Source organism: Salinispira sp., assembly GCF_059431795.1.
This window is the reverse complement of the sequence record NZ_JBXWXS010000003.1, coordinates 115,344-173,014: the sequence shown is the minus strand read 5'-3', so window position 1 is coordinate 173,014 and position 57,671 is coordinate 115,344. Positions and strand designations below refer to the sequence as shown.

At 49.1% G+C, this 57,671-nt stretch carries 49 protein-coding genes (2 of these 49 cut by a window edge); 25 read left to right on the top strand and 24 right to left on the bottom strand.

Going from position 1 to position 57,671, the window contains the following annotated elements:
• Positions 1-869, bottom strand: the 5' portion of a protein-coding gene (locus tag AC52PS_RS01935; RefSeq protein WP_495561338.1) for an aspartate kinase. 520 nt of this gene lie to the left of the window's left edge; the window shows 869 of its 1,389 coding nt (coding positions 1-869); its start codon is at positions 867-869; the stop codon falls past the left edge of the window.
• A 153-nt stretch (positions 870-1,022) separates the two neighbouring features.
• Here AC52PS_RS01935 and murA point away from each other — a divergent pair, with 153 nt between their 5' ends.
• Positions 1,023-2,306, top strand: coding sequence for a UDP-N-acetylglucosamine 1-carboxyvinyltransferase (gene murA, locus AC52PS_RS01930; RefSeq protein WP_495561337.1), 1,284 nt, complete (start codon positions 1,023-1,025; stop codon positions 2,304-2,306).
• 32 nt (positions 2,307-2,338) lie between these two features.
• On the opposite strand, the gene AC52PS_RS01925 is transcribed toward murA, so the two are convergent.
• The 3 genes from AC52PS_RS01925 to AC52PS_RS01915 are packed head-to-tail and all read right to left on the bottom strand — an operon-like array spanning position 2,339 to position 6,017.
• Entirely contained in the window at positions 2,339-3,202 is an 864-nt protein-coding gene (locus AC52PS_RS01925) for a DnaJ domain-containing protein (RefSeq protein ID WP_495561336.1), read from the bottom strand.
• Complete coding sequence (locus AC52PS_RS01920; RefSeq protein ID WP_495561335.1) at positions 3,199-4,965, bottom strand: hypothetical protein; 1,767 nt, start codon at positions 4,963-4,965, stop codon at positions 3,199-3,201. Before AC52PS_RS01920 ends, AC52PS_RS01925 begins: the two co-directional genes overlap by 4 nt.
• Positions 4,962-6,017 carry a hypothetical protein gene (locus AC52PS_RS01915; RefSeq protein WP_495561334.1) on the bottom strand — a complete coding sequence of 352 codons (1,056 nt, stop codon included), beginning with the start codon at positions 6,015-6,017 and terminating at the stop codon, positions 4,962-4,964. The genes AC52PS_RS01920 and AC52PS_RS01915 overlap by 4 nt, the downstream gene beginning before the upstream one ends.
• A gap of 55 nt (positions 6,018-6,072) precedes the next feature.
• On the opposite strand from AC52PS_RS01915, the gene AC52PS_RS01910 reads away from it, so the two are divergent.
• The 3 genes from AC52PS_RS01910 to AC52PS_RS01900 are packed head-to-tail and all read left to right on the top strand — an operon-like array spanning position 6,073 to position 7,432.
• Positions 6,073-6,657, top strand: a complete 585-nt coding sequence (locus AC52PS_RS01910; RefSeq protein WP_495561409.1) for an RNA polymerase sigma factor — start codon at positions 6,073-6,075, stop codon at positions 6,655-6,657.
• Positions 6,654-7,121, top strand: coding sequence for a hypothetical protein (locus tag AC52PS_RS01905; RefSeq protein ID WP_495561333.1), 468 nt, complete (start codon positions 6,654-6,656; stop codon positions 7,119-7,121). The genes AC52PS_RS01910 and AC52PS_RS01905 overlap by 4 nt, the downstream gene beginning before the upstream one ends.
• Positions 7,121-7,432 (top strand): YbjQ family protein, encoded by a 312-nt coding sequence (locus tag AC52PS_RS01900; protein WP_495561332.1) that lies wholly within the window; start codon positions 7,121-7,123, stop codon positions 7,430-7,432. Before AC52PS_RS01905 ends, AC52PS_RS01900 begins: the two co-directional genes overlap by 1 nt.
• A 324-nt stretch (positions 7,433-7,756) precedes the next feature.
• On the opposite strand, the gene AC52PS_RS01895 is transcribed toward AC52PS_RS01900, so the two are convergent.
• The 4 genes from AC52PS_RS01895 to AC52PS_RS01880 all read right to left on the bottom strand — a co-directional run bounded on the left by AC52PS_RS01895 (position 7,757) and on the right by AC52PS_RS01880 (position 10,434).
• Entirely contained in the window at positions 7,757-8,563 is an 807-nt protein-coding gene (locus AC52PS_RS01895) for a PspA/IM30 family protein (protein ID WP_495561331.1), read from the bottom strand.
• 47 nt (positions 8,564-8,610) lie between these two features.
• On the bottom strand, positions 8,611-9,015 hold the full coding sequence (locus AC52PS_RS01890) for a YbjN domain-containing protein (RefSeq protein WP_495561330.1): 405 nt from the start codon (positions 9,013-9,015) through the stop codon (positions 8,611-8,613).
• A gap of 41 nt (positions 9,016-9,056) precedes the next feature.
• Positions 9,057-9,608 carry an STAS domain-containing protein gene (locus AC52PS_RS01885; RefSeq protein WP_495561329.1) on the bottom strand — a complete coding sequence of 184 codons (552 nt, stop codon included), beginning with the start codon at positions 9,606-9,608 and terminating at the stop codon, positions 9,057-9,059.
• 94 nt (positions 9,609-9,702) lie between these two features.
• A complete protein-coding gene (locus AC52PS_RS01880; RefSeq protein WP_495561328.1) occupies positions 9,703-10,434 on the bottom strand; it encodes an SDR family oxidoreductase in 732 nt (243 codons plus the stop codon).
• Positions 10,435-10,522: 88 nt separating this feature from the next.
• Here AC52PS_RS01880 and AC52PS_RS01875 point away from each other — a divergent pair, with 88 nt between their 5' ends.
• Positions 10,523-11,011, top strand: coding sequence for a hypothetical protein (locus AC52PS_RS01875; RefSeq protein WP_495561327.1), 489 nt, complete (start codon positions 10,523-10,525; stop codon positions 11,009-11,011).
• Positions 11,012-11,067: 56 nt separating this feature from the next.
• Entirely contained in the window at positions 11,068-11,520 is a 453-nt protein-coding gene (locus AC52PS_RS01870) for an FxsA family protein (protein WP_495561326.1), read from the top strand.
• 1 nt (position 11,521) lies between these two features.
• On the opposite strand, the gene AC52PS_RS01865 is transcribed toward AC52PS_RS01870, so the two are convergent.
• Genes AC52PS_RS01865 through AC52PS_RS01855 form a run of 3 tightly spaced genes read right to left on the bottom strand, consistent with a single transcriptional unit; the run spans position 11,522 to position 14,636 of the window.
• Positions 11,522-12,295, bottom strand: a complete 774-nt coding sequence (locus AC52PS_RS01865) for a WecB/TagA/CpsF family glycosyltransferase (protein WP_495561325.1) — start codon at positions 12,293-12,295, stop codon at positions 11,522-11,524.
• Positions 12,253-13,125, bottom strand: coding sequence for an RsmE family RNA methyltransferase (locus AC52PS_RS01860; protein ID WP_495561324.1), 873 nt, complete (start codon positions 13,123-13,125; stop codon positions 12,253-12,255). Before AC52PS_RS01860 ends, AC52PS_RS01865 begins: the two co-directional genes overlap by 43 nt.
• A gap of 23 nt (positions 13,126-13,148) precedes the next feature.
• Positions 13,149-14,636 carry a S41 family peptidase gene (locus AC52PS_RS01855; protein ID WP_495561323.1) on the bottom strand — a complete coding sequence of 496 codons (1,488 nt, stop codon included), beginning with the start codon at positions 14,634-14,636 and terminating at the stop codon, positions 13,149-13,151.
• Positions 14,637-14,738: 102 nt separating this feature from the next.
• Between AC52PS_RS01855 and AC52PS_RS01850 the strand changes: the two genes are divergently transcribed.
• The 4 genes from AC52PS_RS01850 (at position 14,739) to lgt (ending at position 20,308) form a co-directional block, all read left to right on the top strand.
• The gene (locus AC52PS_RS01850) at positions 14,739-15,179 is read left to right on the top strand and encodes a hypothetical protein (RefSeq protein WP_495561322.1); all 441 of its coding nucleotides are present in this window, start codon (positions 14,739-14,741) and stop codon (positions 15,177-15,179) included.
• Positions 15,180-15,181: 2 nt separating this feature from the next.
• Positions 15,182-16,327 (top strand): nucleotide-binding protein, encoded by a 1,146-nt coding sequence (locus AC52PS_RS01845; RefSeq protein ID WP_495561321.1) that lies wholly within the window; start codon positions 15,182-15,184, stop codon positions 16,325-16,327.
• An 89-nt stretch (positions 16,328-16,416) separates the two neighbouring features.
• Positions 16,417-19,374, top strand: coding sequence for a flagellar assembly protein A (locus AC52PS_RS01840; protein WP_495561320.1), 2,958 nt, complete (start codon positions 16,417-16,419; stop codon positions 19,372-19,374).
• A 7-nt stretch (positions 19,375-19,381) separates the two neighbouring features.
• The gene (gene lgt / locus AC52PS_RS01835) at positions 19,382-20,308 is read left to right on the top strand and encodes a prolipoprotein diacylglyceryl transferase (RefSeq protein ID WP_495561319.1); all 927 of its coding nucleotides are present in this window, start codon (positions 19,382-19,384) and stop codon (positions 20,306-20,308) included.
• Positions 20,309-20,341: 33 nt separating this feature from the next.
• Here the strand turns inward: lgt and AC52PS_RS01830 are convergent, their stop codons facing one another.
• From AC52PS_RS01830 to AC52PS_RS01820, 3 genes are all read right to left on the bottom strand, one after another.
• Positions 20,342-20,971, bottom strand: coding sequence for a trimeric intracellular cation channel family protein (locus tag AC52PS_RS01830; protein ID WP_495561318.1), 630 nt, complete (start codon positions 20,969-20,971; stop codon positions 20,342-20,344).
• Between the two features lie 2 nt (positions 20,972-20,973).
• Positions 20,974-23,214 carry an apolipoprotein N-acyltransferase gene (gene lnt, locus AC52PS_RS01825; RefSeq protein ID WP_495561317.1) on the bottom strand — a complete coding sequence of 747 codons (2,241 nt, stop codon included), beginning with the start codon at positions 23,212-23,214 and terminating at the stop codon, positions 20,974-20,976.
• A gap of 96 nt (positions 23,215-23,310) precedes the next feature.
• Positions 23,311-25,197, bottom strand: a complete 1,887-nt coding sequence (locus AC52PS_RS01820; protein WP_495561316.1) for a DUF4914 family protein — start codon at positions 25,195-25,197, stop codon at positions 23,311-23,313.
• Between the two features lie 220 nt (positions 25,198-25,417).
• Here AC52PS_RS01820 and rpmG point away from each other — a divergent pair, with 220 nt between their 5' ends.
• From rpmG to AC52PS_RS01805, 3 genes are all read left to right on the top strand, one after another.
• Positions 25,418-25,588, top strand: coding sequence for a 50S ribosomal protein L33 (rpmG, locus tag AC52PS_RS01815; RefSeq protein ID WP_024266427.1), 171 nt, complete (start codon positions 25,418-25,420; stop codon positions 25,586-25,588).
• A gap of 20 nt (positions 25,589-25,608) precedes the next feature.
• Entirely contained in the window at positions 25,609-25,848 is a 240-nt protein-coding gene (gene rpmB, locus AC52PS_RS01810; protein WP_041400928.1) for a 50S ribosomal protein L28, read from the top strand.
• Between the two features lie 167 nt (positions 25,849-26,015).
• The gene (locus tag AC52PS_RS01805) at positions 26,016-27,257 is read left to right on the top strand and encodes an HD domain-containing phosphohydrolase (RefSeq protein WP_495561315.1); all 1,242 of its coding nucleotides are present in this window, start codon (positions 26,016-26,018) and stop codon (positions 27,255-27,257) included.
• Positions 27,258-27,310: 53 nt separating this feature from the next.
• On the opposite strand, the gene AC52PS_RS01800 is transcribed toward AC52PS_RS01805, so the two are convergent.
• The 5 genes from AC52PS_RS01800 to AC52PS_RS01780 form a co-directional block, all read right to left on the bottom strand.
• Positions 27,311-28,735, bottom strand: a complete 1,425-nt coding sequence (locus AC52PS_RS01800) for an NAD(P)(+) transhydrogenase (Re/Si-specific) subunit beta (protein WP_495561314.1) — start codon at positions 28,733-28,735, stop codon at positions 27,311-27,313.
• A 9-nt stretch (positions 28,736-28,744) separates the two neighbouring features.
• Positions 28,745-29,020 (bottom strand): NAD(P) transhydrogenase subunit alpha part 2, encoded by a 276-nt coding sequence (locus tag AC52PS_RS01795; RefSeq protein ID WP_495561313.1) that lies wholly within the window; start codon positions 29,018-29,020, stop codon positions 28,745-28,747.
• A 9-nt stretch (positions 29,021-29,029) separates the two neighbouring features.
• The gene (locus tag AC52PS_RS01790) at positions 29,030-30,181 is read right to left on the bottom strand and encodes a Re/Si-specific NAD(P)(+) transhydrogenase subunit alpha (protein ID WP_495561312.1); all 1,152 of its coding nucleotides are present in this window, start codon (positions 30,179-30,181) and stop codon (positions 29,030-29,032) included.
• Between the two features lie 194 nt (positions 30,182-30,375).
• The gene (locus AC52PS_RS01785) at positions 30,376-31,215 is read right to left on the bottom strand and encodes an SDR family NAD(P)-dependent oxidoreductase (RefSeq protein WP_495561311.1); all 840 of its coding nucleotides are present in this window, start codon (positions 31,213-31,215) and stop codon (positions 30,376-30,378) included.
• 29 nt (positions 31,216-31,244) lie between these two features.
• Positions 31,245-32,531 (bottom strand): glycoside hydrolase family 3 protein, encoded by a 1,287-nt coding sequence (locus tag AC52PS_RS01780; protein ID WP_495561310.1) that lies wholly within the window; start codon positions 32,529-32,531, stop codon positions 31,245-31,247.
• Positions 32,532-32,788: 257 nt separating this feature from the next.
• Here AC52PS_RS01780 and AC52PS_RS01775 point away from each other — a divergent pair, with 257 nt between their 5' ends.
• Positions 32,789-33,424, top strand: coding sequence for a diacylglycerol/polyprenol kinase family protein (locus AC52PS_RS01775; RefSeq protein WP_495561309.1), 636 nt, complete (start codon positions 32,789-32,791; stop codon positions 33,422-33,424).
• Positions 33,425-33,468: 44 nt separating this feature from the next.
• On the opposite strand, the gene AC52PS_RS01770 is transcribed toward AC52PS_RS01775, so the two are convergent.
• Complete coding sequence (locus AC52PS_RS01770) at positions 33,469-34,335, bottom strand: hypothetical protein (protein ID WP_495561308.1); 867 nt, start codon at positions 34,333-34,335, stop codon at positions 33,469-33,471.
• 82 nt (positions 34,336-34,417) lie between these two features.
• Between AC52PS_RS01770 and AC52PS_RS01765 the strand changes: the two genes are divergently transcribed.
• From AC52PS_RS01765 to AC52PS_RS01755, 3 genes are all read left to right on the top strand, one after another.
• On the top strand, positions 34,418-35,134 hold the full coding sequence (locus AC52PS_RS01765; protein ID WP_495561307.1) for a DUF2259 domain-containing protein: 717 nt from the start codon (positions 34,418-34,420) through the stop codon (positions 35,132-35,134).
• 94 nt (positions 35,135-35,228) lie between these two features.
• Positions 35,229-36,683, top strand: a complete 1,455-nt coding sequence (gene proS, locus AC52PS_RS01760; RefSeq protein ID WP_495561306.1) for a proline--tRNA ligase — start codon at positions 35,229-35,231, stop codon at positions 36,681-36,683.
• A 107-nt stretch (positions 36,684-36,790) separates the two neighbouring features.
• Positions 36,791-37,489 carry a hypothetical protein gene (locus AC52PS_RS01755; protein WP_495561305.1) on the top strand — a complete coding sequence of 233 codons (699 nt, stop codon included), beginning with the start codon at positions 36,791-36,793 and terminating at the stop codon, positions 37,487-37,489.
• Positions 37,490-37,588: 99 nt separating this feature from the next.
• Here the strand turns inward: AC52PS_RS01755 and AC52PS_RS01750 are convergent, their stop codons facing one another.
• Together AC52PS_RS01750 and AC52PS_RS01745 are read right to left on the bottom strand one after the other, a co-directional pair.
• Entirely contained in the window at positions 37,589-38,824 is a 1,236-nt protein-coding gene (locus AC52PS_RS01750; protein WP_495561304.1) for a dicarboxylate/amino acid:cation symporter, read from the bottom strand.
• 35 nt (positions 38,825-38,859) lie between these two features.
• Positions 38,860-39,507, bottom strand: a complete 648-nt coding sequence (locus AC52PS_RS01745) for a hypothetical protein (protein ID WP_495561303.1) — start codon at positions 39,505-39,507, stop codon at positions 38,860-38,862.
• A 73-nt stretch (positions 39,508-39,580) separates the two neighbouring features.
• Between AC52PS_RS01745 and AC52PS_RS01740 the strand changes: the two genes are divergently transcribed.
• The 8 genes from AC52PS_RS01740 to AC52PS_RS01705 all read left to right on the top strand — a co-directional run bounded on the left by AC52PS_RS01740 (position 39,581) and on the right by AC52PS_RS01705 (position 52,031).
• A complete protein-coding gene (locus AC52PS_RS01740; protein WP_495561302.1) occupies positions 39,581-41,239 on the top strand; it encodes an NAD+ synthase in 1,659 nt (552 codons plus the stop codon).
• Between the two features lie 85 nt (positions 41,240-41,324).
• Positions 41,325-42,419 (top strand): DUF8084 family protein, encoded by a 1,095-nt coding sequence (locus AC52PS_RS01735; RefSeq protein ID WP_495561301.1) that lies wholly within the window; start codon positions 41,325-41,327, stop codon positions 42,417-42,419.
• Between the two features lie 223 nt (positions 42,420-42,642).
• Complete coding sequence (locus AC52PS_RS01730) at positions 42,643-43,221, top strand: TetR/AcrR family transcriptional regulator (RefSeq protein WP_495561300.1); 579 nt, start codon at positions 42,643-42,645, stop codon at positions 43,219-43,221.
• A gap of 53 nt (positions 43,222-43,274) precedes the next feature.
• A complete protein-coding gene (locus AC52PS_RS01725; protein WP_495561299.1) occupies positions 43,275-44,561 on the top strand; it encodes an efflux RND transporter periplasmic adaptor subunit in 1,287 nt (428 codons plus the stop codon).
• Positions 44,558-47,701, top strand: coding sequence for an efflux RND transporter permease subunit (locus AC52PS_RS01720; RefSeq protein WP_495561298.1), 3,144 nt, complete (start codon positions 44,558-44,560; stop codon positions 47,699-47,701). The genes AC52PS_RS01725 and AC52PS_RS01720 overlap by 4 nt, the downstream gene beginning before the upstream one ends.
• Positions 47,698-48,897 (top strand): hypothetical protein, encoded by a 1,200-nt coding sequence (locus tag AC52PS_RS01715; protein ID WP_495561297.1) that lies wholly within the window; start codon positions 47,698-47,700, stop codon positions 48,895-48,897. The genes AC52PS_RS01720 and AC52PS_RS01715 overlap by 4 nt, the downstream gene beginning before the upstream one ends.
• A 1-nt stretch (position 48,898) precedes the next feature.
• The gene (locus AC52PS_RS01710) at positions 48,899-50,332 is read left to right on the top strand and encodes a TolC family protein (RefSeq protein ID WP_495561296.1); all 1,434 of its coding nucleotides are present in this window, start codon (positions 48,899-48,901) and stop codon (positions 50,330-50,332) included.
• Positions 50,333-50,336: 4 nt separating this feature from the next.
• Positions 50,337-52,031 carry a SpoIIE family protein phosphatase gene (locus AC52PS_RS01705; RefSeq protein WP_495561295.1) on the top strand — a complete coding sequence of 565 codons (1,695 nt, stop codon included), beginning with the start codon at positions 50,337-50,339 and terminating at the stop codon, positions 52,029-52,031.
• Between the two features lie 29 nt (positions 52,032-52,060).
• Here the strand turns inward: AC52PS_RS01705 and AC52PS_RS01700 are convergent, their stop codons facing one another.
• Together AC52PS_RS01700 and AC52PS_RS01695 are read right to left on the bottom strand one after the other, a co-directional pair.
• Positions 52,061-55,558 carry an alpha-amylase family glycosyl hydrolase gene (locus tag AC52PS_RS01700; protein ID WP_495561294.1) on the bottom strand — a complete coding sequence of 1,166 codons (3,498 nt, stop codon included), beginning with the start codon at positions 55,556-55,558 and terminating at the stop codon, positions 52,061-52,063.
• Between the two features lie 259 nt (positions 55,559-55,817).
• Positions 55,818-57,671 carry the 3' portion of a 4-alpha-glucanotransferase gene (locus tag AC52PS_RS01695; RefSeq protein ID WP_495561293.1) on the bottom strand. 135 nt of this gene lie beyond the right edge of the window, so 1,854 of the gene's 1,989 nt are visible here — the last part of the coding sequence; the start codon falls outside the window, past its right edge — the gene reads right to left on this strand; the stop codon is at positions 55,818-55,820.

Here is a 57,671-nt window from a genome sequence, read left to right as displayed (position 1 = left end):
GTTCCCCTGCGATCCGGCTTGAAGGTATTTTTGATCCACACAGGAATTCCCGACTCAACTGCGGGAATCATGGTTGAAGGATGAAGAACCTCTGCTCCGAAATAGCTCAGCTCCATGGCTTCTTCTACACTCAGATCCCGGATAACGCCGGCTTCGGGCACAACCCTGGGATCGGCCTGGAGCACACCGTCCACGTCGGTCCAGATCTCTATATCGTCAGCTGAAAGTGCGGCTCCGAAAATTGCGGCACTGTAATCACTTCCGTTTCGGCCCAGGGTGGTGGTTATTCCCCTGGGTGAAGAAGCAATAAATCCGGTCACTATGCCCGTTCCTTCACGGCTGTGAAAGTGACTTCGGATACGTTCATAACTTTCGCTAAACAGCACTTCAGCCTGTCCGTGGGAATCGTTCGTAAGCACCAGCTCCCTGGCATCCACGAAAAAAACATCGTTGCCTTTGGAAGCGGCGTATGCGGCAATGACGCGGTTATTCATTCTCTCCCCGAAGCTCATAATAAGATCCATGCTTCTGGGACTGCATTCCCGCACCAAAAATACACCGTGGCAAATATTCTTCAACTCATCGAGCTCTGCTTCCACGGTCTGCAAAATTGCATCCGCGGCCTTTCCTGGGGTAAAGAGACCCTGAATTGTCTCCACGTTTCTCTTCCCGATTGCAGATATGAGGTCAAGATAGTTTTCGTCCCCGGCGGCAGCGCGGTTTGCACTTTCGATCAGGTCATTGGTAACCCCTTTCATGGCGGAACAGATCACCGCTCGGGTCTGGGGGTCAGCAGAGAATATGTCAACCGCCTGACGTATGTGGTCGGCGTCTTTCACTGAGCTGCCACCGAATTTCATTACTTTCATAATTGCCTACTATATCAAAAAAAATACAAAACGGAATAGACAGTTGCATAAAAATACAGCTAATTCCACCCCGCACCCGGCCTCGGTACATACTTTGTCATCTTTCATATCTGAATAATTGACATATGGGGAGAAAACAGGGAAACTCGGCCCATGCATCAATATAGAATAGAAGGCGGGTATCCGCTCAAGGGAACCGTCAAAGCAAGCGGAAACAAGAATGCCGCGCTTCCCTGCATTACCGCCGCAATACTCAGTGAAGAAGAAGTGGTCCTCAAGAATATCCCTCTTATAGAAGATGTCTATGTGCTATTCGACATTCTGCGGGAGCTGGGAGGAAGCGTTCAGGAAACCGAAACCCGGGGTGAGTTCAAAATCACCATGGGCGGCATCACGACCCACAATGTTCCTCCCCATTTGGCGAAGAAAATCAGGGCATCCATCCTGCTTGCCGGGCCCATGCTTGCCCGAAGCGGCAAAGTTGTGCTTTCGCCTCCAGGCGGCGATGTCATCGGACGCAGGCGCCTCGATACCCATATGCTGGTATTAAAAGGCCTAGGTGCACAGATAGATATTGACGGTCAGATCTCTTTCAGCGCTAACAAGCTGAAGGGGGATGACATTTTCCTGGACGAAGCCTCGGTTACCGCCACCGAAAATGCCATTATGGCAGCCGCCCTCGCCGAAGGCACCACCGTACTTCGAAATGTTGCCTCGGAGCCTCATGTTCAGGATCTGTGTAACATGATTAATTCAATGGGTGGAAAAATCTCCGGAATCGGGAGCAACATCCTCACAATCCAGGGGGTGAAGAAGCTTCATGGCACAGAATTTTCCATTGGAGCAGACTTCATGGAAGTGGGTTCGTACATCGGTTTGGCAGCCGTTACCGGCGGCGACCTGACAATCACCAAAGCCGATCCCCATCATTTACGAATGGTAAAAATGGGCTTCGCAAAACTCGGTATTCACTGGGAAACCCAGGATGACAGCATCCATATATCTCCGGGTCAACCTATGAAAATTGTTTCAGATCTTGGGGGAATGATTCCCAAAATTGATGACGCACCCTGGCCGGGTTTTCCACCGGATCTCCTGAGCATCATTCTTACCGTAGCGACCCAGGTGGACGGCACCATTCTCATTCATGAAAAGATGTTTGAAAGCCGGATGTTTTTTGTTGATAAACTGATCGGTATGGGAGCGAAAATTGTTCTCTGCGATCCCCACCGTGCGGTGATTTCCGGTCCTTCACGACTCAGCGGATCTCAGCTGGTAAGTCCGGATGTACGGGCAGGCATGGCCATGGTGATAGCAGCCCTGGCAGCCGAAGGATCAAGTACCATCCAGAACATTTATCAGATCGAGCGGGGATATGAAGGTTTAGCAGACAAACTCAGCAGTCTTGGTGCGGTTATTTCCCGGGAAGAAGCATAGTTTCCCGAATTTCTGGTCAGGCGGAGAATTGCCTACACCTCATCTCCGCCGTCCTTTGCTCCTTCCGGATTATACAGCCGAAACTGCCAGAGCAGATTTGCATACGCCTCCTGCAGCCGGCTGAACTCCTCCCGCCTCCGTTCTTCCTCATCAGCTGACGGTGAGTTTTCGCCGTATCCGATATTTAGCTGGATGTCAGGATGAAGTCTGGATGCCATTTGCCGGTACCTGGCTTTCACATCGGCTTCAGTACACCCCTGTTCAAGTTCAAGAAGTGACAGATGCCGGGAATTTAAATAGGGCATGGATCTGAGGCGCTGCCGGATTTCCCTTATCCCCAGCCCCATGGGTTCAAAAATTTCCTGCATCAGACCGTATTCTTCTCTGCTCAGGCCCCGTTCGTCCATTCCTGCCAATCGATGCAAGAGATTAAAAAGGAAGTCCCGCTCTGTTTCTCCTCCGTAGCTGTACATCTGTGAGAGTTCAATAAATTCCGGAGAACTGATGCCGTAGACCTTCACAAGCCAGGAAATATTCAGCCCAGATTCATGGCGTACTGCTGCATTCCAAAAATCTTCAAGCTGCTTTTCATCCAGACTCCGAACAGAGAAAAAGTTTCTGACTGAAGTTATCACCATGTTTTTCGCGGCTTCTTCATACGCCTGATCCAGAGAAATCATTTTCACGCTGAGGGCAATTGCAGCTGCGGGCCTGGCAAGACGTTTCATGCGGGGAATAAATACTCCCTTGGTGAAAAACGCTTCCAAATCCCGCTTATTTCTTTGAAGGGTCAGCAACTGATCTACCAGCGTACCCACAATCACACCGAACAGCACTCCGGGTACTCCGAAGGGAATTCCCAAAATTGCACCGGAGATCTTGGCTCGAATCATCATTCCAGACGCTGACCTGCGGTAAACAAGAGAATAAGTATGAACAGAAGGGTTTGCAGAACCACCAATACAATCAGAGAGGGAAAGAAACCAAAGAGCACCAGCACCGAGTTCAGCATGTTTCTAAACACTAAACGATACAGTTCAAAAAGGCCCAAAGAAAAAACCGGAATCACCGGCACAAACACCCAGGTATACACCGGAGGACCGCTGAGATATCTGCTTCGCCCGCGCCAGGACATAATAATTACAAGAATCGAAAGGTTGATCAGACTGAAGGGCAGGAGAATTCGGTCAATGATTTCTGCCTGGGGAAAATCCGGGTTCCGCCCGTATTCCGGGTATATCCGGGAAAGGGCAAACAGCTGGAATACATTCACATCGTCGTAAAACACCGTGCCGGTGGACACGGACCAGAGTTCATTATTATCCAAGGCCATTCGAATTACATGTTCATCCACTTTGTCTGAAGACCCCTGAGGGTTCCGGAAAATTCCCTCGTCGCTGCGTACATAGTATTCGGGCTCATAGGATCTTTCCTGATTTTCCCTGTCGATTGCCCGGGTGATAAGGTAATTCCCCCGTAACTTCGCCCGGGGTGCTTTCACGTGCTCTATCACTCTACCTTCCCGGTCAATCACCATATACTCCAGATTGATGAAGTAGATTCCCGTAGTGGATCTCATCATCTGCTCGGTAGATATAAAGCGCTGATATTCCCCAGAATCCTGATCATCTGAGTTACTGCCCGCTTCAGAAGGTACCCGAATAAACACATGACGCCGAAGGTCGCCCCGGGCTGCCCGTGCAATTTCGTCAATAAAAAAGCTGATCTCCCGTACCTTTGGTTCCAGATACCCGAGATACGTTTCGGCATCCGGATCACCGGGAAAACGCTGTAAAATATCCTGAAAGATATAATACGACTCAAGAAAATTGCCTTGGTTGTAGGCGTTCGCCCCCCGCTCTTTCTGGAGATATACTTCCCGTTCCCCCATTTCGCGGTCATCCAGATTCAGTCGTGATATTTGTCTCAGGCTGTCTGATAGTATTCTTCGGGCATCGGGTTCGTTTCGGCTTTCATCGGGGCCCAGCGCCAGACGGCTGTAGAAAACGGCGGAGAAATAATCCTCTTCCGTGTAATAGTTTTGGGCGCGGTCCAGAATCTCACCATAACTGAGATTCAGTGGAAGACGGGGCTCGGACATTGCCGAATCCGACTCCGAATCGGATTGTGGACGCTGGTCCTGTACCTGCTGATTAATGTCATTCCCCTCATTATGCCGGGGAACCAAATCGAGAATGGCTTGTGCCGCCTCTTCTGCGGCGTCATAGTTTTTCCGATCCAGCGCACTGCGCCCCTCCTCGACCTGATCCGCAATAAAATCAGATCGATTTTCCGCATCCAGCCTGTTCTGATGCGCCCAGGGAAGAAGTAAAAGAAGCAAAAGCGTGTATAATATTACCGCAACAAGCAGAAAAACCAGAGCGCCCTGTATGACCGCAAAGAAAGATCCCCGGCTTCTGCCTCCCTGAATATCATCATGCCCAACGGCCATAGAAAAGCAGATAATGAAACCCACCGAAACAATAGGAATAAAATAGTCCAGATATTGGATGAGCGATGATGAGAAAATCCACTGACCGGCGAAGTAGCTTTCAAAATTCGCAGGTGTGAATACAATGGTCAGCACAATGATGATCAGGATTGAGGAAACGTGGGTCACCAACTGTATGAGAAGCATTTTCCGGTTCAACTGATTCATTCCCCCACCTCCCGGGACCACTCCGAGATGCTGGGAAGAAATGCATTCATGATAATGAAAATTATCGCAATAAAACTGAGTAATCCAGGAGCGATGTACCCCATTGCCCGCTCCTGGAGGAAGTTACTTGCTATATCCCGGATAAAAAACAGCTCCTGTATCCGGGTAAGCAATAATCCGCCAATATTTACAATGACCGCAAGAATAAAGTTAATCAGCGGCCAACGGGTAAGACGCAGAAAAATAAATGTACTGAATAAAAAAAGCATAAGACTGAAAATCAAAGCGCCATAGCGGTACGACAAATCATCCGCATACTCATCCAAGGTCTCAAACAATAAAGTTACCGTTGCGTCAATATCTCCGATTATTCCGCTTCTATGGAATAATTTCGCCCTGCTGTTTGTCACATCAGCCATGGATATAACCAGGGCTTTCGATTCGGGAGTCACTGTGCTTCGCTGATTCACAATAATCTCTTCTTCCGAGGGATCGAAAACCACCGATTCCAGGCTGCTGAGCCGGGAATCTGAAGCATCAACCGGCACAAGCAGCATATTGTCTTTCAAGTCTCCGGGCTGGGAATACACAGGAGTACTATGATGATATAACACCACCTGTGAAAGCAGACTTGTGGTGCTGTGTTCATGGTAAATGCCTCCGCCGGAATAATGATGTATTACACCGGATGTGAGGCCTGTAAGCTGAACCGAATCGGATGACAGTCCGGAGGTTTCCAGCTGGCGAACCCCATAATATCCAAAAAAGAACGTAGGCAAAGCAACAAGAAAGAGAAGGAGGAGGGCAACCCCCCGTTTTGACTGCAGAGAAAGAACAGAGCGGATAGAAATGATCACCGCTAGAACCCCACCCAAATAGAGACCGCTTTTCATTCCCCGTACAAGGTACAGCAAAATAAGCGCACTTCGCTCTCCGCCATCCATACGCTGAAACTCAGCTGCTCCAAGGAGTACGGAATAGCCGATAATGAGAACGGTAAGCAACAACAGAATGAGAATATAACGAAGCGGAATTACCAGTGCAGCTTTCACTTAATAAATGTTAGCATGTGGGGTTGGAGAATGCAACGAAGAAAGAACATAATGAATTCGTATTTTTTCGAATAATTTTCCGGCTTGTAAGTACTTAAAGAACGGAACACCCGCTGAGGCCAGGACCGAGGAGAGAACACTGAATCAACAGGAATTCAACAGCTTCATCACTCCCTATATCCCGAAATTGTACAGGAGCATCCTATCCATGGTACGAAATGCAACTGATGCTGAAGACATCATCCAGGAAGCTGTCATCCGGGCCTACACAAATATTTCCCGCTACGACAGCAGCCGGCCCTTTTACCCCTGGCTGCTGACCATCGGTCGAAATCTTGCCAGGAACTTTCTCAGCCGGAGGAACAGCCGGGAGAGCAGCGCAGAGGTTCCTCTGGATATCCCGGAAATTCACAGCAGCAACCCTGAACAGAGCGCCATTAAGCGGGAGGAGATACGAGCCCTTTATAAGGCATTGGAAAATCTTTCCCCGGAACACCGGCAAATTATTGAACTTAAACATTTTCAGGAATGCTCCTATAACGAAATCAGCGAGATATTATCTATTCCAAGGGGAACGGTAATGTCTCGGCTGTATTATGCACGAAAGCAGCTTCAGGCTGCATTGGAGAAGCAGGAATGACAGGTAAAAATGGAAGCACATTGTCAGACCATGATCAGGAATTGATCATGAGGGTTCAGGCCCTGGTGGACAACGAGATTCCCGGGGACGAAATAGATACGATCATTTCTGAGATCGAAAATAACCACAGACTCAGAGATGAATATATCCGGCTGCTTAAGCTGAAGCGGGAGTTAAGCAAACTCCCCAAGCTTGAACTGCGAAAAGAATGGTATGAAGAATTCGAGAAAAAACCCCGCTATAAGCGGGCTCTGATACTGGGAACAATTTTTGCAGTGGTATACATTATAACATCTCTGATAATGGGCGGATATGCCATGTTGGATCGGGGTATACCAGCCTGGGTGCGCCTTACAGCGGTAATCTCCATGGTAGGTACCGTGGGCTCTTTTTTGTTCCACACCTATACCAGCAGAAGAAAAGAAATGCGGGATGACCGCAGTTATAAGGATATTTTACGATGATGCTCTCCACAACAGACTCTATCCCCGATAAAAAAATCATTAAGCATTTCGGTCTCGTATATGGAAACACTATTCGGGCAAGGAATATCGGACGAGATATTGCTGCGGTATTCAAGATGATGGCCGGTGGCGAAATCGCTGATTATACCAAAATGCTTGCCGAGTCCAGGGAACAAAGTCTGGACCGCCTTATGGACAGTGCTTCCGAATTGGGAGCTAATGCGGTAATCGGGGTAAAATTCTCTACTACTTCCATGATGCAGGGCGCTGCTGAAATCCTGGTATACGGAACTGCGGTTCTGGTGGAATAGTTCTAATATCGATATTCAGAAAGCACTTTTCTCACAAGTTATCCACAAGCATTTTTTCAACCTGTATGTTCCAGATTGACTGTATGAGGCCCAAAAACATTCCAGAGGATCTGATCATAAGCATGCCAAGCGTCTAATTTATTACAATAAAGCATTTTATATATTGTCAATATGCTTTGTATGGAATTTTATCTTTTTTCCGCGGAAACAACTCAACAAATCTATAGCTCTTTTTACTTACTCCGATGTTATCCACAAGTTATGCACAAAAAAAGCCGGGGAGTATTCACCGGCTTTTTATTTTTCTGATGTATGAACACTGCTTTACTCGTTTAGCTTCTTTTTCAGTTCTTCCATCATGGAATCCACCTCCGGATCGGCCGGTGAAGGTTCGGATGAAGAGTTTTCTGTAGAATCTTTTGGGGAACGCTTATCTTCCAATGCCATCTTTTTCCGTAAGTCTTCCAGCATGGAATCGTCCGAACCGCCGGATTCAAGTTTTGCGAACTCATTTTCAATACTGCTGGAGTCCGGGCCTTCTATTTCACCGATGGCATCGGCTTCTGCTTCTATTTGATCCACCCTGCTGGCCATCTTCTCAAAAGCATCGAAGGCTGATGTATCGCTTAAACCGGAGATTTGATCCTGGATCTTCTTTTGAGCTTCCGCTCTTCTTGCTCGTGCAATGAGCAGGTTTTTTTTGCGTTGAGCTTCCTCTATCCGCTGCTGGAGTCCTTGCAGTGCACCCTTCAGTTTTTCAACCGATTCATGCTGGGCCTCATATTGCTCATTATATTTTTCGGAAGTAACATCGCATTCTTTTTTCTGCCCAAGGGCCTTTTTCGCCAGATCCTCATAGTGGCTTTTCCGCTCAGGTTCTTTGTCAGCCGCCTTAAGCGCGAGCACCGCACGTTTTTCCCACTCTTCGGATTTGCGCCGATGTTCGTTAGCCTGGCGCTCCAGTCGTTTTTCATCAGCAATTGCGCTGGCAACACTTTTCTTGGATTCAACCAATTGCTCATTCATATCCACAATCAGCTGATTGAGCATCTTTTCAGGATCCTCGGCCTTGCTGATCATCTGGTTGAGATTAGATTTTACAACCCGTCTAAATCTGTCAAAGATCCCCATAGCTCGGGCCTCCATTATCTGTTATCAAAATACTCCGGGAAGCCCAATCAGGCTTCCTGTTCATGTCCTGGCAGAAATATTTTCAGGCGGTCATAATGTTCTGCCAGACCCAGACCTATCGCATCCAGGCTTGCCTGTAACTCTTCCCGATCCATTGTGTCAAGCTCCAGCGTATCCATGAGAATAATATAATCATCCTCAATTGCATAGGCTCCATGTACAAGATCACGGTTCAGTTGAAGAAGTTCTCGGAATAATCGGAGTTCTTTTTTCTCATCATTTACCGGATAATTCATTACCTTTGTGCGGACAGTTAAAAGCGATTCATCCACAAAGAGCACGATCTGATTCAACCCCTTATCCGGATCATTGATTATCCAGACATCCTCACTGACTTTCTCATACGTTACAGCAAGAGCCAGAAGATAACGTTCTATTCGTTCTACATTCATTTTAAGTCCCCGTGTGGATCCCTGTAGAAGGGATTTGGATTTTAGCCGAGGAAAATCTGCCCTGAATTATCTATCGCCAGTATCGTCTTACAATTTGAACATCTGAACCGCCCCGGTTTGGAAGCCCGCAGACGGGTGGAACAGATGGGGCACTTGAATATTTTTGGGAAAATATCTGTATCGCTGGAGGCTGATCCCTTGGAAAAGAATTCCACCGCCTCATCAAGATTATCCTTGATATTGAAAAACTGAGCAAACCCCAGAAGTTGAAAAACTTCGTACACTTTCGGTTGAATTTCCAAAAGAACCAAGTCTCCGCTTCTCGGTTTTACCGCCTTTAGAAATGCGGTGAAGGATCCGATTCCGGTACTCGATACATAATTAAGACCGCTGCAGTGGAAAATGAGTTTGGTGAATCCGGCTTCAATAGCCCGATTAACCCGTTTCTGGAAAAAATTTGAATTATAGGTATCGATGTATCCAGTCAGGTAGAGCACCAGACAGCCTTCAGTACCATCAATCTTTTGAAGCCGAATCTTGAGGCTCTCATCCTTTTCTTCGTCAAATCCAGGTACGATGTCGTTATTACTCATGGTTCCCCTAAGACTTTGCAGTCCACTGTTAGTATTTTAAGCTGATTTAATTGTATTCAGCCCGAATTTTTTTGTCAAATAAAACGGACTATTTTTACCACTCAAGTCCTGCCCCGGCATTGATAACAGAGCCATTCACAGCTGAGGAGCGGAAGGACATCAGATATTCAATAATATCAGAAATTTTTTCAGGTTCAAGCAATTTAGCTGATTTTTTCAGAGTATCGAGAGATTTTTTAGAATAATACTCAGTTTTCACGTAACCAGGAAGCACGGCATTCACCGTTACCCCTTTAGCTGAAAATTCAGCCGACGCTGAGCGCACAAGACTGTTGAGAGCATATTTGGCTGCTCCATACACCGGGATTTTCCGATACGGGCGGTTATGATCAGATGCCGTACCTCCCAAAACCACAATCCTCCCGAAACCATTGGAAGCCATAACGGGGCCCAAAAGCTGAATAAGCCCCAGTGGTAAAAGAATATTCATGTCCAGAATAAAGGACGCATCGTCCAGGTTCTCCTGGGTAATGGATGATTCTCTCAGCGGGCCGTACCCCACCACCAATCCGTCTATCATTTCCCGATGGGGTTTGATTTTTGACAGAAGTAGGCGGATATCTTCCCTGGAAGAAAGGTTTTGCTCCAGTGTGTAGACTTGGGATGCTCCTGCACTTCGGAGTTCTGCAGCAGCAGATTCCAGGCGCGCCGCATTTCGGCCGTGAATAAACAGTCTGCAGCCTCGGGCAGCCAGGCGTTCAGCTACATTTCTTCCGATTCCGCCTGTAGCGCCGATGATAAGGCAGCCGTGTTCTTCCAAGTCCATTCCTGCTCCGATGTTTTCTCCTGCGTTCTTGACTGGCATCACCGGCAATCTTATCATGGAACAGGAGGTAGTAGCTATGATCCGGATTATGAGAATTTGTTTTTCTGTAATGGTGTTTTTTTCTGGAGCAGCAATCCTGGGTGCACAGGAATCCGGGCTTATACGTATTGATGAATTGGAAAATTACATTGATCTGAATACCAGTCTCATTGAATTATATGAGTTCATTGAGATCGGAGAAGAAATACCTTCGGACAGGTATTATCTTATCCCGGGTACGGTTACCTCCATTTCCACACTGGATCCAAATCCGGAAACTTTCTATTCGGAGGTGGAATTCAGTTCCGCCCGGTGGATTGGTCAACAGGAGATCCAATCCTATAATTCACTCCTGATTTTTCTGGATGAATCATTTGCACCCCGGCTTCCCCAACGCACTCCAAGAAATCCGCCCGGGAATCTTATCGAAAAAAACAGCCGTGGAATGGCCGTTGCCGAATATTACGATATTCTCGAAATGCCCGATGGCTCTGTTGTTCCGGTATTTATTGCTCACATCTTCAGAAACCTTGAATAGATGAAGCAGAGCACAATGCACGGCAAGGCGTGGGCACAAAAACACTACCATCAAGAATGAAACCTTTATTCTCTTTCCTGTATGGGACCCTTGAGCTAAAGGGGCTGAGCTCCTTCATTAACCGGCTCCTGCTGCTGGGGCTCATTTTGCTGGCGGACGGATACAGCCTTCTTCAATGCGCATCGGTAATGGGGGGGATCGGTTCGCTGACTCTTACCGCATCCTCGGCACTGCTGGGTGCACTCATCGGAGGAAGCAGTTATCATCGCTACAGCCGTAAGATACGTCAGGAAATCTCCCGGGGAATATATCCGCTTCGGGAGTTTACCCATTTATCCGCTCTGCTGCCGGGTGTAATTCTGATGACCCTGCCGGGCCTCAGCAGTACCCTCATTGGGTTTCTCTTCTATATTCCTCCATTGAGAATGGCAGCAGGGAGAATTATCTACCGCCGCTGGGAAAGCGGCTTTCGTGAGCTCTATAGTTTCCAAAGGGCCTCAGAAGAGTAATTCAGCGAAAAAGCCGGTGCAAAAGAAGACGCAGCCAGAATAAAAGAAACACCGGCACCCGGAACAGCTTTCCCGGATGACTGTATAGTTCCCAGATCCACTCATGTCCCCGGCGAACGGCAACCTTTCCGGGACGCTTTCGTTTTTGGATAATAAAATCGAACCACTCGCCGCTCCAGATCATAATTCCGCTGTTCAACACATTCCGCCGGACATATAGCCAGCGGTCCCTGCCGGGAAGACCCGATCCGGCAATGAGAAGGTGGGGATTGGCTTTATGGACGGCCATGGCGACCGGGATGGACATATGTTCTGGAAACACCCCGGAATATTTTCCCAGGAAGCGGATGTTAGGAAAGGTTTGTCGTACATTCTGTTCAACGGCAACAATATCCTGCTTTCCCGCCCCAAGCAGGAACAGGCTGCCTCCCATGGATTCCAACCAGGTTAGAATCTTAATTATTGTCTGGAAGGGATAATAGCAATGCAAGGGAGGATGGCCGAGGAAACGGGCCATTCTGGAAATGGCTCTGGAAACAGGCAGTACCAATGCCGCATCCTGCATTGTCCTGCGAAGCATGGGGCTGTGGTGCGCCCTGACTATATCCCAGCTTCGCACAAACATGACCTGAGATGCCTTGGATGTACCCTCGCCCAGAAGCCCGGATAAAACAATCATGAGATTCCGGGGCTCTACTATGTCCACCGGTACACGGTGTAAAAATACCCGCTTTACAAGTCCTGATCGGCCGGTGAAAGATCGTTCGGTTGCCAAGAGTATCCCTCCAGTAAAATTGTGCGAACCGCGGCCAGGGCATACAGGGCTGCGGTCTCGGTTCTGAGAATGGTATCACCAAGAAATACCGGGTGAAAAGCCATCTTCTGCATTTCTTCGCATTCATCGGGGCTGAATCCCCCTTCCGGTCCAACCGCAAGGTGTACGGCCCGGGGTTGGGTGGTGTCTGCATCCCGAGCCGCGGCATCTGATAAAAGCTTATGAAGGCTCGCTTCACCCAGGAAAATCTGATGCAAGAATATTCCCTGGTTCATCCGAGTTTCATCCTCCAGGGCCCGGGTGCAGGCCTGCTGCATGGAAGGTCCGTATGAGAGAGCAGGAAGACGTGGTGAATTGGATTGCTGAACCGCCTCTTTCAAAATCTTCTCCCAGCGCTCCGCCTTCCTGCTGAACTCCTCTTTTGTCATTTTCACCTGTGAATTTCGGCTGGGTACAAGAGTGATACCCGAAACTGCGAGCTCGGCAGCCTGTCTGAGTATCAGGTCCGTCTTCTTGCCCTTCGGTATGCCCAGAATGAGATGCAGATCGGGAATTGCTGTGGAGTCGGCGCTTTGTGCCCGGGTACCAGCAGCCTGCTCTGGCGGTTGTTCTTCCGGAATAAACTCCAGAACACGCAGACTCAGCCCGCCCCGGAAAACAGAGTGGAGCCGGGCGCGGGCGGCCACGCCCGCTGCATCCCGAATCTGAACTTCCGCCCCGAGCTCCAGCCTTCGCACGCGTATGAGGTAATGAAAATCCTCCCCGTCGAGCAGGAGAGTATCATCCGGCTTTAGCTGAGCCAATGATTGGGGAACAATAAACTGTTTCATAGCTCTCTGCAGGTCACCGCCGGCTATTGCAGCGCAGGCTCGGGTAACCCGCGGCTCCTGGATGACATGGAACGCTCCTCTTCCCGGGAGTTGATAATCCGGCGGGTCTCGTTCTCCCGGAGAATTCTCACCGCTTCCTGGAGGACCAGATCATAATCAAGATCATAAGGGGCACTTTCATTGCTTCGCACTTCCAGCTCCAGGGTGACCAGTCTTCGAAACAGTCGTTCGTTCACATTGAAGCCCTCCTCCCGGAGACGGTTAAAAAATTGACGGATCCGCTCTTCTCCGGGATTATTGCCGGCCTGATCTAGAAACTGCTGTATGCGGTTCTCCTGCTGAATGGTAATCAGGTCTTCACTCTCTTCTTCGCTCAGCTCCGGCTCTTCCACGGTAACATCGGGCTTGATGCCGATTTTATCGATAAATGACTCGCTGGGAGTATAGTATTTTGACATGGTAAGACGGAATCCGCCGTCGCCAAGACTACGCACCTGCTGCACCGAACCCTTGCCGTAGCTGGTGGTTCCGACGATTACCGCCCGATCCCGGTCTTTCAATGCACCGGCAAGAATTTCCGCCGCACTGGCGGTACCCTCGTTTATCAGCACAATTATTTCTGATGAGTTTCCAAGGATATTTCCCTGACGAGCATAAAATGCCTGGTTTTCCCCGGCCACCCGGCCTGCAGTTCCCACCACCAGACCGTCATCGAAAAACAGGTCGGCTGTATCTACAGCAGAGGTAAGCAGCCCTCCGGGATTGGTTCGTAAATCCAGAATAAACTCTCTATGACCGCTGTTCTTCAGCTCCCTGAGGGATTCTTCAACTTTCTCTGCGGTCTTCGGGGTAAACTGAATAATTCTTACATATGCAATATCTTTATCCATGGCAGCGGAGCGTACCGTGGGTATTTCTATAATGGCACGTTCAAGTTCTATGGTCAGCTCGTTCTTCATGTTTCTGAGCACCGTGATCTCAACAGCAGAGCCCGGTTCGCCCCTCAGTCTGTCCACAACTTCATCAATACTAAGTTCGATGGTGGACTCGCCTTCAATCTCAATTATCAGATCCCTGGGGCGCATTCCTGCACGATAGGCCGGAGTTCCTTCTATTGGACTGACAACCTCCACCCACTCCTGAAGCTCAGGACGGTCTTCATCGGGTCTGACTTTATTGATATACAGCCCTACACCGCCGAATTCACCGCTGGTTGTATCGGTGAGGCTGCGCATATCTTCGGTATCCAAATAGGCTGAATAGGGATCGTCCAGACTTTCAAACATCCCCTTCATGGCCCCTTCTATGAGAACATCCGCATCAACTTCTTCCACATAGTTTTCCTGAACGAAGTTAAATACCTGACGGAACGTGCGAAGAAGACGCTCTTCCTCGAAACTGTTCATGTCCTGCCCATATACAGCGGGTGAAAAAAATAAAAGAGCCGTAACCGAAAGACCGGCCAGAGCTGTGAAAAACCAGTACATCTTTTCCCGTGAATGAATTTTCATGAAACCACCTGTTAATTTACCATTCTAAGATACCACAAAAGATAGAAGAGATCATTCTTACATTCTTGACTGGGACTTGTCACGCACCTACACTTCATACTAATGAAGCAGATAAATTATTACGCATTCTTCCTCTTTTTTTGGGATATCCTGCGATTCGGGATACTTGGAATCTTTCTTCTCCCGGCTTTCGCAACATCCTTCTCTATTGTAGAAAACCCTTCTTCAAACTATCGGTTACTATTGTGGCTGGCTGCACCCCAGCTTATTATTCCCAGCTACCTGGGTGCCGTAGCCCTTGGGTTCACCGGAGACACCCTGCTGAAGCACATCGGCCTTGTGGTGAAAAGTCTGAGCCTTATACCGGGCATTGCGGCTCTCATAATCATCGTTCTGGGCAATTTGCAACAGACCGGCGGTGCATTCAGCGATTTCAGTGAACTACAGATGATTCTGCGACTCAGTATGATCATGCTTTTTGATCTGATTTTCTGTATAATGGTGCTTGCCTACCGGCGAAAACAATCCGATCAGGAGATCTGAACATGCATATAGTACCTATAGCCAGCGGAAAAGGAGGGGTAGGCAAATCCCTTTTTACTGCCAATCTGGGCATTGCTCTAGCTCAGGCCGGCAAACGCGTCATCCTTATAGATCTGGACCTGGGCGGATCCAACCTTCATCTTATTCTCGGCATCCGCAGGTATAAACTGAGCATCGGACACTTCCTCAATAACGGGCGCATGAAGCTTGAGGAGCTGTTGGTGGAAAGCGGCTATGAAGGGCTTCGCTTTATCCCCGGAGATGCGGAGGTTCCGGGCCTGGCAAATATCACCGCCGCACAAAAAAACCGCATTATACGGCAACTGGGCAAACTCGACGCAGACTATGTGCTGCTTGATCTGGGTGCGGGAACACACACCAATACAATAGAGTTTTTCCTCGCTTCCCGGCACGGTATCATCGTAACGAATCCCACTCCCACCGCCCTGGTGAATGCGTATCTTTTCATAAAAAGCACCGTATTTCATCTACTGAACAAGGCAGCCGCACGGAACAGCCCAGGTGAGCGCTATTTGAAGAGTATTCAAAAAGATGCGGATAACATGCAGCGTATTTATATAATGGACTTACTGCGGAAGCTTCAGGATATTGATCCCGAATGCTATGACAGCTTCCGGGAAAAGACCGGTAAATTTCTTCCCCGTCTGGTTCTGAACATGCTGGAGGACCCCAAGGATGCGGAAAAAGTACAGAAGCTCCGACGTTCCATACAACAGTATCTGGGAATGGATATGGAGCATCTGGGCGTAATGTATCGGGATGATGTGCAGGACATTGCTCTCAGCAGCAGGCTCCCGATAATAATTTACAAACCAAAGTCCGTTCTCTCCCAGGCGATCACCAGAATCGGAGACAAACTTCTCCAATATGAAGATGTGGATGATGAAGAATTGATAAGCTTTGATGATTATGACGACTCATATGAAAATGCCGAGAGCGAAGCGCAAATAGATTATGAATCCAGAATTGAGTATATTGAGGAGCTGCTCCACAGCGGAACCCTGACAACCGGAGATCTGATTGAAACCGTGAAATCACAGCAGCTGGAGATAAACGCCATTCGAAGGGAAAACATCCTTTTGAAAAAAAAGCTTATGAAAGCTGCCGATCAGGGGTACGAGGTATAGCATCGAATACCAATTTCAAATAATTACGGCTACCGTGAGACGGGAGCCGGATATGATAAAAGTCTTGAAAGGACCGTAACGACTGAACCATGGCCAAAAAAGAGATTAAATTACAGGGCTCACCCCAACTCATTATCGAAGATGACAAGCTCCAAGCCAGAATTCAGTTTACCAAATCTACTGAAGGCCCCGATTGGAATGGGGAAAAAATTATCAACCTCCTGAGAGAAAAGGCTATTCGATATGGGTTCAAGGAAGACGATATAGCCGAACAGCTCAAAATCGCCGGAGAAAAAAGCGGTAAGGAAGTGAGTTTCATTGCCGCAAAAGGCGATCCCGCCACCGACATGCGACCGGAAGAGCCGGAGTACGCAGAGCTCACAATCCCGGAAGAACTTGCACAACCCATTTCTGAAAAACTACAGCTGAGCAGTTCACCTGATATCCAGAAAAAGAATGTAACCAAAGTAAAAAAGCAAAAAACTGTACAAAAAAAGTCCCCCATTCCCTTCATGCCATCCAAGGAAGAACTTGCTTCCTATACAGAAGAGGAGGTGAGCTTCGAAAAGGTATATGTGGATCCCACCGTGGAATCGTATTCTTACGTTACCGAGGGAGAACTTATTGCCCAGATTCATCCTGTTACCCCGGGAATTCCCGGAAAGGATATTTTCGGGGATATTATCCAGCCGAAGAATCTTCCGGACCCGTACTTTTACAACGGGGAAAACACAACCCGCACCGGCAGCGATATTCGAGCCGATCTCAGCGGAATTCTGCGGCGGGGAAGCAACTGGACTGATGTTGTTCCCTTCCGGGGTCATGAATGGGATATTCGACTCAGTGAAGATAAGGCAACCTGCCTTCTAGATTTCCACCCCGGCGATAGCCTGGTTCCCCTGCCCGAATACTCCCAAATCCGAGGAAGAATAGAAGAACTTGAATATCCGATGGATACGATCATGCCCGAGGGAGAGATCGCCAACCTTCTCAAGCACTCTCTAGAGCATCAGACAGCCATCGTGGCCAAGGCCATCAGCGACAGTCAGGATGCCCACTTTGAAATCACCGTCAGCGAAGACGGTCTCCGCGCCGAGCTGCAAGTACGAAAAGGCCGGGGCGACGGCCACCCCCTTGTCTTGAAGGAGCTGGGTAAGGCGATTAACGCCAGCGGCATTTCAATTGCCGATCGTGCACAGCTGAAGCAGGATATTCTGGAATACTATAACTCCCCGGAACTAGAACTGACTAATTACCTATTGGCCGAGGGGAAAGCCCCGAAGGAAGGTGCCGAACAGCCCATCGATTGGTCCGCCCGTTTCCTGGACGAAAAAGAATATCTGGATCTGAAAAAAGAAATTGATGATAACCGCGACGAGCTCCAGACCGATGAAGACGGCGGCAAATTTCCTCTGGATTCAATTGATGCTCTTGCGTACGTGGAAGATGAACAGCGTATCGTTACCCTGGGGCAGGCCCAAAAAGGCGAACCTGGAGTGGATGTGTACGGCAAAACTATTGAGGGTCTGCTAGGCAGAAGTGTCGACTTTGTGCTCCACGATTCAGTTGAGCGCAAGGACAATATCATTATTACACGAAGGGCAGGTCTGCTCGAGCGGGCTTCGGTGGAACATGTCTATCACCTCAGAGTTCGGCCCCGGAGGGACAGCAGAATCACCGTAAACCTGCGTAATGACGCCATGGAAGCCTCTATCAGCATAGATCCCGGCGAAGGCAGCGGAGCAGTTCTCACCGAGCAGCTGATCCGGGACAGCATAGAGGCTGACGGTGTGGTTAAGGGGATTGATGAAGAGCTTCTGAAGGATCTGATCCAACGTTCACTTCAGGGGGAAAAGATTCAAGATGAGGTATTCGCCCGGGGAGTCGCGCCCGAAGAAGGTGAAGGCGAAGCGGTCGATTTTCTCATCTCCCTGGCTGACAATGAGAAGGTCACCATCCGCGAAGACGGCAGCGCAGATTTTAAAACGAAAAATACCATGACCAGGGTAAGCAGCGATCAGGCAATTGCCCGAATTACCCCGCCGAAAACCGAACCCATCCCGGGATGGGACGTGTACGGACGAACTCTGGATCCAGGTGACGCATCGGGATCAAGCATGGAGATCAGCGATAAGTTCCGGAGAGAGAATCAGGAAGACGGTACGGTTATTCTGTATGCCACCGTGGACGGCGAGCTTCTGAACAAGGACGGAAAACTGGATCTCCTTGAAGTTCACACTGTTCAGGGCAATGTGGGAATGGAAACCGGAAATATCAAATTTCCCGGAACTGTGCAGGTTGCCGGCAACGTGGAGAATGGTTTCTACGTTATGTCCAATGAAGATATCAAGATCATGGGAGCCGTGGACCGGGCCCTTCTGTCCGCAGGCGGTGACATTCTTATACAGGGCGGCATCAAAGGCGGCGGGAAATCCCTCCTTCGCTCCAAACAAAATATACTTGCAGCATTTGTTGAGCAGGCGACCATTCTTTCAGTTCAGGATATGAAAATACAGAAAAGCGTCTTCCGCTCCAATGTGAAATGCAACGGTAAGCTGATCATGGGAGATAAAAGCAGCATTATCGGCGGTGTAGTGAAGGTTAAAGATGGCCTTGAGGTCCACAATCTTGGCTCAGAGCGGGGAGTTCAAACCCGGATCCATTTCGGCCAGGACTATCTGGTGGAAGACCAGATTCATGTCCAAGAAAAAGAAATAAAGAAATTTCAGATGCAGATTGCAGAAGCGGATGCAACCATGAAACAGCTTGCAAAAGAACGGAATCAGCAGAAGCTTAAAGAAGTCTTCAATAAAAAGACCAAATTGCTGAAGATGATGGAAAAGCGAAATTTGCATCTGTTTAACTTGAAGGAACGCTTTGAGCAGCATTTTGAATCCAAACTCGTCGTCCGGGGCAACCTGCACAGCGGAGTAGTGCTGGAGAGTCATGGCCGGGAAATGGAAATAATGAAAGAAAAAAAGAACGTGATTATTGCGTTTGACACCGGCCTCGGCCGTATTAATATTCAAGAAAACACCGCGGAGTAGAAACCTTATGATGTTACTGCAATACCCCTCCTGGCTGCGTCCGGAAGTGATTCCCGGCCTGCCCTTCAGATGGTACAGCATTATGTATCTTGTTGCCCTTCTGATCACCTATCTACTGGTAATACGTCAGGTAAAAAAACAACAGCTTGACAGCAATTCAGATGATGTACTGACCATGCTCATCTGGATTATGATCGCAGCTTTGTTGGTGGCCCGGATCTTTGCTACAACCGTTTATGATCCCACCGGTAAGTATCTTCGCAGACCATGGCTCATTTTCTGGCCGTTCGACGCTAATATGAACTTCACAGGTTTCCAGGGGATGAGCTATTTCGGCGGCCTGCTGGGAGCGGTGATCGGTATGCTGCTGTGGGCCCGGAAGTACAGGCAAAATATTCTGCTCTGGGGGGATGTAATCGTACACGCTTTTCCCCTGGGCTATACGTTCGGAAGATTGGGCAACTTTATTAACGGAGAATTGTACGGGCGCATAACAGCATCTCCTTTGGGAATGATATTCCCTGCGGCACGGAGAGTAAGCGTAAAAGACCCTTTGGCGGGGAAAATTATTGAGCAACTCGAATTTCCCGTCGCCCCCGATCAGGTTGCAGTGAACCTTCCCAGACATCCCAGTCAACTCTACGAGGCACTGGGAGAAGGTATTCTTCTGTGGCTACTGTTGTGGTTCGTGGTACGGCCCAGGAAACCCTTCCACGGTTTCAGCGTTGCATTGTATCTCATAGGATACGGATCAGCCCGCTTCATCATTGAATTTTTCCGGGAACTTGATCCCGGGTTTGATTTTTACACCCCGCTGAATCTCAGTCTCGGCCAACTTTTCAGCCTGGCATCTGTTCTGGGAGGAGCTGTGTTGATGACCGTGCTCTATGTTCGGCATAAAAGGCGCCCGAAAGTGGAAACCTTCGACAGCTGATCAGCCGGCCACGGGGGGGCGGCTCAAGCCTGCTCATTCTCCGTGACGGTGATATGCTCTGGGCATATGCCAGTCTTTGTATACTGAAAGAATTCTAAAAATGGCGATAAAAAAGGCCATGGCAAGGGCAATCCATGGCTCCAGCTGTTCAGAAGGACGGAGCATTCGTACTATGAGTACATACCCTGATCCTCCTAAGAAAGCAGCCATGGCATAAATCTCCCGCTGGAGCACCAGCGGCACCTCACGGGCCAGCACATCGCGAATCATCCCGCCGCCGGTACCGCTGATCATACCGATCATCACCGAGGAATATACCGGCAAGCCGTAATCAAGTGCAAGTCGGGTGCCCAGCACGGTAAAAATGCCCAACCCCACGGCATCCAGGATCCGTAGAGGATACTGGAGTGTCTCTATCCTCTCATACAGAAGGTACACAATGGCTGAAGCTCCTGCGGCAACCAAAAGATAGCTGGCGTCGCTGAGCACCAGGGGCGGAATATTGCCGATCATCACATCCCGCATAAGGCCGCCTCCCATGGCCGTCATGAGGGCAAGAATCAGACTTCCGTATAAGTCCATGTGTTTACGCACCGCCAGAATTGAACCGGAGACGGCGAAAGAGAGCACTGCAATGTATTCAAAAACGGTGAGGACGGTCATATTCAGTAATCATTCCCGAATCGAAATATGGAAACTCCCATGGAAATCAGGAGTGCGGCCAGAAGGACGGCAATTCCCAGAAAAATCAGCCATATATACCAGTCACCTGCAAGCGTGTAGAGTGTCGGTCCTCCTGAATTTTCCACGGGAATATCCACAGCACTTGCTGTGGCGGTGTAGCTTGGAAGCTCAAAGATAATCCTTCCCATTGGATCCACTGCGGTGGTCATACCGCTGGCTGTGCTTCGCAGGAGATACTTTCGGTGCTCGGTGGCCCGGAACAATGCAGCCGCAAAATGCTGCTTCGCCGCCACTTCAGTAAGGCTCCAGTAATCATTGCTGATATTCAGAATCATGTTAGCACCTTCCCGGACAAATCTCCGCACTTCCAAGGGAAACGCATCCTCAAAACAGATGGGTGTGGAAAACGTCATTTTCGGATGCTCAAACACCGTGGAGTCATGACCCGGCTCCCAAAAATTCACATCGTATTCCAGTAAAAACCGGTACAGTCCGGGTAACTGTTCTTCGTAAGGGAAATGCTCGGTAAAAGGTACAAGTTTCATTTTATGATAGGTATCCCGTCGGCGCCCCTGATCATCGAAAAGTACTGCAGCATTATAATTCAGGCGATCAAGCTCCCGGCCGCTCTCATCCAGCACCACTTCGTAATCGTCATTGCCGGTGAGAAGCCATGTTCCCATGTTCTCCTGATACTCCAGCATTTGCCTGACAAGGCGTACCAGTCTCCGGTCGGGATCCTGGTCATCAGCACCCCAGCGGGAAATATTCGGGACAAAGGCTGTTTCGCTCCAGGCAACAAGGTCCATCCCCGGGGCTGCAGCAAGAATACCGTCAGTGAGCCGGGTAAGGGTGCGGTAAACTTCTTCATAGTCGTGTTTACGGGGATCGGAGTTTTGCTGGACAAGAGCAATCCGCATGCTGCCTTCTTCGACTTCGGCGGGAGCTCCGGGTGTTCGTTCAGGCGGCATCAGGCGGACAACCCTCTCATCCTCATCCAGAGATATCCTGGCAACCTCCTCCGCCCCGCTGGGACCAGCTTCAAGCAGAGCGACGGCACCGAGAAGATGTATCGATACGACGTATGCCGCCGCCAGGGAAAAAACCATTTTTCTGGCGAGCTTGTAAGATCCTGAAAATATATAGAACGAGGCAAAAACCGCATTTGCAAGATACAGAATCTGAGAAATTCCCCACATTCCGGTAACTGCGGAATACTGGATGAGCAGAAGGTTTTTCCACTGACTGTGGGGCATAAGCGTCCATGGGTAGGCGGTAAATCCCTGGGTTTGCACCCAATCGAATACCGTCCAGACAGCACTGTATAGCAGGACAAACATCAGCACATGGAGGACGTAGCGCTCGGGAAAAATCTTTTCGAAATATCTCAGAATCAACTCTATACCCCAGAGAAGAAGGAAAAACACCACTCCGTATGTTCCAAGAATCAGAGTCGCAACTTGAAGACTTACCAGACTGAAAGTTCCGAGCCAGTAATTCTTAAGCAGCACGGTGAGAATCATCCAGAACACCCCGAAGAACATAAAACGGGGAAAGTAGCTTTTTCTGAGAATGATAAAGAGAGGTATGAGCGCACCCCAGCCCAGAAACCCCAAACCGTCATGATGAAGAAAGGAGGGAAAGCTGAAGCTGTAAAGAACTGCCGAACCGATCACCAGCAGGAGTTGGAAAAAACTATGAATATTTCTCCGACGCTGGCCCTTAACTGAGGTAAGCAGACGCATCCAAACCGCTGCCGGGTATACCAGCAGGTACAACCCGTACCTGAACATCACTCGTACACGCTGACTCCTGCTGTCCAGCGCTAAATCAAGTTCGCCGCCTGTTGCAATGAAACGCTGTACATAATCCATATTCGCCGCGAGGGCAAAAATATAGTTGAACAGAAAAATTATCAGAGTGAGGGCAAAAATAGCTTCAGGCAAAAATAGATGATCATCCGGGTAGGGCTTGTGCTTTCCCTGTCCCGTCTGTCTGCTCAGGTCATACGCCATTCTCCAGGCGTGTTCCACCTGATTCTTGGGCTGTGCCTGAATAAAAAATACAAATCCAGCAGACACATGGATAATCGCAAGGATAATCGGCACAATATCCGATTGCTGAAAGCTGTAAGGAATTCCTTTCTCAAAGAGAAAGAGAATAAATGACATGACGCCTATCAGCACATACAGAGCCGCCCAGGAGTATAGATGTTTTCTCATAGAGATATAATATTTTTTCCTGGAGGGAATGAAAAGCCCCGACGGCGGACTTGGATCAACTTAGCACCGCCGGGGGGAATAACATCAGATCAACGTCTATTTCTCCATTACAGAATCATTTTTTTTCATTACAGAATCCAATTCTTCCAGACCTGCATCATTCATCACCAGTTCAATGATTTTTCTTCCCATGGGATCCAGTTCCGGAGTGAGATACTGTTCGAGCTCCTGTTTGAAAAAATCTCCGAGAATCTTCGCACCGGCATCATAACCTTCTTTACCCACCTCTGTTTGATCCTGCACATGCAGGAGAGTGTGTGGAATGGTCTGTCCGTTTACACGGAGATTGGGCAGGGTGTATCCAAGCAAAGGACACCTGCTTTCTACAAGCTGTCCGTCCCGGAATTTCACCGATCCCCGGCGAGCGACATATTCCCGGACAATCCATTCCGCTTTAAACCCCACATGGTACGCACCGATATACTGGTTGGGAATAAGAATATGATCGGTCTCCGGGGTATTCCTGGTAACATCCAGAAGGATATTTGCCTGATTCACCCGCTTGCCGGTGGCGAAAGGCCAGTAGGATCCTACTCCCTCGCTGGAAAGCCCTTTAGTTGCTACAATGCTGGGGTTCGCGTGACCCCTGGGGGCAACAAGCCTCCAGAGCCAGCCCAGAGCCGGTGGAAGTATGTGCATCATTCCGACTATTCCGTAACTTGGATTCTCGCGGGTTGCTGGAGGAGTGCGGACCCCGAAGCTCCGGACATCCACTGAAACCTTTCCCTCCACCGTGTTATCTACAAATTTCCGGGGCATGATTACCCGGGGATTCGGGCAGGGTTTTCCCGGCTCGTCCATAGTGTGTTCCCATATGAGCGCCGTGGCTCCGGGTTTTCCGTCGATATTCAGATAGATAAGTGGTTCCGGAGGATCGATGCAGAGTTTTTCAATGTATGGTTCTTTTCCGTATTCGTTAAGATGGTCCACCCTGAGAAACCAGCCGTTTTCCGCGTCACTGATAATGAGTTTACCGTTCTCAGCATGGTGAGCTATTGCCATATCATCGGCGATGGGGTGTAGGTCACAGGTATCATGAAGCTCCAGGTAAAAATCATCTTTGGTAACAGTATTCTTGGCCATGAGAATCCGGCCGTCGCTTTCCCGGTGAATGGCCTGGGTCATTTCGCTTTTCCCCCCTCCGGAGGCTCCTTCATGGAGAATAACAAACTCATTGTCGTAGGGAGTCACCAGGCGAACAGCTGAAGAGTGAAGAGTTGTCCAATGCTCCTCCTCTCCGATTGTGAGAAGTACGCCGTACACTCCTTTTTTGGCACTGGGACCGGGGTACAGGTTGTAGCAGAACAGCTCGTGCAGCTCATCGCTGCGGTTATGTACGACAACCTGTTTCCCGTCAAAGTGGGTGTGCCGGAACGGGGGTGCGACATACAGCACTGCTCTGGGTGAAAAATCCTCGGGGATCTGGGATGCGGGTATAAAGCCCTGGAGGTCCGCCAGACCGGTTACGAAAAACCCTGCATTAGAGGGAGCAATCAGGAGCGAGGGATACCCCGAGAAGCGGTCGTTCCCGCTGAGAAAGGGCAGTACAACCACTTCGCCCAATGATTTGAACCAATCCATGGTTTCGGTTCTCGTGGGGTCGAAGGAGGTACCGTAGCGCTGCGTATAGGTCTCCTTGTCTGTAGGTTTATCATCGGCAATCAGCATGGCATTGGGGTCCCGACGTCGCATATAGGCTTCGGTGTAATTAACTGATGCGCCGTTCTTACAGCGGGTAACACGGGCTTCAACATATTTCCCCTTGCCGGGAATATCGTAGCTGACCTCAAACTCATCCGGTCTGCCCTGAAAGGTCAGTTCCAGAAGTTCCTGCCGGTTTTCCGGCAGGATAACATGGTTATTCTCAAGAATTTCACGAATATCCGAGGATACATTCAGTCGGTTCAGGTACTTTTGCTTCATGTCGTCTCCATATTTGTATAATTATACAGCATGATATGTATATATTTTCAAAACATCAAGACCCGTGTACCGCCGGCAGAGGGGTTCACGGGAAAAAGCGCGGGTATTTTCTTATATGGCAATGAATTTAGGAGAGCGCAGGCGGATTTTTGTTGACACTGAAATCTCTTTTATTGTATTCTCCCGATCTACTACTCAAAAGTAATAAAGGTGGTTTGGTATGGCAAAAGCAGCAAAGGGTGCCACCAAAGTGCGTCTGAAAAGCACTGAGAGCGGTCACTGCTACTATACAACCAAAAACAAGCGGAACTTACCCAATAAAATGGAACTTAAAAAGTACGATCCCATTGTTCGTAAGCACGTACTTTATAAGGAAACCAGCAAGTTCTAAGGGACATTCTGGAGGATACTGTGGCACGGAAATGTAAAATAAGCGGAAAAAAACCTCTCTCTGGTCATAAAGTTTCTAAGTCTAATATCAAGACGAACAAATGGCAGAGACCGAATATGCAGACCAAGAAGATCTACGACCCCGAACTGGGACGCGAAGTTCGCCTTCGCCTTTCTACCAGGGCACTGCGAAGCATCTCAAAAGTTGGACTTTCCGCATATCTGCGCAAAAAAGGACTCACACTCAAGGAAGTAATGTAGCACCGGAATCCCGGCACCTGAAAAACCGGTGCCGCCGGACTACAGCATTCCATTGATGCTGTGAACCGCATTGGCAGGTCAGAAGATGACCTGCCAATGCGGTTTTTTTTGTGTATCTCCATCTTTGCTTGATATTTCGCATACTTTGTTCGAATATACATAGTAAGATGTCTGTAATTACCAGTGATAGTGATAAACTACGGGAGATTATCGCCATTGATTCTGAACTCAACAAGATTCAGGATCAAGATATACTCCTTGAACGGATCCTTTCTGTAGCCCGGCGGATAACCAATGCCGATGCGGGATCCATATATATAAAGCGGGACAATAACCTTGATATCAAGTACGCCCAGAATGATTCTCTTCAGAAAGCTCTGGACCCCGGTCAAAAACTCATTTATAAATTCTTTACAATTCCGGTGAACTCCAAGTCCATTGCCGGATATTGTGCATCACAGAAGAAGCTGCTGAATATTCCCGACTACTATGGAATTCCAAAGGATGCCCCATACTCTCACAACACCAAGTACGACAAGGATGCGGGATATGTAACTAAATCCATGCTGGCCATCCCCCTGCTCAATAACATGGGTGCCTGTCTTGGTGTACTGCAAATCATCAACAAAATGAACGATGAAGGAGAGCTCATTGCATTTACTAATGAAGATGAGCAACTGGTTCGACATTTTGCGGTAAACGTGGTTATTGCCCTGGAAAAGGCCCAGATGACTCGGGCCATTTTGCAGAGGATGGTCCAAATGGCTGAACTTCGGGATCCCAAGGAAACCGGGCCTCATGTTAACCGGGTAGCCGGATTCAGCGTTGAGTTATATGACCGTTGGGCGTTCAAAATGGGCATACCCGAGCACAAACGCAATAAGGATCGGGATATTTTCCGAATGGCGTCAATGCTTCACGATGTGGGCAAAGTGGGAATATCAGATACGATTCTAAAAAAACCCGGACGATTCGATGAGGATGAGTACAGCATTATGAAGTCCCACACCCTGATCGGGGCACGACTGTTCAGTGACAGTCAATCGGAATTTGATCAGGTGGCCCAGACGGTGGTGCTGAACCATCACGAAAACTGGGACGGAACGGGGTATCCCGGGCACATCGACACCGAAACCGGCAATGTATTACAAGCCGATGCCGAAGGAAACGCCATAGGAAAAAAGGGCACGGAAATCCCGGTGTTCGGAAGAATTGTTGCAATAGCCGACGTATACGATGCCCTTCGCTGTAAGCGCGTTTACAAAGAAGCGTGGAAAGAAGAAGACGTCCTGGAAGAGATTAAAAAACTGTCGGGGACTAAATTCGATCCCGATCTTGTGGATATCTTTTTTGAAGTCTACGACAGACTGCAAACCGTAGCCGACCAGTATCCTGACGAGAGCGAATAGGCTGCCGCCGCCTCATGCCGCGGCAGCCGTATCTTTCGGATCGTTACAACAGGTCAAGCGTCCTTAAATGCGGCAACCAGCTGCTCAACCATATCTTTTCCATCCCCGAATAGCATGAGCGTATTATCACCCGCAAAAAGTGGGTTGGGAATACCTGCAAAACCGGGGCTGAGACTCCGCTTAATCACCACCACAGTCCGGCTTTTATCCACATCCAGAATGGGCATGCCGCTGATTGGGCTGCCGCTGGCCTCTCTGGCCAGTGGGTTCACCACATCATTGGCACCCAGCACAATGGTTACATCGGTGTTGCTGAACCCGGGATTAATCACATCCATTTCCTTCAGTTTATCGTAGGAAATATTTTCCTCGGCAAGGAGAACATTCATGTGACCGGGCATACGCCCAGCAACTGGATGAATCCCGAATTCCACTTCTATGCTCTCCTGCTCCATAATCTCTGTAAGCTGACGGACTGCAGTTTGTGCCCTGGCCACTGCCATGCCATACCCAGGCACAAACACCACCCGCCGGGCCATTTTCAGGATCATGGCCACCTCATCGGGAGATGTGGATTTCACCTTGCCTGCGTACATTTCGTCTGCGCTTTCAGTGTCGTTCTGATCTGCCGCTCCAAGTCCCCCAAACAGGACATTCAACAGGCTCCGGTTCATCGCCTTGCACATAATTTGGGTAAGAATGATCCCTGAGGCACCCACCAGCGATCCTGCAATAATTAGAATGCTGTTACTGATGACGAACCCGGTAGCCGCAGCGGCAATACCAGAGTATGAGTTCAGCAATGCGATAACGATGGGCATGTCGGCCCCTCCGATAGGAATCGTGAGAAGAAGCCCAAGAAGGGAGGCAAGCCCAATGAGCAGCCAAAGATAGAGAAGATTTCCGGGGTTCAACACCAGCAGGACAGCAAGAACCACAATGCCCGCGCCGGCAACGGCCTTTATAAACTGATCTCCGGGGTAGCGCACCGCCTTCTCGGTAACTATTCCGGAAAGTTTGCCGAAAGCCACAAGCGATCCCCAAAAAGTTACCGTACCGATCAACGCGGATAATACGGTGGCAATGAGAAACTGCAGATCCCCCGTTGAAGCTCCGCTGACTGCCGGGCCTCCCCCGGTAACCGCCTCAAATAGCGCTGCGGTTGCAACAAGCACCGATGCTCCGCCTCCGAAGCCGTTAAACAACCCCACCATCTGTGGCATGGCAGTCATTTGAATTGTCAGTGCAATAATGGTGCCGATCACCGCACCCACAGCCATGCCGATTATTATCAGCTGAAAGCTGAGAATTTCAGCATTCAACAGGGTGGCAATAATGGCAATCAGCATTCCCAGTGCACTGAGAAGGTTGCCTCCTACGGCGGACCGGGGATGAGAGAGGCCTTTTAGTCCCAGGGTGAAAAAAACAGCGGCAATCAGGTACATACCGGCTATTAGAACGTTCATATCAATATTCATGCATACCGCCTATTTCTTTTTGAATTTACCCAGCATTCTATGGGTAACCAGGTATCCGCCCACCACGTTAATTGTGGCGAAAATCAGGGCTATCATTCCCAAAATTATTCCCAGTTGAGTGTTTTCCCCGCCGGTGGCGATAAGAGCCCCGATAACGGTAATACCGGAGATGGCATTTGATCCGGACATCAACGGTGTATGAAGAATGGGCGGTACTTTCGTTATCAGTTCAAAGCCGAGAAAAACCGCAAGCACAAATACGGTCAGCAGTTGTACAAGTTCCATCTGTCCCCCTTATAATCCCAGAAGTTGTTTTCGTTCTTCCACAGGCAGCTCACCCTTATGAGTAACAATGGTTGAGCTGATAATTTCATCCTCCATATCTATGGAGAAATTTCCCTCCTTGTCGAAGAAGTTCAAAAAGAAGGTTTCAATATTTTTTCCATACAACTGACTGGCGTGATACGCCAGACTAGATGGTATGTTTACCGGGCCGAGAATGTTCACGCCGTGATGATTCACCGTTTCACCGGCTTTTGACAACTCACAGTTGCCCCCCCGCTCAACAGCCATATCAACAATTACAGAACCCGGGTTCATTGCCTCCACCATTTCTGTGGTTACAAGCACGGGGGATTTTTTCCCGGGAATAGCAGCGGTGGTTATTACCACATCGCTGTCACCGATTACTTCAGTCATCATCTTCCGCTGTTTGCGGTAGAATTCCTCATTCATTTCCCGGGCGTATCCGCCGCTCCCTTCGGCACTTTGAGTTTCAAGTTCCATTTCGACAAATTTAGCGCCAAGGCTTTCAACCTGCTCCTTCACCGCAGGCCTGATATCGTATGCAGAAACCAGAGCTCCAAGACGTTTTGCGGTTGCAATTGCCTGAAGGCCGGCCACCCCAACACCCACAATAAACACTTTGGCGGGTACAATAGTTCCGGCGGCGGTCATCATCATGGGGAACATCTTCGAAAGCTCTCCGGCTGCCAGAAGCACTGCCTTATATCCCGCCAGATTTGCCATTGAGGAGAGAACATCCATGCTCTGTGCTCTGGTGATTCTTGGAATCAGTTCGAGAGCGAAGCTGCTGATATTTTTATCCCGGTAGATCTCAAAACCCCGATGAGACTGATACGGATCCATAGAACCGATAACTATCTGTCCATCTTTCATCAGAGCGGCATCCTTTGCTCCCTGCTCCCCGGCGGCTGCAGCACTGCGGACGGTAAAAAGGACATCAGAGCTGGAGAAAACATCATCTCTTGCTACAATTTCCGCCCCCTTTTCGGCATAGCTCTCATCGGTGTAGCCCGAAAGAAAGCCGGCACCTTTTTCAATGAGAACCCGATGTCCGGCTTTGCCAAGCTTCTGTACCTGTGACGGTACACAAGCCACCCGGTTTTCACCGGGATACAATTCCTTTGGAATGCCTATTACCATACAAACCCCTATGTAATATATAGTGTTTCACCCCGTCGGTCGGGGCGTCCGGAGTATTGCCGGAATCTTTGATTGTTTACCTGCGGTAATTTCAAAACACCATTTGGAAAGTTGCTTCCGTGTATTTTGATTTCCAAAACCCTAAACTTCCGGTACCAGTACCCTAAACTTGCGGGTAATTGAAGGCAGGGGGTTCAGTCAATTGACCGCCCCTGCCCTTTCCAGCCAGACATGCTGCTGTGAATATTCAAGAGCCTTGTGAACCCCTGAAACCAGGAATCGGGAAGAACGGCACGGAAGAACAGCGCAGACGTCACCGATCGGGGCAGCATTACCCGGTTCTTTCGCTTCCGAATGCTCCGCACGATGGCTTTCGCCACATCCGCATGACTTTTCACCGGCGGAACGATCAGGGCACCCAGCCCCTTAAGCCGTGCACCCTCAAACATTCCTTTGGCTAAATACGAGGGATGAATGGTGGTGACCCCCAGCCGGGAGTTACCACGGGCACGGATTTCCTGACGGAGGGCTTCAGAGAATCCCCAAACACCCCATTTTGCTCCCGAATAGGCGGCCAATCCAGCAGTTCCGATAACTCCCGCCGCGGAAGAGATGTTTACAATTCTTGCATCTGCGGATTTTTCCAAAATTTCCAGTGCCTGATAGCTGAGATACATTAATGCTTCAAGATTGATTGAAAGAGTTCGGGACCAATACTGAAATTCCCGCTCCTGGAAAAACCCGTGAGCTACATATCCGGCATTGTTAATGAGCACATCCAGCCCCGAGAGAGCCTGTGCGGAGCGTGCCAGGGCGCGGTCAACCTCCGGGTAATCAGTTACATCGCAATTTTCGCAATGGATACTGTATCCCAGATTGGCGCACTCCTGTTGAAAGGCATCAAGAGCTTCCCGATTGAAATCCCAAACCGATAGTCTGGCACCAAGCCCCAGAAGAAGCAAAGACGTTTCCCGGCCGATTCCTCCGGCCCCTCCGGTAATAATCACTCTGCTGCCCTGAAAGTTGAAACCCATGAAGCCTCCCGGAAGTATTCGTAGCTGTGCTAATCCGCCGAATCTCCGCCTCCGCCCAGCACTTTTAGGGCCTCATGCCGATCCGGCATGTTTTGATTATACCATATTCCTTGAGTAATTTTCACAGAAATTATTTTGTGCACCGCTTCATCCAGGCGTTCCGGAAGAATTTCTCTGCGAATCAGGGCCGTCCGGATTGCCTCCCGCTGTTTATAGGGAGACGGCGGGATCAGAAGCATGTCCGACCCTGCTGCAATTGCCAGAACCCCGGCATCCTCGGGGCTGTCAACTGCGCTCAGCCCCCGCATCTCCAGAGCATCCGTAATTATGAGCCCCTGAAATCCCAGCTCATCCCTGAGAATATCCCGGTTGAACACCGGAGATAACGATGCTGGAATATCATTCGGCTCAATTTCCGGAAAATAGAGATGGGCGGTCATAATACCCAGTGCACCGGCACGTATTCCCGCCTGAAACGGCTTGAGCTCCACTTCCCGCAAACGCTGAAGATCGAAGGGGAGACGGATAATTTCGAAATGGCTGTCTCCGGAACTCTCGCCATGCCCGGGAAAGTGCTTGAGAACCGAAACCACCCCTTGTTCCTGGAGCGCTTTCACTCCGCTGCGGATGAAGGGAACTACTTCTTCGGCGGTTCGCCCGAATGCCCTTGTTGCAACCAGCTCATTATCCGGATTGCTTAGAATATCAGCCACAGGTGCGAAATTCATATTAAATCCCAGAACCGCCAGCTCCCGGGCCAGGACAGCGTATATCCGATACAAATTCTCCGGTCCCCCCCTGGCTATCCGTTCGGCGCTGGGCACCGGGGTTACCGGGATTTTCCCGCTGCGCGGCAGACGACGCACCAGCCCCCCCTCTTCATCGGCGGCAATAAACGGCGCGTATTTGCTATTGCGGATAATTCCCCGGTTCAGATTGATCAGCTGCTCCGTATTATCCATGTTTTCTCTGAAGAGGATAACTCCACCGGGTGCCAGATCTTTTAGCAGCGTTTTTTCAGCATCGCCCAATTGGAGCACGCCCACGCCCCGGATATCGTATCGCAGCTGCACAAGAAGAAGCTGGCCGATTTTTTCATCAATACTCATCTTCGATATAATTTCCCAGGCGGGATCCGGGTACCGGGGATACACAGATCCCTCATATCCGGCCCTATCCGACTCTTGTGAAGAGCTGTCCATACTATGGCTCCCGCATGAAACGCTGATCAGCATAATATTGATCAGCATAATAAGGAGTGCTATTATGTAGAGAGAAATATGATGATGTTTTTTCCGGGGTCGTCGGGGCTTCAAGAAATCTCCTGGTCCAAGCTTGTTTCAGCATAGCCTTTAATTATATGCAAATACTTGCAATCCCGGACCCACTAGCAGCATTAGAAGAATTCAACTGTATACAAATTCACACACATGGCCCTGCTTTTCTGAAACGGAAAACGGCAGGCTTTATAACTTGTTCTAATACAATGTTTTGTTGACCCGTTTTTTAATCCATAAGATGGCACGCTTATTGCTTATATATTTCCAGCAGCATCTAAAAGGGATATACTGATATGAGCGATCATAGTTTACCATTAATCGTTACACAAAATGGACGGATCAAGTCAATCTCCAAAGAGATTAGAACAGAGATAATCCGTAAAACCATCCATATGCTTATTGCATTTGTGCCGTTGCTGGCTCAGTCCTTTGGGCGCACAACCGCAGTGGTACTGCTTCTTGCAGGAATTCTCATTTACAGTTTTGCCGAAGCACTCCGTCTCAAGGGTACACATGTTTTTCTCATTACCAAACTCACACGACTGTCTTCACGCCGCAGAGATCAGGGACACTTTGTTCTCGCTCCGGTTACCCTCGGTTTTGGTGCTCTGCTTGCCCTCACCTTTTATCCCGAACCCGCTGCTTCTGTTGCAATCTATGCTCTGGCTTTTGGTGACGGCCTCTCCAGTCTCTTCGGAAAGATATTCGGAACCACCAAGATTCCCTACACAGGCGGAAAATCCTTGGAGGGTTCGTTCACCTGTTTCACCGCAGTATTTTTCAGCAGCTTTATCGTTCTCCAGAATAGTTTTCTTGCACTGAGCATTGCATTGTTTGCTACACTCCTGGAGGCACTTCCTACACGGGACTTTGATAATCTGGTGCTTCCTGCAGGAACCGGTCTGTTCGCCGCGTTACTGCTGTTGTAAATCAGCGTGCTGCAGAATTCTTGGGAGAACCCTGCATCGCTGTATCAGTACCAGAAAAAGTCATAAAAAAGCCGCAAGAAGTACATCACAATCCCTACACCCAGCAACACCGCACCCACTGCACTACCGGCGATACTTTGTGAAAAAAATATCAAACTGTGTCCGATCATAAACATCGATGCGGACATCACCCTTAAAAATTCATCTGTGCTGAACCGCTCCCAAAAATGTAGAGCGTAACCAAGAATAGTTATCAGAATCACCCCGCCGGCCATCCACTGCAGACGTCCGCTGTAGGCAAGGGTGTAGAGAAAATTCCGGGAAAATTGTGATGTGTCCACAGGCAGATACAGAGAAATAAACATGGAGACGGCAACAATAATAATTAATGCAGTACCCTGATGCTGGAATTTAATTCCTACAAAATAAAGGCTGATAAGAAAAACCGAGAAAAGTCCCCCAAGATACATGCTTAAACATACCCGGGTAAGAATCACCAGTACGTCCAGATCCGCTCCAAGAATATACAGATAGAGAGATAGGGCTTTGAGAGACTCTCCGCTCAGACTCACCAGAAACAGAAAAAAGAACATTAGGTGGGATGCGCTGATTCTTCTGAAAAACCGTAGAAACACTCCGGCAGCAGCCAGGGAAATGATCAGGCTGCCTGCGGAAACCAGCGTGACTCTGAGAAGATTTGCTCTGCCCGTCAGATTCCCTCCTTCCTGCAGCAAATCAGAAAGGGAACTTTGTGGAGTACTGATAAACGGAATTCCCGGCAAATTCAGAGATAAATCCGGCAGCATACCCGGAAGAAAAGTGTATATGGTTAGAATGGCCGCAGCCGTAGTAGATGCAATAATCAAAATAAACAGCAGCCAGTAAACTCCGTTTCGCGTCCGTACCGTCATACCTGAAAGTATAGCATGCACCGCCGGAGAAAAAGCTATAGATTTTTCCCCGATGTTCGATAAACTATATGGAGGATCATCCATGGAAAAGAATTCACTTCGATGCTCATTTCGCATTTTTCTCCTTGCACTCATAATGGCTGCAGGCCCTGCACATCTGTTTGCCGGTGATATTGCATCCTTCATGAACCTGGGGTTCTCCCCGGATGGTTCGACGTTCATGTTCGGACAATACGGTATTCATGACGACAGTTCAAAACCCTATGCAGAAAGCTATATTGTAGATGTTGAAGCAAATGAATTTGTCCCCGGCGGCACTGCTCAGTTTATTTCAGATAATGCCGCACAGCCCGGACAAGATGGGATCGGAGCCCTATTCAACCTGGTTGGAATGCAGCATGAAATCGCTGTGAACTATGAGATTGATCATCTTCGTTCCGGGAGATTGGTGTATCTCTATATCAACGGAAATGAGCCCAAGCGCCAAATCTCGTTCCGGGATTTCAACACCGGAAATTCCTACACCATTGAACTTGTACAGAATGTCCGGGGTGATGCAGAGAATCCTGAAGCAGCTTTCCACATCAATCTGAACAGTGTGTCCACCGACGGGACCCGAAATGCCAGAACTATCGGTTTACCCAACTATTACCGGAAAAACCTGAATAATTATAATCTGAAGCAGGTATTGATATCTCCCGATGAAGATTCCGTTATTATCGTGGTCGAAAAAATCCTGGATGCCGAAGATGGCCGTTATCTCCGCTACATGGTTGAAACTGCGCGCCTTTCCAACTAATATCAGCATCAAATCACATATCCTATGAAGGACCTTTCAAAACAGAAATTTTGAAAGATCCTCATATACGCTGGATTAACACAGGAAGATACACATGGCAGAAAAAATTACTCCCCGAAGCGAGAACTATTCCGATTGGTACATTGATATTGTTACCCAGGCGAAACTTGCGGATTACAGCCCGGTGCGTGGAAGCATGGTGATCCGTCCCCGGGGATATGCCATTTGGGAAAAGGTTCAGTCAGCTCTGGATACAATGTTCAAAGAAACCGGCCACGAAAACGCCTACTTTCCCCTCCTGATTCCCGAAGAATTCATGCGCCGGGAAGCGGAACACGTTGAAGGATTCGCTCCTGAGCTTGCGGTTGTTACCCACGGCGGCGGTCAGGAACTCGATGAGCCTCTGGTTATCCGTCCCACATCTGAAACAATTATCTGGAGCATGTATAAAAAGTGGATTCAGTCCTATCGTGACCTTCCGTTGCTGATCAACCAATGGGCAAATGTGATGCGTTGGGAAAAGCGGACCCGCCTTTTCCTGAGAACCTCGGAATTTCTCTGGCAGGAGGGGCATACCGCCCATGCCACCGCCGAGGAGGCGGAGGAAGAAACCAAAACCATGCTCAATGTATATAAAACCTTCGCTGAAGATTACATGGCGCTACCCGTACTCACGGGGGTGAAAAGCGAAAATGAGAAATTCGCCGGCGCCATCGATACATATGCAATCGAAGCCCTGATGCAGGACGGAAAAGCCCTCCAGGCCGGCACCAGCCACTTTCTCGGTCAGAATTTTGCCAAGGCGTTCGATGTCAGCTTTCAAAATAAAGAAGGAAAGCTCGAGCATGTATGGGCCAGCTCCTGGGGTGTCTCCACCCGTCTAATCGGCGCACTGATTATGGCCCACTCGGATGACAGCGGCCTGGTGCTGCCCCCCCGCCTTGCCCCCACCAAAGTTGCGGTGGTTCCCATCTTCCGTAACAAAACCAAAGAACAGGTAATGTCCTATGCTGAAAAGATCTTCGGTGAAATTAAGGAACAGGTGGGCGGACTGCCGAAGTCAGTAATTCTGGATACCGACGAACAAAACTCTCCCGGCTGGAAATTCGCCGAATATGAGATGCTGGGTGTACCCATCCGGGTGGAAATTGGACCCCGGGATATGGAGAACAACAAAGTGATGGTTGTCCGGCGGGATACCAAGGAGAAGATCCTCATGGATGCCGCCGAAGCTCCTGCGAAGATTCCCCAATTGCTGGAAGAAATCCAACAAGGTCTTTTTGAGAAGGCTAAAGAATTCCGGGATTCAAACAGCCGGAGTGCAGAGAGCTATGAGGAATTCAAAGACATTTTCAGCGGTGATGGAGGCAAAGGCTTTGTGACCGCTGCCTGGAACGGAGATCCTGCGGTAGAAGACCGAATTAAAGGGGAAACCAAGGCAACCATCAGAGTGCTGCCCTTCGGCAATGAAGAAGAAGCACGGGGGAAAACCTGTATTTTTACCGGTGAACCGGCTAAACATATGGCGGTATTCGCCCGGGCATACTGACAGAAGCCCCGGCTTCGGGGTTTGCAGCTCAGTATGTAATATCAATGGCGCAGATATTTTCCGCGCCTTCTCTGCTTTTCACTGCAGCCCATGATATACTGTCTAGCATGAAGATCCGGCTGATATGTGTTGTGTTGATGGTTATTCTCATTATTCCCGCCTGGGCCGTGGATATAGATATCCAACTGTTCAGGGGAGGTCTCCTCTGGCAGGGACAGTCGCAGGAGACCGATGTTACCGACGGGGAAGCAAACGGCATTGACGTCGGGGAAGCAAACGGCATTGCCGCCAGCCAGATTATCACCTATGCAGGAGCCGGAGTAAACTTTTCATTCAGCGATTTTCTGGGTTTCGCCCCGGCACTGGATGTGTATTCGGACGAGATGGTCTATCTTGAAGAGTACGGAAGAGCCTTTCCAACCCAAAAGACAACAGGAAGCTTTACCGGTCCTGTGGCCGTTCTCCTTGTCCTGAACCTCAATCTTCCCTGGTATATGCAGGTTGATATCAGCGGCATGACTTCATTTTCCCTTGCTGCCGGTCCTGGGCTGCTATTCAGAATACCGGTAATTCCCCTGGATGGCACACAAAGCATGGCGGAAATTTCCAATTACACACTGGGCAGCGGTAGATGGCTGAATTTCCAACTGGAACCGGCCCTTGATTTCCAGGTAAACGATTGGTTCGGATTCAGCGTGGGTTCGAAAGTGATCCTGCCCATCTGGCATCTTTGGGATGGAACGGACCTGCCATTTTGGGACACCCTCAGTGTAGGCACTATGATACGGATGAACCTTCTCCTATAGCGCAAATGAAGGCTCCGAATTCATGCCTGCAATCGAACAGGTCCTCTGACACGACGATGAGAGGAAATGAACGCCCCAAAGAGTGTGGAAAGCGTTCCGCTACAGATAATCCTTCACCGTAACATTGCGCACCATGCTTTCACGGTCTGCAACCAATTGGTTAATTAAAAGTATAACGATAACATCAACAAGAACCGAGAGAGCGGTAAGGATTGGTGCAATGGGAAGGAGAATGAGAAATCCCTCCTCAAGACCCTGTCCGTACCATGCAGATATCAGCGATAAACTCACGACCATTCCGCTTCCCGGCACCGTTCCCAGCATAAAGCTGATAAGAATACTGGAACCGATAATCCAGATATACTGAACGAAGGTAATGTCCAGACTGGAATATGACCTGAGTATCAACACAAAGCTGATGGCGGTCACAAGGGTGGTGCCGCTTCTGCTGAAGACTGCCCCAAGAGGCAGCATGGCCGAGCCTGCCTTTTGCTGGATACCCATGTTTTCCCCCACAATTCCATGGGCTGAACTGAGAGTAAAATAGATATCACCGGAAATAAGGGCTGAAATCCCCGCTGGAAATGCGGAGAACAACCAGAGAAAAGGATTCCGTTCCCGGCTTCCCAGAAAATAGAGAAGCACAGGAATGAGAATGAACAGCACAAAGATCACAGCAGCAATCACCACAAAGAGCAGCTGGGTGAACAGCTCAAGATCAGCCATGCCCCGGAACTGGGATGTGCGGTACGCCGCCATGAAAAACAGTCCGATGCTCAGAATTTCCAGAATAACTCTGTTCAGGTTATAGAACACCCGGCTCAAACTTTCGAACACATCTATTACCGGCGCGGAAACAGAGCGGTTACGCAGTAGCCCAATTCCAAGAATGACTGCAAAGATAATGAGAGGGAGCAGAAAGTCTCCGCTGCCGGTAAATACGGTAAAGAGATTTTTTGGAAAAACCCTGGAAAATTGTTCGGCAAGACCCGGGAGAGGAGTCACCTGGGCTTCTTCAATAATTATAGGCACCCTGTCAGGTGAGAACACCGCCACAAACACTGCGCCGATAATTCCCGATCCGAGAGCTGCGGTGACAATATACGCCAGACTCCGTCCATATACATTGAAAAACCGGTTTTCCAGCCACAACTCATAGGTACCGATTGTCAGCCCGAAAAACACAAGGGGAAAAATAAGATAACGCCCGATGTGCAATACATAGGTGTACAGATTCTGTAAATATACTTCGGTATCGCCGCCGTTGAGAGGAAGCAGAATTCCCAAGAGAATTCCCGCTGCTGCGGCGATCAGGTATTTCATCCAGAGTTTCATGAATCGAGCTTAATAGAAAGGCCGGGGCAGGTCAATCAGCGTCCGAATCCGAAAAACCCGGTTTTATTTTTATTGTACCACTTTCCGCCGGGACGCTCCTGGAGCACGGTCTCGCAGATGAACTCCGCATAGCTGTCTGTATCATGATCATTGTCGGTAAAGCCCCGGATTTGGAATTTTTCCCGTCCGTAATAGGTGAAGAAGGCATTGCTCATAGATTCAATGCCCCCAAGTAACAATGCATCGAAGGGTGCGGGAACGCTCGGTCCGGTGTTGTGAATCACAATATTAATGGATCCCCCGTTTCGGTGCTGGAAATGGCCAAGGCTTTCCTTCAGTAAAAATACAAATCCCTTGATTTCCTCATCTATGCCGGTCTCAATCTGTCTGCTGGTCATCATTTGAAGCTGATCCGAATTCCCCATTATGGAAAAAAGAATAAAAACATGATCAAGCTCAATCTTTTTATTCCGTAGATCCAGAAAAAGCGCCCGGGAGAAAAAGGGGGAGCGGCGGTCGTGGGGCGTAATGATCAGACGTTCGGGATCCTCATCGGGATACAGCACCGTCTCATCCTCTTTTTCAACTGTTGCAATGATTCTATCGCCCTGTTTAAGCCAGCGTTTAGCCAGACTGGTGTTCAGAGGGCTTTGATTTCCTGTTATCAGAAGGGTGTCTTCCATGCTAACTTGAGTCTATATTCAGGTATATCCATGGTCAAGTGGCAAGCTCAAAAAGGGCGGATCGGGAGGTTCGATGAAAATCGCAGTGGGACAGATCAATTCGGTAATCGGTGACTTTTCCGGAAATGTGCAGCGAATTCTCAGTTACAGCCGGGAAGCGGCGGACGGGGGGGCGGAAATTATCGTCTTTCCCGAACTGTCGGTATGCGGATATCCGCCCATGGATCTGCTGGATCATCCTGCCTTTCTGCAGGAAAACCTGAAAGCCCTCAGACGCCTTCAGCACGAACTTCCACCTGAAATTGCCGTAGTCGTCGGCTACGTGGAAAAAAACCCCGGTTTGAAGGGCAAAGCACTGCAGAATACTGCCGCGGTAATTCTCGGCGGCAGAATCGTTCACCGGCAGGCGAAAACACTCCTTCCCACCTATGACGTTTTTGATGAGGCCCGGTATTTCGAACCCTCCCGCTCCAGAACCGTCTGGAAATTCGGACACAGGAAAATCGGTATTGCCATCTGTGAAGATATGTGGTGGGAAGATGAGGATGCGGGTAACCTGCGCTACGCGGTGGATCCGGTACAGGAACTGCTGGACGAAGGTGCCGAACTGATACTTGTACCATCCGCCAGTCCCTTCCATGGGGGTAAGCTGGAGACCCGGAAAAAACTGATACACAAAATCGGCAGCTCAAGCCGGGTCCCGGTGGTGTACGCGAATATGTGCGGTGCAAACGATAACCTAATTTTCGACGGCCGGTCATTAATTTCCGATTCCCATGGGAACGTCCATGCCATGGGAGAAGGTTTCCGCGAACAGCTGATTATTGAAGATATTGTGGAAAACGGAAGGAACCTGGACAGTCCTGCCGAGCCATTCGGCGAAATTGAGCAGGCGCTTCACCTGGGAATTGCTGACTATCTGCGGAAAACCGGCTTTCAGCGGGTTCATTTGGGACTTTCCGGTGGAATAGATTCCGCACTGGTACTTACATTGGCAGTGCACGCTCTCGGAAAGGACAGAGTCGAAGCATTTATGCTGCCGAGCCAATATTCCTCAACGGGAAGCATCAGCGATTCGGAGAAACTGTGCCGCAACCTGGGAATTACCCCCCGGACCATCGCCATTGAGCCCCTGTACACTTCTTTTGAACATGCTCTGGCCCCCCACTACGAAGGTACTCAACCCGGCCTTGCGGAGGAGAACATTCAAGCGCGCATACGGGGTACTCTATTAATGGCCTATTCCAACAAGTACGCCAGTCTGGTGCTCACCACGGGGAACAAATCGGAATTGGGTGTGGGATACTGTACGCTGTACGGCGATATGGCCGGTTCCCTGGCGGTGATCGGCGATTTGTTCAAGACTGAGGTGTACGCCCTCTGCCGGTATATCAACAGAAACGGTGAGATCATTCCCGAAGAAATACTCAATAAACCCCCTTCGGCAGAACTCCGACCCGATCAAAAAGACCAGGACAGTCTCCCGGATTATGAAATACTGGATGAAATTCTCAAGCTGTACCTTCACAAGGGGTACACCACCCGGGAACTGATAGCAAAGGGGTTTGAACAGGATCTGGTACAGAAGGTCATCGGTCTGGTTGCCCGCTCGGAATACAAGAGACGGCAGGCACCTCCGGTATTGAAGGTATCTCCCAAGGCATTCGGTACCGGCAGAAGAATTCCCATCGCCAGGAATATGTATGAGCAGAAACTCAGCAGAGATATTTGATACAGTGCAAATATCTTGCGGAATCAGTTCACACCGGCTAATATATGCTGGGCCGATACTGCCCGAAACCGAGGTATGGTAATTCATGGAAACATCAACACGGAAAGGAATTTTAGACATTCCCATGAAGGTGATCTTCACCGACGACGGAGTGTCCTACTTTACAAAAAGCGGTAAAAAAATCAACCGCTTCAAACTTTCCGACGGTGTGGAAGAATACGGTATTCATGTGGTGGACTTCTCCCCGGCAACCATCCAGCGTATGCAGCTGCTCGATTACATCAGTAAAATGGAGCTGCCCCTTGAGGACGTTGTTTCAAAGCGCAAGGAAATTATCGATCTCATAAAGCTGATGACCTACGGAATGCTGTACCGTCAATTCAACACCCTTCTGTTCGAGAATGTGGTGGAATCGGAGCTGATACAGCATTACAACCGCCACAATATCAAAAACCCCATAGATTACCGCACCAAAATTAATCAAAAAGTTCTGGATAATATCCTCACTAAAAACATATCCGCTGTTAATGAAATTAAACAGATGATGTCTCAGCCCGTAATTAAACGAATTGAAGCCAATGAAAGCATGCATGAATCGGAAAAGAACATGTATAAGAATCTTGCCAGAAAGTATCTGGACACGCTGGATCCACTGATTTATTTCATCTTATCCATTCACCGGGGATCCACAGGCTATTTTCAGCTGATTCGTAAGGGACAGCAACTGCTTTCCCAATTCATGGATAAGGCCAGCATTCCCGAGTATCTGGCACTGATGCTGGTTGAACTGCTGATGAATATGGCCATGGGCGATGACCAATCATCGGCCCTCAAAAAACTGCTGGATGACGATAACATATATATTCTTCTTCGCCTCAGCAAAAAGCGTCATGAAAAAGGGGATCGTGCCAGAATGCATTTCATGATCTCAAACCAGAAATCCGGCTTTGACGATATGAAGCAGAAAATCAATCATCGGATTACAGCCAATATCAGTGGGAAGAGTCTGAAGGACTTTTACGAAGGACAAACCGAACTGCAGGAAAATATGAACCTGGGCCTCTATTATCTATCGTATCTGAATGAAGCATGTAAAAAAGTGCATATAAATTTTGAGAGTTTTGTAAATCGCAGTGAGACAGATGCAACCACTACAATTCACATCGTTCTGACTATTTAACGGCCCCAAGTATTGTAACCTCACACAGCAACAGTGGATGTCCTTGATCGGCGAACCGGCGTCAGGATATGAATACCGGACGGAATAACTTCAGCCAAGTATTCCCCTCCCCCCGAGAAGAACTCCGAACCATTATGATAAAATTCATCAGCATTTATCTTGAATTTGATTCAGGAATGCGCTAAACTTGAATGAGAGTTCAAAAATAACAAAAGAGGTGCATATGGCCCGTCAGCAGGATGAGGAGAAAAGAAGTAAAATTCTTCAGGCCGCAATTAAAGCCTTCGGTGAACAGGGCTTTACAAATACGACAATGAAAGATATTGCCATAGCTTCAGGTATTGCCCCGGGCTCTATTTATACATATTTTAAGGATAAGGAAGTACTGTTTATTTCAGCAGTCAACGCGGTGTGGAAAAAGTTCAACAGGCAGTTAAGCACTATTCTACATTCCGACCGCCCCTTGTCTGACCGTGTAACGGCAATTACGGATTATGGATTTGACATACTGAAAGAACTTCATCCGCTGGTGCGGGGTATGTATCAGGAGGCGAATCGCCTGAATCTGTTCCGTAAGAATCTGGTACGGGTAAGCAATCAGTTATCGGCAATATTTGACGCTCCGGAGGCTGCAGAATACCCGTTGGCCAAATATGATTCGGAATCCCGGGCATATCTGCTGAAGTTATGGATTTCCGGGATACTATTTACATTTTCATCTGTTTCGAGCACCCGTTTGAAGGGTGAAATTGAAAAGATGCGCAGCCTTATCGTACAGGGAATCATGCCTCAGGAAGACTAACCCGGCGCTTCACCGCTCACGGGTTGAATCAGGGTAGACCCGGGAGATGAACATTGATTAAAAAACTGATACCTCTTGCAATCGTTGGATTACTTTTGGCAGCCGTAGCTGTCCAACTGATCTTTCAGGCAACAGAGGAAGAACCGCAAGCACAGGCAACTCCGGTGCGCACAGGCACCCCCTACATTGGCGATCTTCAGGTGGAACTTTCATATAACGGAAATCTCAGGCCGGAGCAAAGTACGGTGGTTACCCCCCTCATTTCAGGGGAAATCCTGGAAATCCTTGTTGAGGAAAATCAGAGGGTGGAGAAGGATCAACTTCTTGTGCGGCTGGATGATGAAGTTGTCAGGCTCCAGGCGGAACAGGCCAGAGCGAACTGGGAAGCTGCCGAGGCGGTTCTTGCAAAATCGGTTCAGGGTGTACGCCCGGAGGAATTGCAGAATGCCCGGGCAACTCTCCAACAGGCGGAGAATGAACTGCAGACCGCACGGAACAACCTGGCGCGCACCGAAAATCTCTTTGAATCGGGCACCATTGCCAGGGCAGAATATGAGGAAGCGCAAAACCGGGTTACCGCTGCAGAAACCGAGCTGGAAAATGCCCGCCGGAACGTTCAGCTCATGGAGCAGGGCGCTCGTCAGGAAGACATTAACGTTGCCCGGGCTCAAGCCCGGGCCGCTCAACGGCAGTATGACCTAGCGCAACTTCAGTTGGAGAATGCCCGGGTCCTCAGCCCTGTTGCAGGCCGGGTGGTGGAAATTTATAACGATGCCGGTAACACCGCAGCTCCGGGCAATCCTCTTCTCTCCATTGTGAGCGACAATGTGATCTATGCAAAAATCACTATCCCTGAACAGCATTACGGTCTTTTCCAGCAGCAGCGGGACAGTATACGGGCCCGGGTTTCACCAATCGCATATCCTGACTCCCCTCCATTCGAGGGGTTTATTACCAGCATTGCAGAAGTTATACAGGCGGAGAGCAGAACATTTGTGGTGGATGTTGCTGTGGAAAATCCCGCATCTCTTTTGAAACCGGGAATGTTCGTGAGAGTAGATTTCATTGTACAGGAGATCAGGGATGTGCTCCTGGTTCCGGATACCGCGCTGGTGTTTCGTGAGGGGAGTCAGGTTATTTTCACCTTAGACAACAATGAGGACGGAGATCCAAACACCTTCATTGCCCGAAGCAGAGAAGTGGAAACCGGCTTGAGCGAAAGCGGGGTTACTGCCATTCAGTCCGAGCTGAACCCCAATGACAGAATCATTGTGGAAGGGAATGCCTTCCTGGAGGAAGGTCAAGAAGTGCGGACAATCGCCGGGGAAGGTGCGGAATGAGCATTCCCAGACTGGCGGTTAAGCATCCTGTGACAGCAACCATGGTGTTTGCAGCGTTCTTTGTGCTGGGTATTATCTCTCTGACAAGGATTGGCCAGGAACTTTTTCCCGATGTAAATCTTCCCACTGCAATTGTGTTTACCACCAACCCCGGTGTGGGCCCCTACGAAATGGAAAGCGGTGTAAGCCGGAGAATCGAATCGGCCTTCGCAGGCCTTGACGGTGTGGAATCCATATCTTCGGAATCGTATGAAAGCATGTCCATGGTCCAGGTGGGTTTCGTATCCGGTACAGACCTGGACATTATGCTCCCGGAGATCCGGGAAGCAATCAATACGGTATCCCAGAATTTTCCCCAGGGGACCGAACGTCCGCTCATATTCAAGTTCAGCTCCAACACGCTCCCCTCCCTGCGGGTGAATGTATTTACTGAGAGCGAGGGAATCAATATTCGAGATCTCATTGAATCGGAGGTCATTCCCCAGCTGGAACGAATTCCCGGAGTTGCACAGGTGGATTTTTTCGGCGGCAGGGAAGCCGCCATGATGGTCCGGCTGGATATGGAGAGTCTCATAAAGCTGGAAATACCCATCCCCCAGGTGATCAGGGCATTTGATGCTGAGAACATCAGTCTACCAGGGGGCACCATTACCGCCGACAGACGCACTATTATTATCCGAACCATCGGCGAGTTTGAAACCACAGAAGATATCGGTAACACTCTGGTGGGTTCCAAAGGTCAGCTTCCTGTTTATCTGAAGGATATCGCCGATATTTCCCTGGATTACAAACCCCAACAGGAATACGTATACGTCAGGGGGAATGAAGGTGTGAACCTGGCCATTCAAAAGCAGTCGGGGTACAACACCGTTGATGTGAATGAAGCGGTACTGCAACGGATTTCAGAAATACGACAGGTTCTTCCCTCTTCCATCCGCTTTGAAGTGCACAGCGACCAGGCGGTTCAGGTGCGGGGAAGTATCGGAGGGGTTGCAACCACCGCATGGCAGGGGGGGATTCTTGCAATTATCGTACTGCTGATATTTCTGCGGAATGTGCGCTCCACTGTTATCGTGTCCATGGCAATACCACTTTCGGTAATCGCCACCTTCAGTCTCATTGATTTCGGAGGAATGACTCTGAATATCACCAGTCTGCTGGGAATTACCCTTGCAATCGGAATGTTCGTGGATAATGCCATTGTTGTCCTGGAGTCAATTTACCGAAAACAGCTGATGGGTATTTCCCGGCATGATGCGGCAATCGAAGGCGCCGAGGAAGTCAGCAAGGCCATTATCGCCTCCACCCTTACCACCATGGCCGTGTTCATTCCCATGCTCTTTGTTGATGGTTTGGCGGGGCATCTATTCCGGGATCTCAGTCTCACCATCAGTTTCAGCCTGGGGATGAGCCTTATAACCGCTCTTGCACTCATCCCCATGCTTTCCTCCCGCTTTCTCAAAGTGGAAAAACTCACCGGACTTCATCCGGATAAACTTCATGAGTTATCTCTTGCGGACGTTACAACCCATACCGGCAACAGGGTCCTGGATAAAATCGGCGAATGGATACAGCATGGTCTAAAAAAAATGGATGAAGGGTATGAAACCCTTATCAACTGGAGCCTGAATCACCGGTGGACTGTGGTTATTTCCGCGGTTCTTCTGCTTAGTTTCAGCCTGGGTTCGATTCTTCTTCTGGGGATGGAGTTTCTTCCTGAAGCGGATGAGGGTACCTTTCAGATATCCATAGAAACCCGCGTGGGTTCGGATTACGCTCTTACAACAGACAAGGTGTACCGCATTGAAGAGATCATCCGGGAGGAAGCGGGATCCTACCTGGAAACCCTCTCCACCCGGGTGGGTGACGGCGGAAGCAATTTTGCCAACGTGGATGTGGCACTGACAGGAAAAGATGAGCGCAGCGAAGACATCTGGGAGATCACTCGAAGAATTAACAGGCGGATTGAGAGCGAAATTCTGGATATCCAGCACAATCTGACCATCACCGGCATGAGCTCCCTCGCGGGTATGGCAAGCGGAGGCGGCGGCAGCCCGCTGGTAATTCGTTTGCTGGGCGATGATCTTGAATCCATGCAGGATTATGCAGACACCCTTGCTGAACGGATGAGCTCCGTAGAAGGCACCCGGAATTTTCGATCCAGTTTCTCCACCGGCCGGCCGGAACTTCAATTCCGCATTAAACGGGAACAGGCTGTAAGTCTGGGTCTCAGCCCTTTGGAAATTGCCGCCACAGTTCGTGCTGCATATAACGGCCAAACGGTCAGCCGGTTCTCCCGGGATGGTGATGATCTTGATGTGGTTATTATTCTCAACGAGGAAGACAGGAACAACCTGGACAAGATGAACAACCTCACGTTCGTGAATCAGGCGGGAACGCCCATTCCCCTGGAAAATGTTATAGAAATTGTAGAAGAGCAGGGGCCTCAGGGAATCATCCGGCAGGACAGAACCCGGGTGGTTGAAGTTCTCGGGAACACCGACGGTTCCCGGGCACTGAACCGGGTGGTGGATGATATGGAATCAATTCTTAATCAAATGGGACCTGCGCCCCTGGGTATAAGCCGGGAAATCGCCGGATCCGCCAGTGAAATGGACGAGTCGTTCCGGAGCCTTCTCCTCGCATTAATCATGGCTCTGAGTCTGGTGTACATGGTTATGGCAAGTCAGTTCGAAGATTTTTTGAATCCACTGATCGTGATGTTCTCCGTGCCTTTTTCCATTTTCGGGCTTGTTGCTGCGCTCCTTCTTACTAATACCACATTCAACATTCTTTCTTTCACCGGAGCGATTCTTCTCACCGGTATTGTTGTGAACAACGCCATCGTACTAATAGATTATATTCATCTTCTCAGATCACAGGGACTGGACCTCAAGTCCGCCATTATCCGGGGAGGGACCACCCGGCTCAAACCAATTCTGATGACCACCACCACTACACTTCTGGGATTGATCCCCATGGCTCTTGGCTATGGTACCGGCGCCGAACTGCGGGCTCCCATGGCAAAGGCGGTGGTCGGCGGTCTAACCACATCCACTCTTATTACCCTGGTGCTCATACCCACCATATATTGGATTATTGAATCATACAGATTAAAACGACGGGAGGCCGAGGCATGAACGCCCACAGGCAAATCGGAAAACAGGCATTCGTAACAATGCTGCTCATCACCGCAGGAATATTGTTCCTCAGTTCCTGCGGAAATTTTTACAGTGCGGATATTCAGGGATACGTCCTGGACAGCGAGTCCAACACCGGGATCAACGGTGTTACCATTTATCTCTTCGAAAAGGAACCCGAGCTTCCGCAGGATGAAAATTTCTTCACCAAAACCTCAACCGCTAACTTCAACGGAGAGGCCGGCTACTACTCCAGCAAGGTGATCTGGCAGAGCCTGGTGGGCAGATTCGGCCCGGAAGGGGATTCGGGCGAGATATACATGGGTGTAAGTCATCCCGACTATGCCGATGTGGTAATCACCCAACGGGGGATCTTTTCGGATACCAACAATATTTTGGAAGATATTGAACTGGACCGTACAACCTTCAGCTCTCCCCTGGTTTCGGGACGGGTTGTGAACAGCTCCGGTGAAGGGGTGAACGGGGTGCGGATGGTTCTTGATCTGGACAGTACTCCCGACGAGAATGAAGATTATGTGGCTCTGAGCGGCACCGTGGAGGATACCATAGGTGTTTTTGAGTTCACCGATGTGACCTGGACCGATGAGACTGCCGCAGCTGAGGGTACATCCAGTACCGAAAATGTCACCATATCCGTGGACGACAATGAATGGAAAAACAGCGGGCAGCCGAGGAACCTCGACCTGTATTCAAGTCAGGAAAGTGTTTTAAATGATATCTCCATTAACAGACAGCCCAGGAGTAACTTCCAGATGGAAATAACCGGTCGAATTGTAGACCGGAAAAGTGGCGACAATCCTGATTATCCTATTGAAGGAATTCTTGTAGAACTGATTATCGATACTGACGATACATCTGGCAGCGGTTATGAAGATCCCGAATATGCATTAACCGATATAAACGGCAGGTACACATTCAATATTCAATGGGATGATAATTCTCCCGGTGATTTTCCGTCCGGAGCCAGTGGCAGCATCCCCGAAGGGGAAGACGGTATCGAAATTATTAGCGTATATGCCGATTGGGGGGATGGAACGGAGGGTCTCATTTCTCCCGATGGAAACTATGGGCAGCCAGCCGGAGGAACCAGTGAAGTGATTTTGGAAAATGTTGAAATTCACAGCGGATTCAACCCATATACGGTTCCTCTCAATGATCCGGACAGTACCAATTGATATGAAACTACTACATATTTGGATCTTCATTGCTATTTTTTCTCTGCCCGTTCATTCCCAAACCCTGGAAGAGGTGATCCAGACCAGTCTCGACACGAATCTCAGGTTAAATAACGAGGTTCTCAGCCGGGATTCCTCCCGGCTGGATCTGGAGAATGCAATTGCAGCCATGCGTCCCAGCATCAATATTCAGGGTAGTATGAGCTATCTGAGCAATCCGCCGGAGGGGGTGAGCGTTGAGGAGGGAAGCCTGGGCACCACCACCGTTCCCGGAAGCCAGTTTCCCGCTCCGGTGCCTGACAGCGAGATTGAACTGGTACCCGGAGCGGAAAACAGCTTCTTTCGGCTCACTGCCGGTATCAGCCAACCGGTATATACTTGGAATAAACTGAAAAATGCCAAGCGGGCTGCGGAGCTTCAGCTGCAAACCAGCAGCCTGAGCGAAGTACAAACCCGGAGGGAAATTATCCGGGATATCCGGCAAAACTGGTCGGCGGTAAAAATGCTCTCTTCCAGCAAAGAAATTATTTCTGAAATGCAGGAGCTTTCCAACGGTATGCTGGAAGACAACCGCGCACGCTACGAACAGGGGCTGGTGAATTGGCAGTCAGTTCTGGACGCCCGGAGCAATGTATCATCCATTATTACCAGACTCACAGAGATTGATCAGGCCTTGGCATCGGCCCGCCTGGGTCTTGAGATCAGCAGTTCCATTCCCGCCGACCAGCTGCGTCCGATATTTCAACCTTCGGTCCTGCAGCAAGCCGCAGTGCCACCGGAGGAATCAGAACCCGCCGATCAATATTATCGGCGTATTCTGCAATTTCAAATATCAGGAGAACGTCAGCAGGAGCTATTAACTCAACTCAGGCAAAACAACGGAGAACTTCAAAAAATCTCAGTGCAGCGTCAACTGGCGGACGTTCAGAAGGAAATCCAGGCTTCCAGCAGGACATTCCGCCCCGATATCGGGTTTCAGGCCGATATTGAACTCAGCGGACAACGGATTCCCCTCACTCCAAACTGGAGGGAAACCTGGGATCTGGGGGTAACCCTCTCCTTCGGATTGGATATGACAGCCCTCGACTGGGGACAGGCTGAGAACTCATACCGACAATCTCTTCTTCAGCTTCAACAGGCACAGAACGGAGAGAGACTCACCCTGGACAGTCTGGAACTGCGTCTTTCCAATATTGTACAACAAATAAACCTGGCCGTTGCCCGATACCTGGAGGCCAGGGACAAGCTTGCTCTCCAGGAAGAGCAATTTAAAAACGCCCAGGTGAGCTTCGAAAATGAACTGATAACCAGGGAGGAACTTCTCGGTAGCCGTCTTTTGCTCCTTGGAGCGCGGCTGGAGGCATTAAGTTACAACTTTGAGTATGAGACATCCCTGGCAGAACTTGATTTTATCACCGGCAAGGACGTAGAATGATACGGTGCAAGGAATACAGCGATTGGAAAAGCTGCGGCATGAGCTGCGGACATATCTGAACCATATCATCGGCTATGCAGAAATTCTCCGCACCGATGCGTTGGAATACGGTAGAGGCTCCTATATCGGAGGCCTTGACAGCATCACCTCCAAAGCGGACAAGGTTCGCCGACTTATCAATTTCTTTTTGGACACCGATTCAGATTATTCCGAGCTTTCCGGTTCTGAAGATATCAAAAAGGCCTTCTTCGTCCCCCTCATGCAGATTATTACCGACACCCGGCGTCTCATCGTTCAGTTCAAGCGGGAAGATCCAAGCTTCGTACACGATGGGGAACAGATTCTCTATGTGGCGAACCAGATGCTCCAACTGGTAGAAGAAGAGGTTATTGATATCCAGCTGGAGGAGCTGTTTGCCCAGGGACGCGATGAACACTCCTTTCCAACAGTGACATCAGCCAGAGATGAAAGCCCTGAGCAGCTTCCGGATTTCAGCGATTTTGACATAGATGAGGACTTCCAAGGTGAAAAAACCAAGAATCCGGGGAAGATTCTCCTTGTGGATGATTCGGCAGCTTCCCGAAGACTCATAAACCGCCACCTATCGGCGCTGGGGCACAGTATTATCGAAGCAGAATCCGGCGAGCGGGGGCTTGAAACACTCAAAAGCCTTACACCGGACATAATAATTCTGGATGTTTTAATGCCCGATATGACCGGATATCAGGTTCTCCGGGAATTGAAGAAGAATGACGACACCAGCGATATCCCGGTAATTATGCTCTCCGCGGTACAAAATTCCGACAGCATTGCCCAATGCATTAAAATGGGAGCTGAAGATTATCTGCCCAAGGATTTTGAACCGGCCATTCTCAAAGCCCGTATTGATGCATGCATTGAGAAACGCAGTCTGCAACTGGAGCGTCAGCAATACACCCGGGCGTTATTGGAAAGTCAAAATAATCTAGCCAGAGAATTAAATGAAGCTGCAAGCTATATTAAAAGCCAGCTTCCCCAGGGGCTTCAGGGATCAATCCTTTCGTCAATTTATTTTCAGCCGTCTGCGCAGCTGGGCGGCGATTTTGTGAACCATTTCTGGCTGGATGATTCCCGCTTATGCATGTTTATTCTGGATGCAAGCGGACATGGAATCCGATCGGCTCTGCTGGCTATCAGTATCTCCCAGCTGCTCAGCACCGGTAGTTTACCCGGGGTGGATTTTACCAATCCCGGCTCTGTATTGGAGGGGCTGAATATTCATTTTCAGATAGAGGATGAAAACCCGAACTTTTTCACCATTTGGTACGGAGTGTACGATATCCATGAACACATGCTCCACTATGCCAGTGCGGGGGCTCCGCCGGCCATCCTTATGAACCATGGCAGCCAGAAGAGTAGCCAGAAGAGCATTGAACTTGCCAGCAGAGATATTATAATCGGGGCTTTGGAAGACAGTACATATACCGTGCAGAGTCAGAAAATCGAAGCGGGAGACCGGCTCTTTCTGTTCAGCGACGGTCTATTTGAAATTCGCAGAAACAATGGACGCATCCTTGGAGTGGAAGAATTTATCAAATTGCTCAACCTTACCCAGGGTAGTCCGGATGAGGATGTTCAGCAAATTATTACTCAAATTGAAGCTCTTTCAAAAACCGAATATTTCGAAGATGACATAACGCTTATGGAGCTGGTTTTCTGAACCAGCTTCGCCACAATGCAGCGGGGGTATCATTTACCCCCAGCTGCGCCCCCCGGTTTTCCGGTACCGCTCTTTTTCCGGGTCTTTACAGGTTTCTTCTCGTTCGAGGATGCAGTTTTTACCGGAGCTTCGCGTTTCCGGCTTTTCGTTTTTGAGACGTTCTTTGGAGAGGGCAGCTGATCTTTCAACCGCCCCAGTTCATATCCGCTTTCTTCCATAGCTTTCAACCACTTCTGAGAACGGGTATAACTTTTCTGCATCAGTTCTTCATTCAGATTATCGCTCAGAATGATATGGTACACCGCCGACCACCATGCAAACTCTTCAAAAGCCTCCCGGTTAAACCAGTGCACAGCGTTGAAGTAATTCGTCCCGATGGCCCTCAAGACCACCTGGAAATCCACGGCCTTTTTCAAATCTGAAGGCCCGATTGATTTTCCCTTCCCGCTCCATTCGGAATAACTGCTGAGCCAGGTAAAGGCCTGTTGGAGATCAGGTGCGAAACCCAATACCTCGTGTATTCGTCCTTCCAACATCCACTCATCATTATAATCTCCGATGCTGTGGAGGATAATAAACCCGAGCAGAAGCTTCTTTAATTCCAGATTATCTTTCACCGGCCCAAGAAGGTATGCCATCGATTTTTTGCTCTTGGAACTGGAACGAATCTGAAATGCATGGTGCAGATTGTGGATAACCTGTGAAAATGTTCGTACAGAGTTGTCAGTGAATTCGGGATCAACTGTGTACTCTTCCACGGTTTTCACAAATTCCGTAAAAGACTTCACAAATTGTGCATGTAAATCCACAGATGTTTTTCCACTTGTCCCCAGGTAGTCCACAAATTTATCAACAAACGCCGGGGAAAATACAGATATGAATGCATCATATACAGGCTTGAGAAGGATCTGTCGAATTGCGGTTCCGATATCCTTCACCCCTTCACCCTGCAGCCTGTCGTGCAGCTGACGGTAATGCCCGTATTCGTTATCTCGGACTTCATGAATATCAAGATAAACCCGTGACTCATACCCGTTCAGGTGAAGGTGAAATCCGTTCTCATGGATATCCAGAGAGTGTCTGATATACCAGAGACCGGTTCTCGACTCCCGGAGAAGACACCAGGAGTCTTCACTGCGGCTCAAACGCAATGCATCTCCCAGGGTTTTCCGCATGCTTTCCTTCCGTCCGCCGATACTCTTTTCAACATACGGTGAGGTTTCATTAATACAACCCGTGCTGCTGGCATACCCGTTATTATAAAATACAAGAGCCCGCTCAAGATCATTGGCATTGCTGTATGCAAATACATTTTCATTGATATTGCCGTGATCCAGGAAGTCAAAGAGGTAGAAATGCTCCACACCTGAAAACAGATAACGCTTTTTCATTAATGGAAAAATTTCCTGTTCATGGCGGTTGAGCAGATCTTTTCTGGGTGTTTCATCGTAATATGCGCGCTGGTATTCCATGCCGTATTTTTCCGTGAACCCTTCTATCTGTCCGTGTCCGAACATGGGAAGTCCGGGCATGGTAACCATCAGGGTGCAAACACCGAAATACTTATCACCGTCGCCAAACTGAGCCACCGCAGTATCTTCATCAGGGTTATTCATGAAATTCACGAAACGCTTCAGAATATCCTTATCAAATTCGATGGTGTTCTTGATTGTTTTCCTATACTTATCGTTTTCCTCATTTTTAAGCATATTCATGAAGGCGGAATTGTACACCCGGTGCATTCCCAGTGTTCGGACAAAATACCCTTCCATCATCCAGAATGCTTCAGCCAGTAGAAGCGTATCGGGAACTTCCCGGTTTACCCTGTCGACCACATCTCTCCAAAACTCCCGGGGCATCAGTTCATTGAACTGACTCCAGGTCAGTCCATACTCTGCCCGGGTGGCAATGTCTCCTCCGCTCCCCGGTTCGGGAAACCATAGGCGGTGAATATGTTTCTTCGCCAGTGTCATGGCGGCATCGAAGCGGATAATGGGAAAATTTCTGGCAACGTGGAGAATGGTCTGGATGACCGCCTCCCTGACCTCCTCTTTGACATAGTTGAGCTGGGCGGTATCGTTCCAGGGCATATGCGTTCCGTCATTCCCATGATAAATAAACCGGGTATGTCCGCTGTGAAAATCGATTCTTTTGAAGACTACGGCTGCATCGCTTTGATCATAGTAATGGTCCTCCAGGTAAATTCCCACACCATCCCTGGAAGATAGATTCTCTCCGGTAAAACTGTAACTGGGATACGGAGGATGATCCAGCTGAAGGAACCAGTCCGGATGCTCCTGCATCCATTCGCTGTCAATTCCCGTATGATTCGGAACCATATCTGAGGCGAGGCGGATTCCTCTCCGGGCGCAGCGGTCCCGAAGTTGTTTCAAGGCATCCCAACCTCCAACCTTCCCCGCAATTTCCGAGTTATAGAGAGCATACGCGGAGGCTGCGGCTTCGGGGTTTCCGCATTGATGTTTAATTCTCCTGGATGCGTCGCTGCGCTCCCAGAGGCCGATGAGCCAAAGAGCGTTGAAGCCCCGGGATGCAATGTTATCCAGCTCTTCATCGGGAATCTGATCAAGCCGGGTAATATCCCGTGAGTACAGTTTGGTCAACTGACTGAGCCACACAAGAGTGCTCTTTGCCAGAAGAACCACCTTGGGCATCCACTCCGAATCGTCGGAGAAGCGCTCATAATCTTCCATTCCGTCGAAACTGTACGGATCTATACGTACACTGCTGCCGGGTAGCATACCCTGATTGGTAAAAAAGCTATTAACTTCTTTCAGAAAATCTATACCTCTCAGAAGTTTCATGAAAAGATCACCTAAAAGATACCCCCAGCGGTCACGGATATATTCCAACTGTTTCTGGAGAGAATCGGGATACAGCTTGGCAGGATTACGGAGCATGGTAAATAAATCCTGGGAATCCGGTCCGTACACGGCCTCTTTAGAGAGAAATGTCCGTATACCCTGAATTATGGCGCTGTAGGAGCTGTGCTCATTGAGGCTGCTGTCATCTATGAGCATCCGACCGTCTGCATACCCTGGATTCGCATTGCTTAAGTAGAGAAGAAAGAGTTCTTCGAGAGCTATTTCCATGCCCGTCTCGCCATCATGCATAGAATCAAGATACTGTGCGGGGCTCATATCCCGCACATATATGCTGCGGGTGGGAAAAAGGGTGAGAAATTTTTCCAGTGTGGTTTCCAGCCTGTTTCTCCCGATCTCATGGGATAAATGTTCATACAGTCTGGATATGAGATTTGAACTGATATCCTTGCGGTATTGAAACAAAACAACATGGAAAGCTTCATCGATCAGTCCCATGGCGTAGAGATCCTCCGCCCGCAGGCGGTCGGCGTTTCCAGGATACTGGTCTGCAAGTTTTCGATGAAAGCGCCGTGCACCCTGAAGATTTGCGAAAACTACCGTTCCTTTAGATGAGTACAACCCCTCATCGAAGGATAGCTTATCGCGGATTTCTCTGCTGATGTGAAATTCCCTAAGTCCGGACATGATCGCTCTCCTTTGCCGTGAAATACCCGGGATTCTCGAGTACAGACCCGGGATCACAACCGTTGGAAATTTTATCTTATACCTGAAACCCGTTCAAAACTGAATCATTTGAACCAGGCTCATTCTTCATTGTATCCTAGATTTTTCATTCTACGTGGACGGATTTGGAATAAATTACGACGGATCTCCAGTGAAAAATGGAAGATCCGCCGTATTGGGGATGCTTGTGGATAACGGGTTTCATCCGTCTGAGATGAATTTATTCCGGAAGTTGCCTGTTCCCTCGTTGTGCAACCATATCGGATAATTTTTTGTTAAACGCCGAATCTTTAGCCAGGCTTTCCAGTTTCATCGGCATTCTATATGACCAGTTTCTGTCCTGAACGGTTCCCGGTATATTAATTCGTTCTTCCCGTGAGTCGTCGGCCCGGTAATCCTGAGAAATGGCAAACAGATCCTGGATTTGAAAAACGGCAATGGCACTTGAAGTATCCAGCAGGCGCTGAATCACCCGTTCGGCGGTCTGGCTGCTGTAATCCTGCGGGCAGGGGCCTTCCATTCCAAGACTGATCCAGAATTCTTCTTTTCCGTCTTCGAACTCCCACCATTCTCTCAGGGTTGAGGTGTCATGAACCGAGGGGGCGCACACGGAATTGAAAGGATACTGGGTGTGGGGAATGTACGGATCTCCCGGTTCACCCCAGCGCCGTGCCCATCGGGGAACCTTCAGTCCCAGAATATCGAGACGTTCAAGAACTTTCGGGACGCAATCTGGAACAACTCCCAGGTCCTCGGCGCAGGTCAACATTCCCACGGTCTTTCTCATAAAGCCCAGAAGCTTCTCGCCATGCTTTTCCCACAGCTGTTCGCTTTCCCATCCTTTTCTACTTACCAGCTCTTCAAACTCATGCTTTTCATTATCGAAGAGATCCTGATATCTGCTGCAGGATCGGAAGGTCCATGCAGGAGAAAACTCATCATCGCCCACCTGGATCAACGCCCGATCCCGGTACATTTCCAGAAGAAGATGGATAATATGATTTTCAAAGGGTTGGGATAAAATATTCTTTTCACCACGAATATCTTCCTTAAATAGATAAAGGTCCTCGTTCCCCAGCTTGGTAAAGCATCGGGCAATAACCTCGAGAGCCTTTGTTCCGAAGGCATTTTGAATCTGATGCCCCCGGATATGGGGTTCCGCAAGCCATTTTATTCGTCCATCATCAAAACCGATGCTGTGAAGATCATGGCGATGCAGATGCTGTGAGGGTGAGAAATATCCGAGAATTCCCTCTTTCTGGCTGGAGGGAACTGTCCAAATCCTGAAAAAACCAAGAACATGGTCGATCCGGTACGCCTCATAGAATTTATCCGCCTGCTTGAGCCTGAGTTTCCACCAGTCATAATCCCGCTGTTCAAGGGCTTCCCAATTGTACACAGGAAATCCCCAATTCTGACCCAGTTCGGCAAACATGTCCGGCGGCGCACCGGCCCGGGATGTCAGCTGGAAAATGTCCCGATGGGCCCACACATCAGCACTATCCTCGTTCATTAGTATGGGGATATCTCCCTTCAAAGTTATTCCCATTTTTTCAAGACCCTGGGCGGCTTCCAGAAACTGCCGTTCCAAACGATATTGTACCCAGGCATAAAATCGGGTGGACTCGAAGAGTTCCTTTGAATTCCAGAGTTCCTCAATCTGACCCTGAGTCACATCCTGATACTCCGGCCATTCCTGCCAGGAACGGAACTCGTTGTGCCTTTTAATGCTGCGGAATACGGCATACTCCTGGACCCAGCGATTATCGTCAATCCATGTAAGCAGATCCTTATCTTTGAGAATTGCCCCTTGATGATCGCTGAACATCCGGTGCAGAACCTCAAGTTTCATTTCCAGTACTTCATGGTATGCCAGACGTTCCTGCTTTTCATACGCTTTGAGTTTCTTGATTCCCTTATCTACTGCCGCTTTCGCGGAATCACTTAGGGAATCATACTCGGGGACCGTATTGATTCTCATAAATACAGGATGGAGAGCATACGCACTCAGTGCACTGTAGGGGGAGGGATCTCCACCGGTATCGTTAACCGGTAGAAGCTGGATTAGATCCAG

Excerpts from the sequence above, each read along its gene's own strand:
- AC52PS_RS01765 (WP_495561307.1), top strand. The coding sequence starts at position 34,418 with ATGGAAAAGAATTCACTTCGATGCTCATTTCGCATTTTTCTCCTTGCA.
- AC52PS_RS01855 (WP_495561323.1), bottom strand. The coding sequence starts at position 14,636 with ATGAAAATTCATTCACGGGAAAAGATGTACTGGTTTTTCACAGCTCTG.
- AC52PS_RS01860 (WP_495561324.1), bottom strand. The coding sequence starts at position 13,125 with ATGAAACAGTTTATTGTTCCCCAATCATTGGCTCAGCTAAAGCCGGAT.
- AC52PS_RS01735 (WP_495561301.1), top strand. The coding sequence starts at position 41,325 with ATGGAAACATCAACACGGAAAGGAATTTTAGACATTCCCATGAAGGTG.
- AC52PS_RS01845 (WP_495561321.1), top strand. The coding sequence starts at position 15,182 with ATGCATATAGTACCTATAGCCAGCGGAAAAGGAGGGGTAGGCAAATCC.
- AC52PS_RS01755 (WP_495561305.1), top strand. The coding sequence starts at position 36,791 with ATGAAGATCCGGCTGATATGTGTTGTGTTGATGGTTATTCTCATTATT.
- AC52PS_RS01700 (WP_495561294.1), bottom strand. The coding sequence starts at position 55,558 with ATGTCCGGACTTAGGGAATTTCACATCAGCAGAGAAATCCGCGATAAG.
- AC52PS_RS01715 (WP_495561297.1), top strand. The coding sequence starts at position 47,698 with ATGAACGCCCACAGGCAAATCGGAAAACAGGCATTCGTAACAATGCTG.
- AC52PS_RS01730 (WP_495561300.1), top strand. The coding sequence starts at position 42,643 with ATGGCCCGTCAGCAGGATGAGGAGAAAAGAAGTAAAATTCTTCAGGCC.
- AC52PS_RS01900 (WP_495561332.1), top strand. The coding sequence starts at position 7,121 with ATGCTCTCCACAACAGACTCTATCCCCGATAAAAAAATCATTAAGCAT.
- rpmG (WP_024266427.1), top strand. The coding sequence starts at position 25,418 with ATGGCAAAAGCAGCAAAGGGTGCCACCAAAGTGCGTCTGAAAAGCACT.
- AC52PS_RS01740 (WP_495561302.1), top strand. The coding sequence starts at position 39,581 with ATGAAAATCGCAGTGGGACAGATCAATTCGGTAATCGGTGACTTTTCC.
- AC52PS_RS01890 (WP_495561330.1), bottom strand. The coding sequence starts at position 9,015 with ATGAATGTAGAACGAATAGAACGTTATCTTCTGGCTCTTGCTGTAACG.
- AC52PS_RS01895 (WP_495561331.1), bottom strand. The coding sequence starts at position 8,563 with ATGGGGATCTTTGACAGATTTAGACGGGTTGTAAAATCTAATCTCAAC.
- lnt (WP_495561317.1), bottom strand. The coding sequence starts at position 23,214 with ATGAGAAAACATCTATACTCCTGGGCGGCTCTGTATGTGCTGATAGGC.
- AC52PS_RS01875 (WP_495561327.1), top strand. The coding sequence starts at position 10,523 with ATGAGAATTTGTTTTTCTGTAATGGTGTTTTTTTCTGGAGCAGCAATC.
- AC52PS_RS01800 (WP_495561314.1), bottom strand. The coding sequence starts at position 28,735 with ATGAATATTGATATGAACGTTCTAATAGCCGGTATGTACCTGATTGCC.
- AC52PS_RS01830 (WP_495561318.1), bottom strand. The coding sequence starts at position 20,971 with ATGACCGTCCTCACCGTTTTTGAATACATTGCAGTGCTCTCTTTCGCC.
- AC52PS_RS01750 (WP_495561304.1), bottom strand. The coding sequence starts at position 38,824 with ATGAAACTCTGGATGAAATACCTGATCGCCGCAGCAGCGGGAATTCTC.
- AC52PS_RS01790 (WP_495561312.1), bottom strand. The coding sequence starts at position 30,181 with ATGGTAATAGGCATTCCAAAGGAATTGTATCCCGGTGAAAACCGGGTG.
- AC52PS_RS01850 (WP_495561322.1), top strand. The coding sequence starts at position 14,739 with ATGAAGCAGATAAATTATTACGCATTCTTCCTCTTTTTTTGGGATATC.
- proS (WP_495561306.1), top strand. The coding sequence starts at position 35,229 with ATGGCAGAAAAAATTACTCCCCGAAGCGAGAACTATTCCGATTGGTAC.
- AC52PS_RS01820 (WP_495561316.1), bottom strand. The coding sequence starts at position 25,197 with ATGAAGCAAAAGTACCTGAACCGACTGAATGTATCCTCGGATATTCGT.
- AC52PS_RS01920 (WP_495561335.1), bottom strand. The coding sequence starts at position 4,965 with ATGAATCAGTTGAACCGGAAAATGCTTCTCATACAGTTGGTGACCCAC.
- lgt (WP_495561319.1), top strand. The coding sequence starts at position 19,382 with ATGATGTTACTGCAATACCCCTCCTGGCTGCGTCCGGAAGTGATTCCC.
- AC52PS_RS01925 (WP_495561336.1), bottom strand. The coding sequence starts at position 3,202 with ATGATGATTCGAGCCAAGATCTCCGGTGCAATTTTGGGAATTCCCTTC.
- AC52PS_RS01880 (WP_495561328.1), bottom strand. The coding sequence starts at position 10,434 with ATGGACTTGGAAGAACACGGCTGCCTTATCATCGGCGCTACAGGCGGA.
- AC52PS_RS01710 (WP_495561296.1), top strand. The coding sequence starts at position 48,899 with ATGAAACTACTACATATTTGGATCTTCATTGCTATTTTTTCTCTGCCC.
- murA (WP_495561337.1), top strand. The coding sequence starts at position 1,023 with ATGCATCAATATAGAATAGAAGGCGGGTATCCGCTCAAGGGAACCGTC.
- AC52PS_RS01905 (WP_495561333.1), top strand. The coding sequence starts at position 6,654 with ATGACAGGTAAAAATGGAAGCACATTGTCAGACCATGATCAGGAATTG.
- AC52PS_RS01870 (WP_495561326.1), top strand. The coding sequence starts at position 11,068 with ATGAAACCTTTATTCTCTTTCCTGTATGGGACCCTTGAGCTAAAGGGG.
- AC52PS_RS01770 (WP_495561308.1), bottom strand. The coding sequence starts at position 34,335 with ATGACGGTACGGACGCGAAACGGAGTTTACTGGCTGCTGTTTATTTTG.
- AC52PS_RS01805 (WP_495561315.1), top strand. The coding sequence starts at position 26,016 with ATGTCTGTAATTACCAGTGATAGTGATAAACTACGGGAGATTATCGCC.
- AC52PS_RS01785 (WP_495561311.1), bottom strand. The coding sequence starts at position 31,215 with ATGGGTTTCAACTTTCAGGGCAGCAGAGTGATTATTACCGGAGGGGCC.
- AC52PS_RS01775 (WP_495561309.1), top strand. The coding sequence starts at position 32,789 with ATGAGCGATCATAGTTTACCATTAATCGTTACACAAAATGGACGGATC.
- AC52PS_RS01885 (WP_495561329.1), bottom strand. The coding sequence starts at position 9,608 with ATGAGTAATAACGACATCGTACCTGGATTTGACGAAGAAAAGGATGAG.
- AC52PS_RS01720 (WP_495561298.1), top strand. The coding sequence starts at position 44,558 with ATGAGCATTCCCAGACTGGCGGTTAAGCATCCTGTGACAGCAACCATG.
- AC52PS_RS01795 (WP_495561313.1), bottom strand. The coding sequence starts at position 29,020 with ATGGAACTTGTACAACTGCTGACCGTATTTGTGCTTGCGGTTTTTCTC.
- AC52PS_RS01745 (WP_495561303.1), bottom strand. The coding sequence starts at position 39,507 with ATGGAAGACACCCTTCTGATAACAGGAAATCAAAGCCCTCTGAACACC.
- AC52PS_RS01840 (WP_495561320.1), top strand. The coding sequence starts at position 16,417 with ATGGCCAAAAAAGAGATTAAATTACAGGGCTCACCCCAACTCATTATC.